General features: G+C 60.1%; 52 protein-coding genes (1 of these 52 only partly in view). 27 read left to right on the forward strand and 25 right to left on the reverse strand.

Annotation, left to right across the window (positions count from 1 at the left end; translation table 11 throughout):
* The 6 genes from ACM6IV_RS27005 to ACM6IV_RS27030 all read left to right on the forward strand — a co-directional run.
* A partial coding sequence (locus ACM6IV_RS27005) for an RHS repeat-associated core domain-containing protein (protein ID WP_414872410.1) occupies positions 1–1231 on the forward strand: 1231 nt, incomplete at its 5' end.
* Positions 1232–1307: 76 nt separating this feature from the next.
* Positions 1308–3068, forward strand: coding sequence for an ATP-binding protein (locus ACM6IV_RS27010; RefSeq protein WP_414872411.1), 1761 nt, complete (start codon positions 1308–1310; stop codon positions 3066–3068).
* Entirely contained in the window at positions 3068–4396 is a 1329-nt protein-coding gene (locus tag ACM6IV_RS27015) for a sigma-54-dependent transcriptional regulator (RefSeq protein WP_414872412.1), read from the forward strand. Before ACM6IV_RS27010 ends, ACM6IV_RS27015 begins: the two co-directional genes overlap by 1 nt.
* A 386-nt stretch (positions 4397–4782) precedes the next feature.
* Complete coding sequence (locus ACM6IV_RS27020; protein WP_414872413.1) at positions 4783–6102, forward strand: MFS transporter; 1320 nt, start codon at positions 4783–4785, stop codon at positions 6100–6102.
* 381 nt (positions 6103–6483) lie between these two features.
* Complete coding sequence (locus ACM6IV_RS27025; RefSeq protein ID WP_414872414.1) at positions 6484–6759, forward strand: hypothetical protein; 276 nt, start codon at positions 6484–6486, stop codon at positions 6757–6759.
* A 260-nt stretch (positions 6760–7019) separates the two neighbouring features.
* Complete coding sequence (locus tag ACM6IV_RS27030; protein WP_414872415.1) at positions 7020–7649, forward strand: flavin reductase family protein; 630 nt, start codon at positions 7020–7022, stop codon at positions 7647–7649.
* A 4-nt stretch (positions 7650–7653) separates the two neighbouring features.
* Here ACM6IV_RS27030 and ACM6IV_RS27035 read toward each other — a convergent pair whose 3' ends face one another.
* Both ACM6IV_RS27035 and ACM6IV_RS27040 read right to left on the reverse strand, forming a co-directional pair.
* Positions 7654–7896: a hypothetical protein gene (locus ACM6IV_RS27035; RefSeq protein WP_414872416.1), complete on the reverse strand. Its 243-nt coding sequence runs from the start codon at positions 7894–7896 to the stop codon at positions 7654–7656.
* Between the two features lie 43 nt (positions 7897–7939).
* Positions 7940–8293, reverse strand: coding sequence for an antibiotic biosynthesis monooxygenase family protein (locus ACM6IV_RS27040; protein ID WP_414872417.1), 354 nt, complete (start codon positions 8291–8293; stop codon positions 7940–7942).
* A 338-nt stretch (positions 8294–8631) separates the two neighbouring features.
* Between ACM6IV_RS27040 and ACM6IV_RS27045 the strand changes: the two genes are divergently transcribed.
* Positions 8632–9561: an AraC family transcriptional regulator N-terminal domain-containing protein gene (locus ACM6IV_RS27045; protein ID WP_414872418.1), complete on the forward strand. Its 930-nt coding sequence runs from the start codon at positions 8632–8634 to the stop codon at positions 9559–9561.
* Positions 9562–9750: 189 nt separating this feature from the next.
* Here ACM6IV_RS27045 and ACM6IV_RS27050 read toward each other — a convergent pair whose 3' ends face one another.
* The 6 genes from ACM6IV_RS27050 to ACM6IV_RS27075 all read right to left on the reverse strand — a co-directional run bounded on the left by ACM6IV_RS27050 (position 9751) and on the right by ACM6IV_RS27075 (position 17174).
* Entirely contained in the window at positions 9751–10806 is a 1056-nt protein-coding gene (locus tag ACM6IV_RS27050) for an ABC transporter ATP-binding protein (RefSeq protein ID WP_414872419.1), read from the reverse strand.
* 13 nt (positions 10807–10819) lie between these two features.
* Positions 10820–11668 carry an ABC transporter permease gene (locus tag ACM6IV_RS27055; RefSeq protein WP_123466328.1) on the reverse strand — a complete coding sequence of 283 codons (849 nt, stop codon included), beginning with the start codon at positions 11666–11668 and terminating at the stop codon, positions 10820–10822.
* Positions 11665–12573: an ABC transporter permease gene (locus tag ACM6IV_RS27060; protein WP_414872420.1), complete on the reverse strand. Its 909-nt coding sequence runs from the start codon at positions 12571–12573 to the stop codon at positions 11665–11667. Before ACM6IV_RS27060 ends, ACM6IV_RS27055 begins: the two co-directional genes overlap by 4 nt.
* Before the next feature lie 194 nt (positions 12574–12767).
* Positions 12768–13871 carry an extracellular solute-binding protein gene (locus ACM6IV_RS27065; RefSeq protein ID WP_414872421.1) on the reverse strand — a complete coding sequence of 368 codons (1104 nt, stop codon included), beginning with the start codon at positions 13869–13871 and terminating at the stop codon, positions 12768–12770.
* A gap of 217 nt (positions 13872–14088) precedes the next feature.
* Entirely contained in the window at positions 14089–15540 is a 1452-nt protein-coding gene (locus ACM6IV_RS27070) for an aldehyde dehydrogenase family protein (RefSeq protein ID WP_414872422.1), read from the reverse strand.
* Positions 15537–17174 (reverse strand): 5-guanidino-2-oxopentanoate decarboxylase, encoded by a 1638-nt coding sequence (locus tag ACM6IV_RS27075; RefSeq protein ID WP_414872423.1) that lies wholly within the window; start codon positions 17172–17174, stop codon positions 15537–15539. Before ACM6IV_RS27075 ends, ACM6IV_RS27070 begins: the two co-directional genes overlap by 4 nt.
* A gap of 138 nt (positions 17175–17312) precedes the next feature.
* On the opposite strand from ACM6IV_RS27075, the gene ACM6IV_RS27080 reads away from it, so the two are divergent.
* Positions 17313–18194, forward strand: a complete 882-nt coding sequence (locus ACM6IV_RS27080) for a LysR substrate-binding domain-containing protein (protein WP_414872424.1) — start codon at positions 17313–17315, stop codon at positions 18192–18194.
* Positions 18195–18403: 209 nt separating this feature from the next.
* On the opposite strand, the gene ACM6IV_RS27085 is transcribed toward ACM6IV_RS27080, so the two are convergent.
* A complete protein-coding gene (locus ACM6IV_RS27085; RefSeq protein ID WP_414872425.1) occupies positions 18404–19018 on the reverse strand; it encodes an NAD(P)-dependent oxidoreductase in 615 nt (204 codons plus the stop codon).
* Between the two features lie 45 nt (positions 19019–19063).
* A complete protein-coding gene (locus ACM6IV_RS27090; protein WP_414872426.1) occupies positions 19064–19942 on the reverse strand; it encodes an MBL fold metallo-hydrolase in 879 nt (292 codons plus the stop codon).
* A 114-nt stretch (positions 19943–20056) separates the two neighbouring features.
* On the opposite strand from ACM6IV_RS27090, the gene ACM6IV_RS27095 reads away from it, so the two are divergent.
* Both ACM6IV_RS27095 and ACM6IV_RS27100 read left to right on the forward strand, forming a co-directional pair.
* Positions 20057–20962, forward strand: coding sequence for a LysR family transcriptional regulator (locus tag ACM6IV_RS27095; RefSeq protein ID WP_414872427.1), 906 nt, complete (start codon positions 20057–20059; stop codon positions 20960–20962).
* 221 nt (positions 20963–21183) lie between these two features.
* A complete protein-coding gene (locus ACM6IV_RS27100; RefSeq protein WP_008085463.1) occupies positions 21184–21360 on the forward strand; it encodes a hypothetical protein in 177 nt (58 codons plus the stop codon).
* A 136-nt stretch (positions 21361–21496) separates the two neighbouring features.
* On the opposite strand, the gene ACM6IV_RS27105 is transcribed toward ACM6IV_RS27100, so the two are convergent.
* The gene (locus ACM6IV_RS27105) at positions 21497–22381 is read right to left on the reverse strand and encodes a helix-turn-helix domain-containing protein (protein ID WP_414872428.1); all 885 of its coding nucleotides are present in this window, start codon (positions 22379–22381) and stop codon (positions 21497–21499) included.
* Between the two features lie 177 nt (positions 22382–22558).
* Between ACM6IV_RS27105 and pobA the strand changes: the two genes are divergently transcribed.
* Both pobA and ACM6IV_RS27115 read left to right on the forward strand, forming a co-directional pair.
* Positions 22559–23752, forward strand: coding sequence for a 4-hydroxybenzoate 3-monooxygenase (gene pobA / locus ACM6IV_RS27110; RefSeq protein ID WP_414872429.1), 1194 nt, complete (start codon positions 22559–22561; stop codon positions 23750–23752).
* Between the two features lie 79 nt (positions 23753–23831).
* Positions 23832–25349: an MDR family MFS transporter gene (locus tag ACM6IV_RS27115; RefSeq protein WP_414872430.1), complete on the forward strand. Its 1518-nt coding sequence runs from the start codon at positions 23832–23834 to the stop codon at positions 25347–25349.
* 124 nt (positions 25350–25473) lie between these two features.
* Here the strand turns inward: ACM6IV_RS27115 and ACM6IV_RS27120 are convergent, their stop codons facing one another.
* The 4 genes from ACM6IV_RS27120 to ACM6IV_RS27135 form a co-directional block, all read right to left on the reverse strand.
* Complete coding sequence (locus ACM6IV_RS27120; RefSeq protein ID WP_414872431.1) at positions 25474–26322, reverse strand: cache domain-containing protein; 849 nt, start codon at positions 26320–26322, stop codon at positions 25474–25476.
* Positions 26323–26435: 113 nt separating this feature from the next.
* Entirely contained in the window at positions 26436–27290 is an 855-nt protein-coding gene (locus tag ACM6IV_RS27125) for an ATPase (RefSeq protein ID WP_414872432.1), read from the reverse strand.
* Positions 27291–27406: 116 nt separating this feature from the next.
* Positions 27407–28399 (reverse strand): NAD-dependent epimerase/dehydratase family protein, encoded by a 993-nt coding sequence (locus tag ACM6IV_RS27130; protein ID WP_414872433.1) that lies wholly within the window; start codon positions 28397–28399, stop codon positions 27407–27409.
* 54 nt (positions 28400–28453) lie between these two features.
* Positions 28454–29347: a LysR family transcriptional regulator ArgP gene (locus tag ACM6IV_RS27135; RefSeq protein WP_414872434.1), complete on the reverse strand. Its 894-nt coding sequence runs from the start codon at positions 29345–29347 to the stop codon at positions 28454–28456.
* 96 nt (positions 29348–29443) lie between these two features.
* Between ACM6IV_RS27135 and ACM6IV_RS27140 the strand changes: the two genes are divergently transcribed.
* The 10 genes from ACM6IV_RS27140 (at position 29444) to ACM6IV_RS27185 (ending at position 43376) form a co-directional block, all read left to right on the forward strand.
* Entirely contained in the window at positions 29444–29845 is a 402-nt protein-coding gene (locus ACM6IV_RS27140; protein WP_414872435.1) for an ACT domain-containing protein, read from the forward strand.
* 5 nt (positions 29846–29850) lie between these two features.
* A complete protein-coding gene (locus ACM6IV_RS27145) occupies positions 29851–30453 on the forward strand; it encodes a LysE/ArgO family amino acid transporter (protein ID WP_414872436.1) in 603 nt (200 codons plus the stop codon).
* A gap of 176 nt (positions 30454–30629) precedes the next feature.
* Positions 30630–31226 (forward strand): superoxide dismutase, encoded by a 597-nt coding sequence (locus tag ACM6IV_RS27150; protein WP_027976900.1) that lies wholly within the window; start codon positions 30630–30632, stop codon positions 31224–31226.
* A gap of 328 nt (positions 31227–31554) precedes the next feature.
* Positions 31555–33606: a putative bifunctional diguanylate cyclase/phosphodiesterase gene (locus ACM6IV_RS27155; RefSeq protein ID WP_414872437.1), complete on the forward strand. Its 2052-nt coding sequence runs from the start codon at positions 31555–31557 to the stop codon at positions 33604–33606.
* A gap of 139 nt (positions 33607–33745) precedes the next feature.
* The gene (locus ACM6IV_RS27160; protein ID WP_414872438.1) at positions 33746–35098 is read left to right on the forward strand and encodes an imelysin family protein; all 1353 of its coding nucleotides are present in this window, start codon (positions 33746–33748) and stop codon (positions 35096–35098) included.
* A 277-nt stretch (positions 35099–35375) separates the two neighbouring features.
* A complete protein-coding gene (locus ACM6IV_RS27165; RefSeq protein ID WP_414872439.1) occupies positions 35376–36803 on the forward strand; it encodes a di-heme oxidoredictase family protein in 1428 nt (475 codons plus the stop codon).
* Positions 36804–36829: 26 nt separating this feature from the next.
* The gene (locus tag ACM6IV_RS27170) at positions 36830–37894 is read left to right on the forward strand and encodes an imelysin family protein (protein ID WP_123453745.1); all 1065 of its coding nucleotides are present in this window, start codon (positions 36830–36832) and stop codon (positions 37892–37894) included.
* 14 nt (positions 37895–37908) lie between these two features.
* Positions 37909–39009 (forward strand): DUF1513 domain-containing protein, encoded by a 1101-nt coding sequence (locus ACM6IV_RS27175; protein ID WP_414872440.1) that lies wholly within the window; start codon positions 37909–37911, stop codon positions 39007–39009.
* A gap of 178 nt (positions 39010–39187) precedes the next feature.
* Entirely contained in the window at positions 39188–40336 is a 1149-nt protein-coding gene (locus ACM6IV_RS27180; RefSeq protein ID WP_414872441.1) for an efflux RND transporter periplasmic adaptor subunit, read from the forward strand.
* Between the two features lie 13 nt (positions 40337–40349).
* Positions 40350–43376 (forward strand): multidrug efflux RND transporter permease subunit, encoded by a 3027-nt coding sequence (locus ACM6IV_RS27185; RefSeq protein ID WP_414872442.1) that lies wholly within the window; start codon positions 40350–40352, stop codon positions 43374–43376.
* Positions 43377–43561: 185 nt separating this feature from the next.
* Here the strand turns inward: ACM6IV_RS27185 and ACM6IV_RS27190 are convergent, their stop codons facing one another.
* The 5 genes from ACM6IV_RS27190 to colR all read right to left on the reverse strand — a co-directional run bounded on the left by ACM6IV_RS27190 (position 43562) and on the right by colR (position 47288).
* Positions 43562–43789: a hypothetical protein gene (locus tag ACM6IV_RS27190; RefSeq protein WP_414872443.1), complete on the reverse strand. Its 228-nt coding sequence runs from the start codon at positions 43787–43789 to the stop codon at positions 43562–43564.
* A 2-nt stretch (positions 43790–43791) separates the two neighbouring features.
* Positions 43792–44508 carry a lipopolysaccharide kinase InaA family protein gene (locus ACM6IV_RS27195; protein ID WP_414872444.1) on the reverse strand — a complete coding sequence of 239 codons (717 nt, stop codon included), beginning with the start codon at positions 44506–44508 and terminating at the stop codon, positions 43792–43794.
* A gap of 4 nt (positions 44509–44512) precedes the next feature.
* A complete protein-coding gene (locus tag ACM6IV_RS27200; RefSeq protein ID WP_414872445.1) occupies positions 44513–45181 on the reverse strand; it encodes a class I SAM-dependent methyltransferase in 669 nt (222 codons plus the stop codon).
* Between the two features lie 161 nt (positions 45182–45342).
* Positions 45343–46617, reverse strand: a complete 1275-nt coding sequence (locus tag ACM6IV_RS27205; RefSeq protein WP_414872446.1) for a sensor histidine kinase — start codon at positions 46615–46617, stop codon at positions 45343–45345.
* Entirely contained in the window at positions 46617–47288 is a 672-nt protein-coding gene (colR, locus tag ACM6IV_RS27210) for a two-component system response regulator ColR (protein ID WP_123453757.1), read from the reverse strand. Before colR ends, ACM6IV_RS27205 begins: the two co-directional genes overlap by 1 nt.
* A 220-nt stretch (positions 47289–47508) precedes the next feature.
* Here colR and ACM6IV_RS27215 point away from each other — a divergent pair, with 220 nt between their 5' ends.
* The gene (locus ACM6IV_RS27215) at positions 47509–48252 is read left to right on the forward strand and encodes a phosphatase PAP2 family protein (RefSeq protein ID WP_414872447.1); all 744 of its coding nucleotides are present in this window, start codon (positions 47509–47511) and stop codon (positions 48250–48252) included.
* Between the two features lie 193 nt (positions 48253–48445).
* Here ACM6IV_RS27215 and groL read toward each other — a convergent pair whose 3' ends face one another.
* The 4 genes from groL to ACM6IV_RS27235 all read right to left on the reverse strand — a co-directional run bounded on the left by groL (position 48446) and on the right by ACM6IV_RS27235 (position 51969).
* Positions 48446–50092, reverse strand: coding sequence for a chaperonin GroEL (groL, locus tag ACM6IV_RS27220; protein ID WP_090285825.1), 1647 nt, complete (start codon positions 50090–50092; stop codon positions 48446–48448).
* A 49-nt stretch (positions 50093–50141) separates the two neighbouring features.
* On the reverse strand, positions 50142–50435 hold the full coding sequence (locus ACM6IV_RS27225) for a co-chaperone GroES (RefSeq protein ID WP_007916610.1): 294 nt from the start codon (positions 50433–50435) through the stop codon (positions 50142–50144).
* A 260-nt stretch (positions 50436–50695) separates the two neighbouring features.
* Positions 50696–51172, reverse strand: coding sequence for an FxsA family protein (locus ACM6IV_RS27230; protein ID WP_123453763.1), 477 nt, complete (start codon positions 51170–51172; stop codon positions 50696–50698).
* Positions 51173–51237: 65 nt separating this feature from the next.
* Positions 51238–51969 carry a HugZ family protein gene (locus ACM6IV_RS27235; RefSeq protein ID WP_414872448.1) on the reverse strand — a complete coding sequence of 244 codons (732 nt, stop codon included), beginning with the start codon at positions 51967–51969 and terminating at the stop codon, positions 51238–51240.
* Positions 51970–52133: 164 nt separating this feature from the next.
* On the opposite strand from ACM6IV_RS27235, the gene ACM6IV_RS27240 reads away from it, so the two are divergent.
* Positions 52134–52892, forward strand: a complete 759-nt coding sequence (locus ACM6IV_RS27240) for an SDR family oxidoreductase (RefSeq protein ID WP_064391936.1) — start codon at positions 52134–52136, stop codon at positions 52890–52892.
* 129 nt (positions 52893–53021) lie between these two features.
* Here ACM6IV_RS27240 and apbC read toward each other — a convergent pair whose 3' ends face one another.
* Positions 53022–54116 carry an iron-sulfur cluster carrier protein ApbC gene (gene apbC, locus ACM6IV_RS27245; protein ID WP_414872449.1) on the reverse strand — a complete coding sequence of 365 codons (1095 nt, stop codon included), beginning with the start codon at positions 54114–54116 and terminating at the stop codon, positions 53022–53024.
* A 224-nt stretch (positions 54117–54340) separates the two neighbouring features.
* Between apbC and metG the strand changes: the two genes are divergently transcribed.
* From metG to rsxB, 3 genes are all read left to right on the forward strand, one after another.
* Positions 54341–56392 carry a methionine--tRNA ligase gene (gene metG / locus ACM6IV_RS27250; protein WP_414872450.1) on the forward strand — a complete coding sequence of 684 codons (2052 nt, stop codon included), beginning with the start codon at positions 54341–54343 and terminating at the stop codon, positions 56390–56392.
* A 131-nt stretch (positions 56393–56523) separates the two neighbouring features.
* Entirely contained in the window at positions 56524–57093 is a 570-nt protein-coding gene (locus tag ACM6IV_RS27255; RefSeq protein WP_414872451.1) for an electron transport complex protein RnfA, read from the forward strand.
* Positions 57090–57291: the beginning of an electron transport complex subunit RsxB gene (rsxB, locus tag ACM6IV_RS27260; protein WP_414872452.1), read on the forward strand. The gene runs 1007 nt beyond the window's last position; only the first 202 of its 1209 coding nucleotides appear in the window; the start codon lies at positions 57090–57092; its stop codon lies beyond the right edge, outside the window. Before ACM6IV_RS27255 ends, rsxB begins: the two co-directional genes overlap by 4 nt.

The raw sequence follows: 57291 nt of genomic DNA on the forward strand, positions 1-57291 counted from the left end.
GCCTGCGGCTGTCGAGAACAATCAGCTGCGCTACAGCCTCGACGACCACCTCGGCTCATGCACGCTGGAGCTGGATCAGAACGCGCACATGATCAGCCACGAAGGCTATTACCCGTTCGGCGCGACGGCGTGGATGATCGAAAAACCGGAGACCGGAATCAGCTACAAATTCATCCGTTATTCGGGCAAGGAGATGGATGTCAGCGGGCTGTATTACTACGGCGCGAGGTACTACGCGCCGTGGTTGCAGCGCTGGATCAGTCCTGATCCGGCGGGGGATGTGGATGGGTTGAATCTGTACGGGTTCGTGCGCAACAACCCCATGACTTATGTCGACCCGACAGGCAGCGTCTCAGAGAAAGCCCAACCGAAGAGCGGAGGAGCTCTGGCCTTTATCACCGGAAATACTCCCAACGAGCGAATGCTGAATCGAATAGCCTTCCATTCCGATCTCCTTTCAGCCGTTGATATGGCTGTCAGGGATGTCCGGACGCAAATACTCAATCATCGATCCGAGAAAAACAGCAGGGTATCAACCGCGAAGCGAACCGGTTTTTTCCTTGCGGAAAAAGGCGTATCTAACGGGGTCAGCATAGGATTGAGTGCAGCCGGAACAGCATTGGGAATCCCCGCTGGCCCGCTCGGAATGCTGATCGGCGGAACGCTTGGTTTCGTGGTCGGAAAAGCCGTGAGCAAAACGACAAAAGCGATCGGCGAAGAAACCGGCTTGAAAACTTCCATCAGTCTGCAACCGGATCGACTGAAAGGATCCAAGCTGGTAAAACAAATGCAGGCTGATCGAGATCTCCTCTCTAGCGTAAAAGGCATCGCTGATTACAATCCGTCTACTTCCGAAGGACGCCAAAAGATCAAAGAGGGCGCCGTCACCGTTGCCAAGGACGGGGCACTGACCGTGGCGGGCAAGATTCCTTACGTCGGACCGGCGGTCAAGGCGGTTCCAGACACCATTGATCTCTTGAAGGAAGTGAACAGAATCGGAGTTGATCTGACCGAGGATGAGGTGACCGCACTGGATGCCGACATAACCGGCATGATGAATATGCTGCAGGGCGGCTCGGAACGTTTAATCGAAATGGTCAAGACCAGCGGTAACTCTGATAGCGTGAAACGCATTGAACGCATTGAACGCAAAACCGCCAAACGAATTAATCTGCTGCGAGACTTGCGAACAGTCCTTCATTCCAAATCGTCCACGTTCACTGCTGTGTAAAAAGGTGATGACTTAGCTCTTGGCCCGAACAGCGGGCATGGTAATGTGCCTGCCCGCCTCCATTCCTGCGCCCAGCATGCTGCCGACTTCCCGTACCCTGCGTTTGTCGTTGTACACCTTGCTGATCATCGCCGGCACGGTTGCTGCCGCGACGCTTGCCATCCGCCACGCCGAACGTCAGGCGCTGGAGGAAGACGCCGCTCGCGCCAACCAGCAACTGGCGTTGTACGCCAACTCCCTGCACACCCTCATAGATCGCTACCGCGCCCTGCCCGCCGTACTGGCGCTCGATCCGCAACTGCGCTCGGCACTGGCCGGTCCGGTAGATGCCGGGCAACAAGCCGCGCTCAATCTCAAACTGGAAAAGATCAACGGCGCGGCGCAGTCCTCGACCCTTGAACTGCTTGATCACACTGGTCTCGCCGTGGCCGCAAGTAACTGGCGGCTGCCGAGCAGTTACGTCGGCCACAATTACGGTTTCCGCCCGTACTTCAGTCAGACCCGCACCCAAGGCACCGGGCGTTTTTACGCGGTGGGCGTGACCAGCGGCATTCCCGGTTACTTCCTCTCCAGCGCGGTACTCGGCGATAACGACGAGTTCCTCGGCGCGATGGTGGTCAAGCTGGAATTCCCCGAACTGGAACGCGAGTGGAGCCAAGGCAACGACACCCTGCTGGTCAGCGATGCGCGCGGGATCATCTTCATCGCCAATCAGCCCGGCTGGCGCTATCGCGCACTGCGGCCCTTGAGCGCCCGCGACATGGATGAAATCAAAGCCACCCGGCAGTACGACAAGCAGTCGCTGCTACCATTGACCCACTTATCGTTGCGCCGCTTCGATGACAACAGCGATCTGCGCCGCGTTGAAGGCCCGCAAGGCACAGCGGATTATCTGTGGGAATCGCTGCCCCTGAGCACCGAAGGCTGGACCCTGCACCTGCTGCGCCATCCGCAAGTAGCGTTCGAAGACCTGCGCAACGCCGCGCTGGCCGCTGCCGGCGTGTGGCTGGCGCTGGTGTTTCTGTTGCTGTTTCTCAACCAGCGCTGGCGCCTGTCGAAAATCCGCCAGCGCAACCGCGCAGAACTTGAGCAATTGGTGGAAGAACGCACCCGCGATTTGCGCACCGCGCAGGACGGTCTGGTGCAATCGGCCAAGCTCGCTGCGCTCGGCCAGATGTCCGCCGCACTGGCCCATGAAATCAATCAGCCGTTGACCGCTCAGCGCATGCAACTGGCAACCCTGCGCCTGCTGCTCGACCATGGCCGTGTCGACGATGCCTATAAAGCGCTGAAACCGGTGGACGAAATGCTCACGCGCATGGCTGCCCTCACCGGCCACCTCAAGACCTTCGCGCGCAAGAGTCCAAGCGGCCTGCGCGAGCGCCTGGACCTGGCGACGGTGGTCGATCAGTCCTTGCAGTTGCTTGATGCGCGACTGCGCGATGAACAAGTCAGTCTGGTCCTGCACCTGACCCGTCCGGCGTGGGTGCGGGGTGATGCGATCCGTCTCGAACAGGTGCTGATCAACCTGCTGCGCAACGCCCTCGATGCGATGCAAGGCAAACCGTGCAAGCGTCTGGAGATCCGCCTGCAAGCCGATGAACAACTGTGGCGTCTGAGCGTCAGCGACAATGGCGGCGGAATAGCCGAAGCTCATCTGGGCCAGGTGTTCGACCCGTTCTTCACCACCAAACCGGTGGGCGACGGTCTGGGTCTGGGCCTGGCGGTATCCTTCGCTATCGTGCATGAATCCGGCGGACGTCTGAGCGTTGAAAATGGCGACAGTGGCGCAGTGTTCAGCCTGACTTTGCCGATCGATCTGGAGGCACACATCTGATGCTCAACTCGGTGATGGTAGTCGATGACGAAAGCAGCATTCGCAACGCCGTCGAGCAGTGGCTGAGCCTGTCGGGGTTTGAGGTGCAGCTGTTCAGCCGCGCCGAAGAATGCCTCGCCGCCCTGCCCGCGCACTTTGCCGGGGTGATCCTCAGCGACGTGCGCATGCCCGGCATGGGCGGCCTGGCGTTATTGGCCGAAGTGCAGAAACGCGACGCTGACCTGCCGGTGATTCTGCTCACCGGTCATGGCGATGTTCCGATGGCCGTCGAGGCGATGCGTGACGGCGCCTATGACTTTCTGGAAAAACCGTTCAGCCCGGAAACCCTGCTCGGCAGCTTGCGCCGGGCGCTGGACAAACGCCGGCTGATTCTGGAAAACCGCGCGTTGCACGAACAGGCCGACAACCGCGCGAAGCTTGATGCGACGTTGCTCGGCGTGTCCCGTGGCTTGCAGATATTGCGTCGACAAGTACTGGATCTGGCGGCATTGCCGGTCAATGTGTTGATCCGTGGCGAAACCGGCAGCGGCAAGGAACTGGTTGCGCGTTGCCTGCATGATTTCGGCCCGCGCGCGGCCAAGCCGTTTGTGGCACTGAACTGCGCGGCGATTCCTGAGCAGTTGTTCGAGGCGGAGTTGTTTGGGCACGAGAGCGGCGCGTTCACCGGGGCTTCGGGCAAACGCATCGGCAAGCTGGAATACGCCGATGGCGGCACGTTGTTTCTCGATGAAATCGAAAGCATGCCGCTGGCGCAACAGGTGAAATTGCTGCGCGTGTTACAGGAACAGAAGCTTGAACGGCTGGGTTCCAATCAGAGCATTCGCGTTGACCTGCGCATCGTCGCTGCGACCAAACCCGACCTGCTCGATGAAGCCCGGGCCGGACGTTTTCGCGAAGATCTGGCCTATCGCCTGAACGTCGCCGAACTGCGTTTGCCGCCGCTGCGCGATCGTCGTGAAGACATTCCGTTGCTGTTCGAAACCTTCGCTCAAAATGCCGCTGCCCGCTTGGGCCGCATGTTTCCCCCCTTGAGTGGTGCGCAACTGAGTCATCTGCTCAGCCACGACTGGCCGGGCAATGTGCGCGAACTGGCGAACGTTGCCGAGCGTCAGGTGTTGGGGCTGGATGAACCGGTGCAGGGTATCGACCCGGGCCAGTCCCTCGCTGCGCAGCAAGAAGCCTTCGAAGCTCAATGCCTGCGTGCCGCCCTGACCCGGCACAAGGGCGATGTGAAAGCGGTGCTTGAAGAACTGCAACTGCCGCGCCGCACGTTCAATGAAAAGATGCAGCGGCATGGGTTGAGTCGGGAGATGTTTCTGAGCGAGTGAGTCGGGCTTGGGATTTTCTGTGTGGCTGAGATCTTTTCCCCCTCACCCCAGCCCTCTCCCCCAAGGGGGCGAGGGGGAAAGGGAGCCGATCGTCATGCTTTTTTAAATTCGCATTCGGCTCGGCATCTCAGGTCGAAGTACTTCGAGCAAACCACTCGGTCAGTCCCCTCTCCCTCCGGGAGAGGGCCAGGGTGAGGGGCTTTTGACTTTCGCCCCAATGAGCGGAAATCCGCTCACACAATTCAATCCATCGGCACAAAACCGCTCACCCAATCCCGCCACCCCCTCTAAACCGGCCCTCTCCCCATTGGCACACCTCCTGCTATAGCCCCAGCAGGCTGCGTTTCGACGCGCTCCACAAAAACAATTAAATGAAGGATCCTTCAATGGATAACTCCAACGCCCTGCCACTTGGGTCGGCTGCTGCGCCCGCCAAAGAAAGAACCACCGCCAGCCGGATCAAATCGATCTTCAGCGGTTCCGTCGGCAACATGGTCGAGTGGTACGACTGGTATGTGTATGCCGCCTTCTCGCTGTACTTTGCCAAAACCTTTTTCCCGGCCGGTTCCTCCACTGCGCAACTGATGAACATCGCCGCCATCTTCGCTGTGGGCTTTCTGATGCGCCCGATCGGTGGCTGGCTGATGGGGATGTACGCTGACAAGGTCGGACGCAAGAAAGCCCTGATGGCCTCGGTCTACCTGATGTGCTTCGGCTCGCTGCTGATCGCCCTCAGCCCGAACTACGAAACCATCGGCATCGGCGCGCCGATCCTGCTGGTGTTCGCCCGTCTGCTGCAGGGCCTGTCGGTCGGTGGCGAATACGGCACCTCGGCGACCTACCTGTCGGAAATGGCGAACAAGGAGCGTCGCGGCTTCTTCTCCAGCTTCCAGTACGTCACCCTGATTTCCGGCCAGCTCCTCGCGCTGGGCGTACTGATCGTGCTGCAGAACGTGCTGACCACTGAACAGCTGTACGCGTGGGGCTGGCGCATTCCGTTCGCCATCGGCGCGCTGTGTGCGGTCGTGGCGCTGTACCTGCGCCGTGGCATGGAAGAAACCGAGTCGTTCACCAAGAAAGAAAAATCCAAGGAAAGCGCGATGCGCACCTTGCTGCGCCACCCCAAAGAGCTGTTGACCGTGGTCGGCCTGACCATGGGCGGCACCTTGGCGTTCTACACCTACACCACTTATATGCAGAAGTATCTGGTGAACACCGTCGGCATGAGCATCTCCGACTCGACCACCATTTCTGCCGCCACGCTGTTCCTGTTCATGTGCCTGCAACCGATCATCGGTGGCCTCTCGGACAAGATCGGTCGGCGTCCCATCCTGATCGCCTTCGGCGTGCTGGGGACGATCTTCACCGTGCCAATCCTGATGACCCTGCACACCATTCAGACCTGGTGGGGCGCGTTCTTCCTGATCATGGCGGCGCTGATCATTGTCAGCGGCTACACCTCGATCAATGCGGTGGTGAAAGCAGAACTGTTCCCGACCGAAATCCGCGCGCTGGGTGTCGGCCTGCCGTACGCACTGACCGTGTCGATCTTCGGCGGCACCGCTGAATACATCGCGCTGTGGTTCAAGAGCATCGGCATGGAAACCGGTTACTACTGGTATGTGACGGCGTGCATCGCAGTGTCGTTGCTGGTGTACATCACCATGAAGGACACCCAGAAGCATTCGCGCATCGTCACTGACTGATCAGATGTTCACAGCCACTGCAATGGTGGCTGTTCTGGCCCTATCGCGAGCAGGCTCACTCCTACCAGGGAAAACATTCCAAATGTAGGAGTGAGCCTGCTCGCGATCAGGGTCACCACGTTTTCCAGACCTGCATGAAAAATTCCTCACATCCGCCGCAATGCGATTAATCGCTAATTAATGCTGCCCACTCATTCTCCAATCACCTGATCGATGACCTGCGCGACGCTCGCTGCGACGACGAAAGCGAACATTCTGCGCCGCCCTTAATATCAAGTTAATCGATTGTTTTTAGCATTAACTTGCACTTTTTAATCAATTTATTTGGCATTAGCATTAAACCCATGCAGCCACATCGCCAACGAATCTGGAGTAACGAAGATGAAAACCAAACTGATCCTCGCCCTGACCCTTTCCGTACTGGCCGCCAACACCTTCGCTGCCGATGGCTCGGACAAAACCAAGTCCGCTGACTTCATCAACGGCGCGAGCGCCGCCATCGAAACCAGCCACTCGGGCACTTACGCCGCTGATGGTTTCGATAAAACCAGCCTTGGCAAAGCTGTTGCTGCCGACGGTTTCGACAAGACCAACCTGGGCAAAACCGTCGCTGCTGACGGTTTCGATAAAACCGGTACTGCCGCAGCCATCAGCTAAGTATCCGCAGCCCTCCCACAGCCCGGCCTTGGCCGGGCTTAGTCATTTCTGGGAGATGAAGATTTCTGAATTCCACACACCCCCCTTGTAGGAGTGAGCCCGCTCGCGATAGCGGTGTGTCAGCTGATAGATGTCTGACTGACCCACCGCTATCGCGAGCAGGCTCACTCCTACACGGGGATTTGCGTCTGGCTGGAAATATGCGGGGCGTCCTTGCACTATGGCGGCATCCGCAACGCAGCCTGAGGAATTCAACCACCATGCCCGATGACATCCACTTCTACGAACCCGCCAACGGCCACGGGCTGCCCCACGATCCGTTCAACGCCATCGTCGGCCCACGCCCGATCGGCTGGATTTCTTCACAGGATGCCAACGGCCAGTTGAACCTGGCGCCGTACAGCTTCTTCAACGCCTTCAATTACATTCCACCGATCATTGGTTTTTCCAGCGTCGGGCGCAAAGACAGCCTGAACAACATCGAACAGACCGGCGAATTCGTCTGGAACCTCGCCACCCGTCCGCTGGCCGAGCAGATGAACCAGAGCTGCGCGATGGTCGCGCCGCAGGTCAACGAGTTTGAGTTGGCAGGATTGACCACGGCGGCGTCAAAAGTGATTTCAGTGCCACGGGTCGCCGAAAGTCCGGTGTCCTTCGAGTGCAAGGTCACCCAGATCATTCAGTTGCAGCGCGCCGATGGCGAAACCGTGCCGAGCTGGCTGATCCTCGGCGAAGTGGTCGCCGTGCATATCGCCAAGTGGCTGTTGAAGGACGGCATCTACGACACCGCCGCGGCAGAACCGATTCTGCGTGGCGGCGGGCCGGCGGACTATTTCCAGTTGGGGCCTGAGGCCCTGTTCAAGATGTGGCGTCCGGGCGCCAGCAAGTAACGCGTTACCAGATCAACTCGGCGTCATCAGTGACGCCCTTGAGGTTATCCAGTTCATTGATGGCCGCTTCATCGGCGGCAATGGCGCCGGGGAAGATCTGGTCATTCAGCAGTTTGTGAAAGCGTGGTGCACCGCCATCGACCAGGGCCTTGACCGCGATTGCCGCGTGATAGCCCTTGTTGCCGCCCAACTCGACGGGGACGACTGCGGAAACTGCTTCGAAGCGTTCGAACTCTTTACGTGCCATGTCACACATCCCGGCTCAGACAAATAAGCCGGACATTAAACCCTCAACCGACGAGTTTGTGTACCGGCGCCGGACATTGACCGAGGGCTTGCGCCGCCGACACGTCCTTGAAGGTATGGAAGTCGAGGCTGTTGACCACCAGTTCCTGCACCAGCTCGGCGAAGATTTCCATCGCCGGGCTGTTGAAATAGTTGGTCATCATTTGCTGGCTGCTCCAGAACCCGCAGACCAGCCACAACTCCGGATCACACTGCGAATGCTGCAAGGCAAAGCTCAGGCAACCGGGGGCGGCGCGGGACGGCTCGATCAACGCGCTCAGGCGTACACCGAGTTCCGCCGAACGCCCGGCGCGCGCTCGAACGAAGGCCATATGACTGACGGGAATCTGCTTGTACATGTTCAACCCTCCCAGGGAGTCGCGTGGCAGCCGGGGGACGGGCTGCGACAGGATCAAAGGTTAAGGGCCGCACGCCGGCCGCCGTTAGTCGAATCCTGCCGCCGCGTTGCACAATCCTGCGAGACTGCACATAGGACCTGTAACAACCTGTAAAACTGCGTCACAGGGTTGTCATACGGCGTATCAAGCAACTTTGCCGCTGTGCATCCTGCTATGGCTGAGCCCGCCCACAATCCCATGCAGAATCAGGCAAGCATTTCGCAGGATGTGTCTACCGCTGTCGCTTGCACAAACATATGCTTTGCTCCACTCCACCTCCCTTGCCGAGGATGCCGTGCATGACGTCATTCGATCGTTTTCAAGCCGAACCCACAGCTGACATGGAAAAACAGCGCGCGGAACTGGCGGCGATCATCCGCCGCAACACCACTGACGATGGCAGCTACGAGACCGCCATCGGCTCGCTGTTCATGTCGCGTCACACAAAATCCCACGACTTTGCCCCGGTGCTTGCGCAACCGGCACTGTGCATCATGGCGCAGGGGCGCAAAGAGGTACGCCTGGCCGACGAGTTCTTCAACTACGACCCGTTGAATTACCTGGTGGTGTCGGTTTCGATGCCGTTGAGCGGGCGCGTGGTCAATGTCTCGCCGGAAGAACCGATCCTCGCGGTACGCCTGGATATCGACCCGACCGAAATCACCGCACTGATCGCTGACGCAGGTCCCATCGGCGTGCCGACCCGGCCGACCGGGCGTGGTTTGTATGTCGAACAGATCGACAGCTCCATGCTCGATGCGGTGTTGCGTCTGGCCCGTCTGCTCGATGCGCCGAAAGACATCGCGATGCTCGCACCGCTGATTCGCCGGGAGATTCTTTATCGCTTGCTGCGCAGTCCGCAGGGGCATCGTTTGTATGAAATCGCGATCGCCAACAGCCAGAGCCATCGCATCAGTCAGGCGATCAAATGGCTCAACGGCAACTTCGAACAGCCGCTGCGCATCGATGATCTGGCCAGGGAAGTGAACCTCAGCGTGTCGACCTTGCATCACCGTTTCAAGGCGATGACGGCGATGAGTCCGTTGCAGTATCAGAAGCAGTTGCGCCTGCAAGAGGCGCGGCGCTTGATGCTGGCCGAGGGGCTGGAAGCCTCGGCGGCGGGGTATCGCGTCGGGTATGAAAGTCCGTCGCAGTTCAGCCGTGAGTACAGCCGCTTGTTTGGTGCACCGCCGTTGCGGGATCTGGCGCGGTTGCGGCTTTCTGTCTGACCTTTAGAAGCCCCTCACCCTAACCCTCTCCCGGAGGGAGAGGGGACTGATTGCGGGATATTGAAGAAGTACACCGACCTGAAAATGCTTTGCCGAATCCATAATCAACTGGATCTCTCAGGTCGATGGATAGCGCCAGACACCTCGGTCGGCGCCCTCTCCCCTCGGGAGAGGGCTGGGGTGAGGGTCCTACGCCCCCAGCACCCGACACGCCTCCACCGGCAACGTCACCGACACCGGATGACCAACCCCCAACCCGATCCCCTGACACGGCGTGCTTAACGCCGTAAATGTCACACCGGAACACTCCACCGTCGTCTCGATCGTCGCGCCGATATCACGCACGAACGTCACCTTGCCGAGCAGACGATTGCCCGCCGTCGCCTGCGCTGGCGACAGTTGCAGGTCTTCGGGGCGAATCAGCATTTTCACTTTCTGCCCGACGACAATGCTGCTGCAGATCGGCACTTGCAGCGCGTCGCCACCCGGCAGGCTGACCTTGCCATCGCCCAATGCCGTGGCCGGGAAGATGTTGCCCGAGCCGATGAAGTCAGCGACAAACTCATTGGCCGGATGCCGATAGATTTCAATCGGCGTGCCCACCTGCTGCACTTTGTGCTCGCCCAGCACGACGACGATATCCGCCATGGTCATTGCCTCGCGCTGGTCGTGGGTGACCATGATGGTGGTGATGTTCAGACGCTGTTGCAGTTGGCGGATTTCCACCTGCATCGACTCGCGCAACTTGGCGTCGAGCGCCGACAGCGGCTCATCGAGCAGGAGGATTTTCGGGTGCGAAGCAATCGCCCGGGCAATCGCCACGCGCTGCCGCTGACCACCGGAAAGTTTCGCCACCGGACGATCGATCATCGCCTGCAGCTGGATCAGCTCCAGCAATTCCACCACGCGCTTGTGCTGATCAGCTTTGCTGACGCCGCGCAGCTTCAGCGGGTAGGCGATGTTCTCGCCGACGGTCATGTGCGGGAACAGCGCCAGCGACTGGAACACCATGCCGAAGTTGCGCAGGTGCGCCGGTGTCTGGCCGATGTCCTCGCCGTCCAGGCGAATCTCGCCGCCGCTGAGGGTTTCCAGCCCGGCGATCATCCGCAGCAAGGTGGTTTTGCCGCAGCCGGACGGGCCGAGGAAACACACCAGTTTGCCTTCCGGCAAATGCAGGTTGACGTCTTGTACCGCGCACGCCGAGCCGTAGAATTTCTCGACGTTTTCCAGAATCAGACCAGTCATGTTGCACCTCAAATCAAAAGGAAACGCCGCCCTCGCCCACCAGCTTCTCCAGCGCCCAGATCAGGACGAAGTCGATCAGCACGATCAGCACGGCAAACGAGAACACGGTAGGGTCGAGCGATGACACGGTGCGGCTGTACATCCAGATCGGCACGGTCATGACGTCGATGGTGTAGAGGAAATAGGTCACGGTGAATTCGTTGAACGAGACGATGAACGCCAGCAGCATCCCCGCCAGAATCCCCGACTTCATCAACGGCACCACCACATCGACGATGGCCCGCAGCGGCGAAGCGCCGAGCATCCGCGCCGCTTCCTCGACTTCACTGCCAATGGAAAGCATCGCCGCGGTGCAGTTTTTCACCACAAACGGCAACGCCAGAATCACGTGGGCAATCACCAGCCGCGAGGTGGTCAGGTGGAACGGCAGGCTGTCGAACACCAGCAGCAACGCCAGGCCCAATACCACCATCGGGAACACCAGCGGCAGCGACATCAGTTGCAGCGCCACCGCTTTGCCACGGAACTCGCAACGGGTCAGCGCATACGCGGCGGGCACCGCGATCAGTGTGGCGAAGACCATGGTCAGACACGACACCAACAGGCTCGTGGCCATGGCCTGACCGAGGCTGAGCACGTCGCTGGCATCCGGCGACACGAAGGTGTGCCAGGCCGCCTTGTACCATTGCAGGCTGTAGCTGCTCGGCGGGAAGTCGAGATTCGATGCGCCGCTGAACGACATCACGATCATGGTCAGGATCGGCAACACCGCCAGCAGCAGAATGAACCCGGAGAGGATGCCGGCGAACTTGCCGGTGTCGCCGGGCAGCAGCGCCATGCGCTTCTTGGTCAGGGCACTCATTGCGAAGCCTCCAGCAGACGCCGACGACGGCCAGTGATGTATTCGGACAGGGTCATGATCGCCAGCGTGGTGACAATCAGCACCACCCCGGCCGCCGAGGCGGCAGGCCAGTTCATCAGCGGCGCGATCTGGTCATGCACCATCACCGCCAGCATCGGCACACGCCGGCCCCCGAGCAGCAGCGGTACAACGAAACTGCTGGCGTTGTAAGCGAACACCAGCGTCGCGCCGGTGATGATCCCCGGCAGGCTCATCGGCAACACCACTTGCCGGAACACCTGAAAACGACTGGCGCCGAGGGTCGCCGCGGCCTCTTCGTAACTGCGAGCGACGCCGCGCATGGCACTGGCAATCGGCAGCACGGCGAGCGGAAACGCAGTCTGCACCAGGCCCATCAACACGCCGTTCTGGTTGTACAGCAACATGATGGGCCGCTTTATCAGACCCAGCCCCATCAGCGTCTGATTGAGCATGCCGCCGGGGCCGAGAATCACCAGCCAGCCGTAGCTTTGCAGCAGCAGATTGACCAGCAACGGCAGCAGCACGGCGGCGAGGAAAATCCGTCGCAGCAACGGCGAGGTCAGCCGCGACATTGTGTAGGCCACCGGGATCGCCAACAGCACGGCAATCACCGCGCTGATCAGCGCCAGACGCAAAGTCAGCAGCAAGGATTTCAGGTAATACGGTTCGAGCAACTGGGCGTAACTGGCCAGGCTGAAACCGCTCCACTCCGCGCCTTTGCTGCCGACGCTCATACGCAGCACCAACAGGCTGGCGGCGATCAGCACACTTAGAAACAGCATCGACGGCGTGAGGAAAAACCACGCCCGCGCGGTCGGCGAAATACCGCGCGCCGGACGCGCGGTGGCAGTACCGACCGGTTGGGTCAGGGATTGATGTTCCATAGCAATGATCTCGTCAATGGAAAGCAACTGACAAACTCAGGACGTGAGGCAACGGGGGTCTAATGTGGGAGCGGGCTTGCTCGCGAAAGCGGTGGTTCAGTCAGCAACAATGTCGACTGACAGATTGCATTCGCGAGCAAGCCCGCTCCCACATTTGATTTGTGGTGCTCTCAAGGCCTGTGCTCGGCTCTCGGTCAGGAAGAAAAGATTTCCGTATAGCGACGAATCCATTGGTCATGCACGGTGGCCAGGAAGGCGTTGTCGTGCATGATCGCCTTCTCGGCAATCTGCTCCGGCGTAAGGATGTACGGGCTCTTGCGTGCTTCGGCGGAGATGATCGCCTTGGCGTTGACCGGGCCGTTGAAGATGTCTTCGGCCATCTTGCCTTGCACCAACGGATCGAGAGAGTGATCGATAAACGCGTAGGCCAGGTCGGTGTCGCCCGGGCGATTCTTCGGCATCACCGAGAGCATCAGGTCGGTGTAGAAACCCTCTTTCATGCCGAACGTAGCGCCGAGACCATAGTTCGGATCGCGAATCTGCTTGGGGAAAAATGCCGGTGCATAGAGGCCACCCATGTCCAGCGAACCGGTGCGAAACAGTTCGGCAATCTGGTTCGGATTTTCGCCCAGCGTCACCACGCGATCCTTGAGTTCGGCGAGTTTCCTGAAGCCCGGCTCGATGTTGTGTTCGTCACCGCCGGCGAGTTTCGCGGCGATGATGATCAGGTCCATGGCCTCGGTCCAGTTCGGCGGCGGCAGGAAAATGTTCGGCGCCAGATCGGCCTCCCACAACGCGGCGTAACTGTTCGGCGCTTCCTTCTGCGTGCGGGTGCTGTAGACCAGACTGTTGCACCACAACAGGTAACCGATACCGTGACCATTGGCGCCGGTGCGGTATTTCTCCGGGACGTCGATCAGGTTGGGAATACGGTTGAGGTCGGGTTTTTCCAGCAATCCGGCAGCGGCCAGACCTTCGGCACCGACGCCTGCCAACGTGATGATGTCGTACTGCGGACGATCACCACCGGCCTTGAGTTTGGCGACCATTTCCGACGTGCTGCCGGTACGGTCGGCGATGACCTTGGCGCCGGTCTTGGCTTCGAACGTTGCCGCGATATTGCGCAGTGCGGCGAGGCCGGTGTCATCCGACCAGGTCAGCAAGCGCAGGGTCTTGCCGGCGAACCGCGTGTCACTGGCGCTCGCCCGGATGAAGGGCATGCTCATGGCCGCCGCAGCCACCGAGGCCACGCCGACGGTTTTAATGAATTGACGCCTGTTCAGATCGTGCTCGCCCATGACGGACTCCCTTTGTTCTTTTAAGTATGAGGTTGGTCGCAACCGTTGCATCCGCGCGGCCGGATCCGCTGCAGGCCTTGTTTTAAAAGGCCTGCAGCGCTGCCGACGGGTTCATCCTGAGGTCGTGCAAAACACCTGACTATCGATAAAAACTCATTGAAGCCATGACGCCGACGCATGCCTCGTTGCGAGGCGTGCACTCACCTTTTTCGGGCGTTCAGAGCGCCCGGATCACGTGTTTGATTTCCTGAAAAGCGGCCAGGCCCCACGGCCCCAATTCGCGGCCGATGCTGCTCTGCTTGTAACCGCCCCACGCCGTTTGCGGGAAGATCACTTGCGGCGCGTTGAGCCACACCAGCCCCGCCTGCAGGGCGTTGGCGACCCGCTCGGCGGTCTCGGCGTTACGCGTCACCACACTGGCGACCAGGCCGAATTGGCTGTCGTTGGCCAGGGCAATTGCCTCGGCTTCGCTGCTGAAACTGCGCACGCACAGCACCGGGCCAAAAATCTCCTCGCACCACAGCGCACTGTCGAGGGGCACTTCGGTGAACACGGTCGGCTGCAAAAAATAGCCGCGTGGCAGATCCGCCGGACGATTGCCGCCGCACACCAGCTTCGCGCCAGCGCTGAGACCCCGGTCGATGTGACCGAGCACGCGCTGGTATTGCGCCTGATTGACCAGTGCGCCCATCTCCACGTCCGGGTCGAACGGATCCGCCACGCGAATCGCTTGCGCGCGCTTTTGCAGACGCTCAAGGAATTCATCGGCCAGCTCTTCGGCCACCAGCACGCGGCTGGTGGCCGAGCACATCTGCCCGGCATTGAAGAAACCACCGCCGCACGCCAGTTCGACCGCCAGTTCCAGATCCGCATCTTCGAGCACCAGCAACGATGATTTGCCGCCCAGTTCCAGACTCACGCCCTTCACCGTTTCGGCGGCGCGCTGCATCACCTGGACACCGACGGCGTTGCTGCCAGTGAAGGAAATCTTCGCGATACGCGGATCCGCCGACAGTGGCGCACCGACCGCCAGACCGGTGCCGCAAACGACGTTGAACACGCCTTTGGGCAGGCCGGCTTCGGCAATGATCGCCGCCAGTTCCAGCTCTGGCAGCGGGGTGACTTCCGACGGTTTCAGCACCACGCAGCACCCGGCGGCCAGCGCTGGAGCGAGTTTCCACGCGGTGGTAACCATGGGAAAATTCCACGGCACGATCAGCCCGACCACACCGCACGGTTCGCGGCGCAGGCGTGCGCTGAAATCATCGCTGGGCAGCGCCACGTTGCTGTCCTGTCTGGCGTCGAGGCCTTCAGCAAGTTCGGCGTAGTACTCGAACGTGGCAATCACATCGTCGACATCGATGGCCGCTTCGAACTGCGGTTTGCCGTTGTTGCTCGATTGCAGATTCATCAAGTGATCGCGACCGTTGCGTACGCCATTGGCGATGTTGCGCAGGATCGCGCCGCGCTCGGCACCGCTGGTTTGCGACCAGTCCTTGAACGCTGCTGTAGCCGCGGCGACAGCGTGGTCGACTGCTTGCTCGTCACCGCCATTGACCGTGGTCAGCAGTGCTTCGGTGGCCGGGTTGATCACCCGCAGATGCTCGCGACCGGCCGACCATTGGCCATTGATGTAAAGGCCGTCGAGTGTGGTGGGGAAACTGATCATTTGGCCACCGCCTGCATCCACTGGTTCTGGTCGATTTCGATCACGGTCGGACCTTGGCGATCGCTGGCGGCACGCAGCGCAGTGCCCAGTTGTTCCACCGAATTGATCGCCTCGGCGGCGCAACCGAGGGCCTTGGCCACGCCGATGAAATCCGGGGTGTAGATGTCGACACCGACCGGCTCGATGGCGCGGTTGACCATGTATTTCTTGATCTCTTCGTAACCCTGGTTATTCCACAGCAGGACAATCACCGGGGTGCGCGCTTCGACGGCACTGGCCAGTTCCGGCAGGGTAAATTGCAGACCACCGTCCCCGATCAGGCACACCACCGGCGGGCGGGCGCCGTTATCGGATTGTCCACCGAGCCATGCGCCGATCGCTGCCGGCAACGCATAGCCGAGGGTGCCGTAACCGGTCGACGAGTTGAACCAGCGACGCGGCCGCTCCGGGTTGAAGGTGAGGTTGCCGGTGTACACCGGTTGCGTGGAGTCGCCGACAAACACTGCGTTCGGCAATTCGTGCAACACGGTTTCGAGGAAACGGGTTTGCGCCAGGGTCGGTGCATCCCAGGTCGCGGCCAGATCATCACGCAGACGCGCGGCGCGCACCTGGCCCCAATCGTTGCGGCGCTCGGCCAGAGACTTATGCGACAAGGCGCTGAGCAGTGCCTGCGCAGCATTGCGGGAATCGGCAACCAGTGCGACGTGTGGCGGATAGTTGCGCACGGTCTGATCGGCATCGATGTCGATACGCAGCAGCTTGCCGGGAATCTCGAAACCACCGGCGAAGGTCACGTCGTAATCGGTTTCGGCCAGTTCGGTGCCGATCGCCAGCACCACATCGGCGTCGGCGACCAGCGCGCGGGTGGCGACCAGGCTTTGCGTCGAACCGATCAATAGCGGATGCGTCGACGGCAACAGGCCTTTGGCGTTGATGGTCAGCGCTACGGGGGCGTCGAGCAGTTCGGCCAGTTCGGTGAGTTCGGCAGCGGCATCGATCGCACCGCCACCGGCGAGAATCAAGGGACGTTGGGCGCCGGCCAGTAACTCGCTCATGCGGCTGACGGCAGCGGGCGCGGCACCGGCGCGGTCGATGTGGACCGGGACACTGGCGAGCAGCTCATCGGCATCTTCCACCAGCACGTCCAGCGGAATTTCGATGTGCACTGGGCGCGGACGTCCGGCCTGGAACAAGGCGAATGCGCGAGCAAGCACACCGGGCAATTCCGACGCCGACATCAGGGTGTGGGAGAACGCCGCGACACCACCCACCAGTGCGCTCTGGTTCGGCAATTCGTGCAACTTGCCGCGCCCGCCGCCCAGCTGGTTGCGGCTTTGCACGCTGGAGATCACCAGCATCGGGATCGAGTCGGCGTAGGCCTGGCCCATCGCCGTGGTGATGTTGGTCATACCCGGACCGGTAATGATGAAACACACGCCCGGTTTGCCACTGGTGCGCGCATATCCGTCGGCCATGAAACCGGCGCCCTGTTCATGCCGTGGGGTGACATGGTTGATGCTCGAACGGGCCAGCCCGCGATACAGCTCCACGGTGTGCACCCCGGGAATGCCGAACACCTGCTCGACCCCATAACCTTCGAGTAACTTGACCAGTACTTCGCCACACGTTGCCATGTCGATTGCCCTTGTTGTTCGTTTGAGACACAAGGCCCATGCAGGCCTTCAATGGGCTCATTGAACGGTCGACAGGTAGCGGCAACAATCGATTAAAAGTCATACTAGCCATGTCCTCACGTCATACCTTGGATCGCCATGAAACGACTGCCTCCCCTGCCCGCCCTGCATACGTTTCTGATAACCGCGCAGTGCTGCAACTTCACCCGGGCCGCCGAGCAGTTGCACATCACCCAGGGCGCGGTGAGCCGGCAGATCGCCGGGCTGGAAGAGCATCTGGGGTATGAATTGTTCATCCGTCTGGCCCGCGGTCTGGAGCTGACGGCCGAAGGGCGGGAATGGTTGCCACGGGTGGAGAAGGTCTTCGGCCTGATCACTGAGGCCACCGAGCAGATCGGCCTCAAGCGCGAAACCCTGCAACTCAAAGCGCCCAGTTGTGTGATGCGCTGGCTGGTGCCACGGCTGCTGCAATGGCAAAAGGAACGCCCGGATGTACCGGTCAAACTGACCACCACCCTCGCCCATGGCGTCGACTTTCAGCGCGAGCAGTTCGATGCGGCGGTGATCTATGGCACGCCGCCGGACAACTCGTCGACCGCACTGCATCTGTTCGATGAACAACTGACCCCGGTCTGTTCACCGGCGTTGTTGAAAGGCCCGCCGGCACTGTCCGAGCCGGCTGATCTGCAACAGCATCTGTTGTTGCATCCGACCCGCGATATCCACGACTGGAGCGTGTGGCTGACCGCAGCCAAGCTGCAATTGAACAACGTGAACATGGGCCAGCATTTCGAAACGCTGGATCAGGCGATGTCGATGGCGTCGCACGGAACGGGGGTGGCGATTGGTGACTGGTCGTTGATCGGCGACGACTTGCGCGCCGGACGGCTGGTGATGCCGTTTGAATTGAAGGTGAAGACGGGGCTGGCGTATTACGTGGTGGTGCCTGCGGGAACCGAGCCTTCGCCGCCGCTGGAAGAATTGATGATCTGGTTGGTTGAGCAGGCGCATTTGCGGTGAGGCTTTTCCCTCACCCTAACCCTCCCGAAACGTCGGACCGCCCAGAGGGAGAGGGGACTGACCGGGGAATATTGAAGCGGTTCAGCGACCTGAACGATTGGCTTTGAATCCATAATCGACTGGATTTTTCAGGTCGATGTACAACGCCAGACACCTCGGTTGGCCCCCTCTCCCTCCGGGAGAGGGCTGGGGTGAGGGGAAGCTGTAAATCAATAACCAACAGTAAACCGCTGACGCGAATGCTTCGGCGTTTCCACTTCGTCGATCAGGGCAATCGCATAATCAGCAAAGGTGATCCAGCTACGCCCCTCGGCACTGACCAGCAAATGATCCTGACCGACACGGAAACTGCCCGTGCGCTCACCTTCGACAAACTCCGCCGACGGCGACAGGAAGGTCCAGTCCAGGTCCTTTTCCTGACGCAACGCCTCAAGAAACGCCGCACCGGCACTGGCTTCAGCTTTGTACTCGGCCGGGAACCCCGCACTGTCGATTACCCGTGTGTCGTCCGGTAGCAACAACGAACCGGCACCGCCGACCACCAGCAAACGCTTCACGCCCGCCTGCTTGACCGGCCCGACAATCGCCGCCGCAGGCACGGTGGCGAAATGCGCGGCGGTGATCACCACATCGTGACCGGCTATGGCGTCTTGCAGCGCGGCCGAATCCAGCACATCGACATTCTTGCTGAGCACACCGGCACGGGCGCCGATCTTCGAGGTGTCGCGGGCGATCGCGGTGACGCTATGGCCGCGACGCAGGGCTTCTTCCAGCAGTTGGCTACCGGCACGACCGGTGGCCCCAATGATTGCGATCTTGCTCATGACATTCTCCAGTTGGCTTGAGAGTGCTGCGTGTTCAGATTCGGCTTACCACTGCATTTCGCCCTTGGCGACTTTCGCGCTCAGCTCCAGCGAGCTGTCTTCGCCGAGTGTCGGGTAGCGTTTTTTCATCGCCGTGATCAGTGCGGCGGAATCTTTGGCCTTGGCGGTTTCCGCGTCGAAAGCCTTAATGTAGTCGGCGGTGAATTTCACGCTGGCCAGCGAATGGCTGCTGTCACCGAGGTAATGACCGGGCACCACGGTGTCCGGCTTCAGGGTTTCGATCGCGTGCAACGTGTCCAGCCAGTCGGCGTGGGATTGCGCGCTCTGGGTATCGGCCATCCATACGTGGATGTTCTCGGCAACGACGACGCCACCGACCACGGCTTTGAGCGACGGGATCCATACAAAACTGCGATCCGGCTGTTTGCCGTCGAGACCGACGACCTGCAATTTTTGCCCTTCGAGCATCAGGCTGTCGCCCTTGAGCACACCCGGCACGATGGTTTTCGCCGGCACATCGGCGCCCATTTTCGGGCCCCAGAAGGCCAGTTTGCCGGCGACGGTTTTGTTGATGTGATCAACCGTCGGTTGCGAGGCCAGTACCTTGGCCTGCGGGAATGCCTTGGTCAGGGTGTCGAGACCGAAGTAGTAATCCGGGTCGCCATGGCTGATGTAGATCGTGGTCAGTTGCTTGCCACTGGCGCGGATCTTCTGCACCACCTGCTCAGCCTGGGACTTGCCGAATTGCGCATCGACGAGGATCGCGTCTTTCTCGCCGCTGACCAGCACCGAGGTCACCGGGAAAATTGCGTTCGTACCTGGGTTGTAGACGTCGAGGGTCAGGTTGGCAGCCGCTGCATGCGCGGCGAAACCCAGCGAGGCGGTGGCGAGTAGAACGCGTTTGAGGGTGGTGAAGCCGATCATCTGTTGCTCCGGTGTTCGAATGCCGTGCTTGGCGATGGGACAGAGCTTAGTTGCCTGACTCAGTACAAAAAATGCGATGCTTGGACATAGTTTGTTTCTAAAAGCGGGCAAATCATGGATCGTCTCCAAGCAATGCGGGTGTTTGTCACCGTGGTGGATCTGGGCAGCCAGTCGGCAGCGGCCGATCATCTGGACCTGTCGCGGCCGGTGGTGTCACGTTACCTGGCGGAACTGGAAGACTGGGTCGGCGCACGCCTGATGCACCGCACCACGCGCAAGTTGAGCCTGACCGCCGCCGGCAGCGAAATCCTGCCGCGCTGCCGGCAGATGATCGAACTCTCGACGGATATGCAGGCCGCCGTCAGCGAACCCCACGACGCCCCGCGCGGGCTGCTGCGGATCAGCGTCAGCACGTCGTTCGGCCAGGCCCAACTGGCGGATGCGATGGCTGCCTACGTCAAACGCTATCCGGGCGTGAGCATCGATCTGCAGATGCTCGATCGCACGGTGAATCTGGTAGACGAGCGCATCGATCTGGCGATTCGCACCAGCAACGATCTCGACCCCAACCTGATCGCGCGACGCCTGACCGTTTGTCGTTCGGTGGTCTGCGCCGCGCCGGCCTATCTGCAAGAACACCCGGCGCCGTTACAGGTCGAGGAACTGAGTCGCCACAACTGCCTGACTCACTCGTACTTCGGTAAAAGCCTGTGGCATTTCGAGGAGGATGGCGAACCGGTGTCGGTGCCAGTGCAGGGCAATATCAGCGCCAATGAAGCCAGCACGTTACTGCGCGCCACCCTGGCCGGCGCCGGGGTGGCGATGCTGCCGACCTATCAGGCCGGGGTGCATATTCACAGCGGTGAGCTGGTCCGACTGCTGCCCCATGCCGAACCGCGCCAGATGAGCATCTATGCGGTGTACGCCTCACGCAAGCACATGCCGGCGGCGCTGCGCAGCATGCTGGATTTTCTGGTAGAGCGCTTTCCCGAGCATCCGCAATGGGACGTTGATCTGTAAACCCGACACCCTGTGGGAGCGGGCTTGCTCGCGAATGCGTTGGGTCAGTCGACTGATTCGCTGAATGACCCACCGCATTCGCGAGCAAGCCCGCTCCCACATGGGGTTTATCAGTGTTCTGAATGACGGGGTACATCCTCAAGCGCACTCGCTGGCAACTCCCCACCGCTGACCTATGCTGAAAGTAATACCGCAGGGTATGTCGTTCAGAGGTCTACGCCATGAACATCAAAACAAGAAGGTACTTCGCGATTTTCATTACCTGCGCCGCCACGCTGGCGCTGTACGGCACCGCGGCCTGGCGGGTCGAACAGCTGCGACAGCTGCCGCGCGAGTACGCGAGCTGCAACTTCGAGCGCTGCATTCCGCACAATGCCACGCTGAACGCGTTGCGCTGATTTATACGGGCTGGAATGCGACCCTGTGGGAGCGAGCTTGCTCGCGAATGCATTGTGTCAATCACCATTAATGGTGGCTGATACACCGCATTCGCGAGCAAGCTCGCTCCCACAGTTTTTGGCGGCGTTTATGAGATTAATGCTCCGCCTTGAGTCGGTCGCGGAAAGCCTTTGGCGAAATCCCCACCCGGCGCCGGAACAGGCGCGTGAAGTTGGTTGGATCGGAAAACCCCAACAGCTCCGACATTTCATAAATCGTCATGCTGGTGTAGGTCAGCAAGCGCTTGGCCTCCAGCAACTGCCGCTCATGCATGATCTGCAACGCCGGCTGTCCCGCCAGCTCTCGACAAGTGCCATTGAGGTGCGACACCGAAATCCCCAGTCGATGCGCCAGGTCTTCGACCTTCACATGCTGGCGATAAGTTTCCTCGACCAACTGAATAAAGCCATTGAGGTACTCGCGCTGACGCTGCGGCCGCTGGCTGGCTTTGTGCCGCACGATCGCCTGACGGCTGACCCAGACCATGATCACGCTGACCAGCGAATGCATGAGCATTTCCCGCGCCGGTTGGTGGCCGTTGTACTCGGCCTGCAGCGCCGAAAACAGGCTGTTGAGGTAATCGCCATCCTGGCCGGCCGGGTAGTTTTCGGCGCTGGCCAGCGCGTGCACTGAATCGCCCAGTTGCGCCTGCAAGTGATTGATCAGCGGTGTAGCGAGGGTAACGATGAACCCTTCGACGTCTTCGGAAAAACGAAAGCCATGCACCGACAACGGTGGCAGCACTTGAATCGCCGGGGTGTCGAGTTGCGTGCATTGCCCTTCGATCTCAAGCTCTGCCTGACCTTTGAAGACGAAGAGCAACTGGCACAAATCAGCATGGCGGTGGGGTTTGATTTCCCACTCATGTTCGCGACTGCGGGAGGAAATGGTTTCACAGTGCAGCAAGTCAGGGGTCGGCCAGTCCAGGCTTTCACCGTAGAGCTTGAACACTGGAATCGAAGGCAGCTCGGGCTTGTTCATCACTTCAATCCAGGCCTCGGGGTTGTGGGCGATAATCGCACCGATTGGCAGAATGTACAGGTATCGGCTCAGTTTTCACCTTCAATTGACAGACCCGCAAGGGAAAAATGCAAGCACTCGATCCATAAAAAACATTCACCGGCGCTTGTCGCGTGAAGCTTGCGAGCCATAAAAACAATGAAAACGCTGAAAACCCAAGTCGCCATTATCGGCGCCGGTCCGTCCGGATTGCTCCTCGGCCAGTTGCTGCACAACGCTGGCATCGACACCCTCATCCTCGAACGCCAGACACCCGATTATGTCCTCGGGCGCATTCGCGCCGGGGTACTTGAACAAGGCATGGTAGAGCTGTTGCGTCAGGCCGGCGTAGGTCAGCGCATGGACGCTGAAGGCCTGGTGCATGGCGGTTTCGATCTGGCCCTGGACGGGCGTCAGGTACACATTGATCTGCACGCACTGACCGGCGGCAAGAACGTGATGATCTACGGTCAGACCGAAGTCACCCGTGACCTGATGGCCGCTCGTCGGGAGGCTGGTGCACCGACGATTTACCAGGCGAAGGATGTCGTTCCTCACGGCATGAAAAGCGACGAAGCTTTTGTCACCTTCGAAAAGGACGGTGAAACCTGGCGCGTCGATTGCGATTACATCGCCGGTTGCGACGGTTTCCATGGCGTCGCCCGACAGTCGATTCCGACCGATTGCCTGAAAGTGTTCGAGCGGGTTTATCCGTTTGGCTGGCTGGGCATTCTGGCCGACACGCCGCCGGTGCATGACGAGTTGGTCTACGCCCGCCATGAACGCGGCTTTGCCTTGTGCAGCATGCGTTCGGCCACCCGCACCCGCTATTACCTGCAAGTACCGGCGGATGAAAACGTCGATGACTGGAGCGATCAGCGCTTTTGGGATGAGTTGAAAAATCGTCTGCCAGTAGAGCTTGCCGAGAAACTGGTCACCGGCCCTTCGATCGAAAAAAGCATCGCGCCGCTGCGCAGTTTTGTCGTTGAGCCGATGCAGTTCGGGCGGATGTTTCTGGTCGGTGACGCCGCGCATATCGTTCCGCCCACCGGCGCCAAGGGTTTGAATCTGGCGGCGAGTGACGTCAGCACGCTGTTCAATATTCTGCTGAAGGTTTACCGCGACGGCCGCACCGATCTGCTCGAGAAGTACTCGGAAATCTGCCTGCGCCGCGTGTGGAAAGCCGAGCGGTTTTCCTGGTGGATGACTTCGATGCTGCACCGTTTCGATGACCATGACGATTTCAGCCAGCGCATCAGCGCCTCGGAACTGGACTACTTTGTCAGTTCAGAAGCGGGGCGAAAAACCATTGCAGAAAATTACGTCGGACTTCCGTACGAGGCTATCGAATAGCTTCCTACCGACTTACACTGGCGAGCATCCCCGCTCGCCTGACGATCTGCGGGACTCTCACTGCCCGCAGGTTTTGCCCGTGACCAATCTCAATCACCCCGAAACGCCCAAACCGGCCATTCGCAGCGTGCTGGTCGCGCTAATGATGGCGATCTTTCTCGGCGCGCTGGATCAAACCATCGTCGCCGTGTCGATGCCGGCCATTTCTGCTCAGTTCAAGGACGTCAGCCTGCTGGCCTGGGTGATTTCCGGGTACATGGTGGCGATGACCGTGGCCGTGCCGATCTACGGCAAGCTCGGTGACTTGTACGGGCGGCGCAAATTGATGCTGTTCGGCATGGGCCTGTTCACCCTCGCCTCACTGTTTTGCGGCATGGCGCAGAGCATGGAGCAACTGGTGCTGGCACGGATCCTTCAGGGCATCGGCGCCGGCGGGATGATCTCGGTGAGTCAGGCGATCATCGGCGACATCGTGCCGCCGCGCGAACGTGGTCGCTATCAGGGTTACTTCAGCAGCATGTACGCGGTGGCCAGTGTTGCCGGTCCCGTACTCGGTGGTTACATGACCGAGTACCTGTCGTGGCGATGGGTGTTTCTGATCAACCTGCCGCTGGGCCTCGGTGCCTGGTGGGTAGCGCGCCGCAACTTGCGCGGACTGCCGATACCGCAGCGTAAACCGGTCATCGACTACCTCGGCACGCTGCTGATGATCATCGGCCTGACCGCCCTGCTGCTGGGCATCACACAGGTCGGTCAGGGCCATTCGTGGCGCAGCAGCGAAGTGCTCGGTCTGTTCGCTTGTGCCGTGGTGGTATTGGCGCTGTTCGTGTGGCACGAACGCCGCGCGCGGGAGCCGTTGCTGCCGATGCACCTGTTCGCCAATCGCAACGCCCTGCTGTGCTGGTGCACGATTTTCTTCACCAGTTTTCAGGCGATTTCGCTGATCGTGCTGATGCCGCTGCGCTTTCAGACCGTCACCGGAGCCGGGGCTGACAGCGCGGCGTTACACTTGCTGCCGCTGGCGATGGGGCTGCCGATTGGTGCGTTCTTCGCTGGCCGGCGCACCTCGATCACCGGGCGCTACAAGCCGCAAATCCTGACGGGTGCCATCCTGATGCCGATTTCGATTCTCGGCATGGCCTTCAGCCCGCCGGAAGCGACGCTGCTCAGCGGCTTGTTCATGCTGCTCAGCGGCATTGCCGGTGGCATGCAGTTCCCGACTTCACTGGTCGGCACACAGAACTCGGTGGAGCAACGCGACATCGGCGTGGCCACCAGCACCACCAACCTGTTTCGCTCTCTCGGCGGCGCAGTGGGTGTGGCGTTGATGTCGGCGTTGTTGCTGGCGTTGCTGCAGGATTCGAGTTTCGCCCATCTGGCGACCAGTTCGCTGATCAGCGAGGGGCACTCGGGCAACGTCCTGCTCGATGGTTTGAACGCCGCACCGGGGGATGCGCAGAACGCTTTGCGTGCGGAGTTGCTGGTGACGTTCCGGCATTTGTTGTGGGTGAGTGCTGCGGTGTCGTTGCTGGGGCTGGCGGCGGCGATTGCCATGCCGAACAACCTGCTGCGCGGGCGCGAGCACGGCGCCACATAACCGCAACACCACAAAACCCTGGGGGAGCGAGCCTGCTCGCGATGCGGTGTGTCAGTCGGCATCATCGTTAAATGACACTCCGCATCGCGAGCAGGCTCACTCCTACAGGGGGACGGTGTTTCACTCAGGGGCTGTAGTAGCCCACCGCGACGAGGAAATGCCCGGTCTTCTTCAGGTAGGCATGCTTGTCCTCGACCTTGCCTGTCACCGGGTTCTTCCAGCGGTATTCATACTCACCGTCATCCTGCCTGGCAATCAGCGCCAGAATCGGCTCGCCCACCGGTTTGCCATCGGGATCCTTGATCTTGCCGAAGTCGGTGTTGATCAAGCGCAGATTGGTGCCATGGGCAACATAACGCTGGGTGTTCAGGTCGACCACGAACACATACAGGTCATCCTGCAAATAGCCACCCTTGAGCGAATTGATTGCAGTCAGTGTGCCTTTCTCGTCTTTGCCCAAATCGCTGGTCGCTTTGTCCAGCAGTGCTTTGGCCTGCTCCGCCGAGGCTCGCGGCAAGTAGTAACCCACTGCCAGAATTCGCTGACCGATACGCTGGTAATACACATGCTTGCGTTCGACCTTGCCGTCGGACCAGTTCTGCCAACGGTATTCGGCCTGCTGGATGCCGTTGCCTTCCGGCACCGTCAGCGCTTGTTTGAAGGCTTTCTGCAGATCCGGGCCGAGCACTTCACTGACGTCACGGCCGATCAACGCTGATGAAGGCCCGCCGCTGGCGAGCATCACGCCTTTGGTGTCGACCACGAACACGTAACGATCCTTGTCGACGAACTCGCCCTGACGACTGAACGCGGCGAACGCCTTGTCGCCGTTGTCGTGGTAGTAGGCCAGAGCTTTTTCCAGCAAGGCGATGGCGGCCTGACTGTCATCCCTGGCGGTCGTGGCGGCGCTGGCCTGGCCGAAAACGGCCAGCAGCAGCAAACAGAGACAGGCGATTTTTTGCACAAACCCCATGACGCATCCCTCGTTCTTGTTGGTGTTTCAAGAGCGTAGACGGCTTGGGGTGATGTACGAGTATTCAGAATGATGCAGGGGATTACACAATCCCCTGCACTGATCAACAACGCTTACGGGCGGGCGTTGATCTGCTGCTGCAAATTCTGGATCTGCGCCTGCAGCGTATTGATGTTGCGAGTCATCTGCCCGCGGAAGGCGTCGAATTCAGCGGTATTGCCGCCGCCCTGCGGGGCTGACGGGCGATTGTCCTGTTCACTTTTGAGCACGACGATTTCCTGCTCCAGACGATCGATCGCGGCGCTAGGATTGCCCTGTTTCTTCAACGCCGCGATGTCGGCGCCAAGGCTTTTGAACTGCGCATCAAAGGCCTTCAACTGCGCATCGACCTTGCTGGTGTCGGCCGGCGTGCTTTTCACCGTCGCCAGTTCCGCGCTCAAGGCTTTGATCTGCGCTTGCAGCTGGGTATTGGCGTTCTGTTGTTCGGTGGTCTGTGCGGTCATCTGCGCCAGGCGCTTGTCCAGATCACTGGCCTGCCCTGCCACGCCTTGTTGCTGTTTGCTCTGATCAAGCAGCTTGCCTTCCAGCTGTTTGATTTGCAGCTTCAGGGCTTCGCTGTCGCTGGTGACGTTGGACTGACTGGCCACGACCTTGCCGGAAATGTCCTGCAAGCGTCCGGCGGCTTCTTCACTGATCCGCGCGAAGCTTTCCTGGGTCGCCACCAGTTGCTGTTCCATCAGCGAAATCTGCTGGAAGCTCCACCAGGCCAGGCCGATGAAAGCGAAAAACAATGCGCCGACCAACGCCCACAACGGGCCGGTGCTGGCCGTCTTGACCTTGACCACGGGGGGCGTGCGCGAATGCACGGAGGTGCGGGCGGTGGTCGGAATGTCATCGTCGTCGAAGGTGTCGGCACGCAGGCTCGGGACATCGTCGAAATCGTCGTGGGCATCATTACGCATGGACATTGAGGCAACCTTTGTGAAACGCGGTGATGGCTAAATGCTGCGAAGTATAACCGTCGCAGCCGCAGGGATTGACCCCCAAGCGGCTACACGGTTCATTGCCGCCCGGCCGAATCGTTTCAACGGATGTCCTGAGCTTTCCACCACGCGCAGAACTCATCCAGCGCCGACCACAGGCTGACTTTCGGATCGTAGTCCAGATAATGCCGGGCGCGGCTGATGTCGAGGGTGAAATTTTTTTTCATCACCTGCATGCCCAGCCGCGACAGGGTTGGCTCCGGACGCCCGGGCCAGAGCTTGCACGCGCCCTCGTTGAGCGCCGCGATGCTGTAGGCAAGACCATACGAGCGGTACTTGCTGACTTGCGGCACTTCCATCTTGCGCATCACGTAATTGACCACATCCCACAACGGCACCGGGGCGCCATTGCTGATGTTGTAGGCCTTGCCCAACGCGGAACCGGCGGCCAGCAAACTGCTGAGCATTGCTTCGTTGAGGTTCTGCACGCTGGTGAAATCGACTTTGTTTAGGCCGTTGCCGATGATCGCCAGGCGGCCCTTGCGCTGCATATTCAGCAGGCGCGGGAAGATGCTCATGTCGCCGGCGCCAGTCACGAAGCGCGGGCGCAGGGCGATGGTTTCCAGGCCGAATTCCTGCGCACCAAAGACCTTTTGCTCGGCCAGGTACTTGGTCGCGGCGTAGTGATGTTTGAAGCGCTTGGGCACTTGCTCTTCGGTCAGATTGAAATGATCACGGCCATCGAAATAGATCGATGGCGAGGAAAGATGCACCAGACGCCGGACGCGTTGCTTGAGGCAAGCTTCAACGACGTTTTCGGTGACCTGCACGTTGCCCTGATGAAAGTCCTGATAGCGGCCCCACAGTCCGACGGCGCCGGCGCAATGCACCACGGCCTCAACGTCGGAGCACAGCTCGCGGACCAGATCGGCATCGGTCAGATCGCCGGGGACAAACTCGGCGCCACGGCGCACCAGATGTTCGACGCTCTCGGCCCGGCGACCGTTGACCCGCACGTCCAGGCCCTGCTCCAGGGCGAAACGCGCGAAGCGCCCGCCAATGAAGCCGCTTGCGCCGGTGACCAGAATTTTCATGTAAAGCTCCGATGTCTTTCGTTTTGCCTGATTCGTGTGTCTTGACGCTGGCCGTCAGTCCAACGACACCAGCCATTGCGCCGATGAACGCAGCAACTGCTCGGTCAGCAAACCCAGCAACTGACCGCCATTGCGCCAATGATGCCAGTACAACGGCACGTCGATCGGTTTATCTGGCAACAGTTCGCGCAATGACCCGCGCTCCAGCTGATCGCGCACCTGCAGTTCCGGCACCAGGCCCCAGCCCAGTCCGGCTTCGGTCAGGCGGATGAAGCCTTCCGAAGATGGGCACAGATGATGTTCGAAGCCACCATCGACACCCAACGAGGCGAGATAGCGATGCTGGAGAAAGTCGTCCGGCCCGAACACCAGCGCTGGTGTACGCGGCAATTGTTCAGCACGTACGCCGTCGGGGAAATGCCGTTCGATAAAGGCCGGGCTCGCCAGCGCGCGATAGCGCATCGCGCCGAGCAACACACTGCGTGCGCCGGCCACCGGTCGCTCGCTGGCGCAAAGGCACGCGGCCACTTCACCGGCGCGCATACGTTTGAGGCCGACCGTCTGGTCTTCAACAACCAGGTCAAGCAACAAATGTTGTTCGGCACAAAAATCGCCAACCGCTTCCGCCCACCACGTAGCGAGGCTGTCAGCATTCAGCGCGATGCGCAGACGCTCCGGCAGGCCCTCTTCGTCCAGCGCCGGCACCAGGGTTTGCAGGTCACGCTCAAGCAATCGCACCTGCTGCACATGGTTGAGCAGACGCCGGCCAATCTCGGTCGGCGATGGCGGCGTGCCGCGAATCAACACCGGCTGACCGACCCGCGCTTCCAGCAGTTTGATCCGCTGCGAGATCGCCGACTGCGACAAGCCCAGCACCTGCGCGGCGCGTTCGAACCCGGCCTGTTCGACCACAGCGGCCAAAGCAGAAAGCAATTTGTAGTCGAACATCAGTTTTCCTAATGAGCGATGAGCACTATTGGTTTTTCTTATACAGGTTTCGGCCGGAGAATGGCCAGCAAGCACTCTTTCTCAAGGATCATCCTCATGGCTGGCGAAACGTCTCTCTCAACCTTGTTGCGCAGCATGAGCCCGCAACTCAACGCCGGTGAATACGTGTTCTGCACCCTGCGCGACGATGTGTTGCCGAACGGTCTGGAGGTTGTCGGCAGCTTCCGCGAGCAGGAGGGCCTGACCGTGATTGTCGAACGCTCCCGCGCCGAACAGGCCGGTTTCAGCTTCGATTACGTCGCCGCGTGGATCACCCTCAACGTGCACTCGGCACTGGAAGCCGTTGGCCTCACCGCGGCTTTCGCCACGGCACTGGGCAAGGCCGGAATCAGCTGCAATGTGATCGCCGGCTACTACCACGACCATTTGTTTGTCGGTCAGGCCGACGCAGAACGCGCCATGCAAGTGCTGCGCGAACTCGCAGCCAACGCGGAGTAAACCTTATGTGGCAAAGCTATGTGAACGGCCTGCTGGTGGCGTTCGGGCTGATCATGGCGATCGGCACGCAGAACGCTTTTGTATTGGCGCAGAGCTTGCGCCGTGAACACCACTTGCCCGTGGCGGCGTTGTGCGTGGTTTGCGATGCGCTGCTGGTGGCAGCCGGAGTATTCGGGCTGGCGACGATTCTGGCGCAGAACCCAACGTTGCTGGCCATTGCCCGTTGGGGCGGCGCGACGTTTCTGATCTGGTACGGCAGCCAGGCGCTGCGCCGGGCCTGTTCGAAACAAAGCATGGATCAGGGTGCGAATCAGACCGTACGTTCATTGCGCGCAGTGATGCTCAGTGCGTTGGCAGTGACGCTGCTCAACCCACACGTCTATCTGGATACGGTGTTGCTGATCGGCTCTCTAGGCGCGCAGCAATCGGTGCCGGGCGCTTATGTAGTGGGCGCGGCGAGTGCTTCGTTGCTGTGGTTTTTCACGTTGGCATTGGGCGCAGCGTGGTTGGCGCCATGGCTGGCCCGTCCGAGTACCTGGCGGATTCTCGATCTGGTGGTGGCGTTGATGATGTTTACCGTGGCTGGGCAATTAATTTTCGCGAGCTGATTTATTCCAAACAGCTCTGGAACCTCTATCCCACACAGTTGTTGCGTGGTTATGGCGCAACCCCGGTGCTATGATCGAAACCCTGCGCCGCAAAGAGTAAAAACTCGCCGGTGCATTTCTGGCCGCCCGTGATCGGCCTTGCGCTCACCGCAACAGACCTGATTAGGAGAATCATCATGGCTTTCGAATTGCCGCCGCTGCCTTACGCACACGATGCCCTGCAGCCGCACATTTCCAAGGAAACCCTGGAATACCACCACGACAAGCACCACAACACCTACGTCGTGAACCTGAACAACCTGGTGCCAGGCACCGAGTTCGAAGGCAAGACCCTGGAAGAAATCGTCAAGACTTCCTCGGGCGGTATCTTCAACAACGCCGCTCAGGTCTGGAACCACACTTTCTACTGGAACTGCCTGGCGCCAAACGCCGGTGGCCAACCAACCGGCGCACTGGCTGAAGCCATCAACGCGGCGTTCGGTTCGTTCGACAAGTTCAAGGAAGAGTTCAGCAAAACCTCGATCGGCACCTTCGGTTCCGGCTGGGGCTGGCTGGTGAAAAAGGCTGACGGTTCCCTGGCCCTGGCCAGCACCATCGGCGCCGGCAACCCGCTGACCAGCGGCGACACCCCGCTGCTGACCTGCGACGTCTGGGAACACGCTTACTACATCGACTACCGCAACCTGCGTCCGAAGTACGTTGAAGCGTTCTGGAACCTGGTCAACTGGAAATTCGTGGCCGAGCAGTTCGAAGGCAAAACCTTCACCGCTTAAGCTGCGCGCCAGTCAAAAAACCCGGCTTCGGCCGGGTTTTTTATGCCCGGCGCATGGCGTTTCTCGCACGGCAAAAGCAGCTTCGCGCCGTTTGCCGAGAGCTCACAGCCGACTACCATCAAAGACAGGAAAAAATCTTTGACCCAGTGCTCAAGTTGAGGGCAACTGCAACCGACACAGTTAATTCAGAGCTAATACTCAAATGACGACATCGCGGCCAGGATACCGGCAAATTTTCCCGTGCCTGATTGTCCCTTTGACTGCCAACCCGGGATTGCCAATACTCATGGCAACTTGACGCTACCCGCACGGAACAAGGAATAACCCTTTGAAGCTGGAACTCAAGAACAGCTTGTCGGTGAAGTTGCTCCGGGTCGTGCTCCTGTCGGCATTGATCGTCGGCGTCGTCTTGAGCTGTGCACAGATCGTTTTCGATGCCTACAAAACCCGCCAGGCGGTTGCCGGTGACGCCGAACGCATCCTCGACATGTTCCGTGATCCCTCGACCCAGGCGGTTTACAGCCTGGACCGGGAAATGGGCATGCAGGTGATCGAAGGCCTGTTCCAGGACGATGCCGTGCGTCAGGCTTCCATCGGCCATCCCAATGAAGCCATGCTCGCGCAGAAATCCCGCGAGTTGCAGCATTCCAACAGCCGCTGGCTGACCGACCTGATCCTCGGCCAGGAACGCACCTTCACCACTCAATTGGTGGGGCGTGGCCCGTACAGCGAGTACTACGGCGACCTGAGCATCACCCTCGACACCGCCACTTATGGCGAAGGTTTTATCGTCAGTTCAGTGATCATTTTCATTTCGGGGGTGTTGCGCGCGTTGGCGATGGGCCTGGTGCTGTATCTGGTCTATCACTGGCTGTTGACCAAACCGCTGTCGCGGATCATCGAGCACCTCACCGAAATCAATCCCGACCGCCCCAGCGAACACAAGATCCCGCAGCTCAAGGGGCACGAGAAAAACGAACTGGGGATCTGGATCAACACCGCCAACCAGTTACTGGAGTCGATCGAACGCAACACCCATCTGCGCCACGAAGCGGAAAACAGCCTGCTGCGCATGGCCCAGTACGACTTCCTCACTGGTCTGCCGAACCGCCAGCAATTGCAGCAGCAACTGGACAAGATTCTGGTCGACGCCGGCAAGCTGCAGCGGCGGGTCGCGGTGTTGTGCGTCGGCCTGGATGATTTCAAAGGCATCAACGAACAATTCAGCTACCAGACCGGCGACCAGTTGTTGCTGGCCCTCGCCGATCGGCTGCGTGCGCACAGCGGTCGCCTTGGCGCCCTCGCCCGCCTCGGCGGCGACCAGTTCGCACTGGTGCAAGCGGATATCGAGCAACCTTACGAAGCGGCAGAACTGGCGCAAAGCATCCTCGATGACCTGGAAGCGCCGTTCGCCCTCGACCATCAGGAAATCCGCCTGCGCGCGACCATCGGCATCACCCTGTTCCCGGAGGACGGTGACAGCACCGAGAAGCTGTTGCAGAAGGCCGAGCAGACCATGACCCTGGCCAAGACCCGCTCGCGCAACCGCTATCAGTTCTATATTGCCAGCGTCGACAGCGAGATGCGCCGCCGTCGCGAGCTGGAAAAAGATTTGCGTGACGCGCTGATCCGCGATCAGTTCTACCTCGTCTACCAGCCGCAGATCAGCTATCGCGATCACCGCGTGGTCGGCGTCGAAGCGCTGATTCGCTGGCAACATCCGGAACACGGTCTGGTGCCGCCAGACTTGTTCATACCGCTGGCCGAGCAGAACGGCACGATCATCGCCATCGGCGAATGGGTGCTCGATCAGGCCTGTAAACAATTGCGCGAATGGCACGATCAGGGTTTTGCTGACCTGCGCATGGCGGTCAACCTGTCGACGGTGCAGTTGCACCACGCCGAACTGCCGCGAGTGGTCAATAACCTGTTGCAGATGTATCGCCTGCCACCGCGCAGCCTGGAACTGGAAGTCACCGAAACCGGCCTGATGGAAGACATCAGCACCGCTGCCCAGCACTTGCTCAGCCTGCGTCGCTCCGGGGCGTTGATCGCCATCGATGACTTCGGCACCGGCTATTCATCGCTCAGCTATCTGAAAAGCCTGCCGCTGGACAAGATCAAGATCGACAAGAGCTTCGTTCAGGATCTGCTCGATGACGACGACGATGCGACCATCGTTCGCGCGATCATTCAACTGGGCAAGAGCCTCGGCATGCAGGTGATTGCCGAGGGGGTGGAAACGGCCGAGCAGGAAAGCTACATCATCTCCGAAGGCTGCCACGAAGGTCAGGGTTACCACTACAGCAAACCGCTGCCGGCGCGCGAGCTGAGCGCCTATCTCAAACAGGCGCAACGCAGTAACGCGGCGATCCTTTGAACCATGCCGCTTCACCGTCGCAAATAAGAAATATTTCCAGCCACAACCCTTTACACATAATGCGAAAGATTTGCATTATGTCGCAGTTTTGCGCACCCCCAGCGCGAGTCCACTCAACTATCGAAGCAGGATGTTCGCCATGATTCGTATGCCTCTGGCTACCGCCAGTCTGCTGGCCATCGCTATTTCCCTCGCCGGTTGCGGCGAAGGCAAGGACAAAGACAAAGCCTCCGAAATGACGCCGGCTTCCAGCAGCGCTGCTCCAGCCCCTGCCGCTACGCCTGCGCCTGCTGCCGGTAAAGTCGATGAAGCCGCCGCCAAGGCTGTGGTCGCGCACTACGCCGACATGGTCTTCGCCGTTTACAGCGATGCCGAATCCACTGCGAAAACCCTGCAGACCGCCGTCGACGCATTCCTCGCCAAGCCGAACGCCGACACCCTCAAAGCCGCCAAGGCTGCCTGGGTCGCCGCCCGCGTTCCGTACTTGCAGAGCGAAGTGTTCCGCTTCGGCAACACCATCATCGACGATTGGGAAGGTCAGGTTAACGCCTGGCCACTGGACGAAGGCCTGATCGACTACGTCGACAAATCCTACGAGCACGCGCTGGGTAACCCGGGTGCCACCGCCAACATCATCGCCAACACCGAAGTTCAGGTCGGCGAAGACAAGGTCGACGTCAAGGACATCACCCCGGAAAAACTCGCCAGCCTCAACGAACTGGGCGGCTCCGAAGCCAACGTCGCCACCGGGTACCACGCGATCGAATTCCTGCTCTGGGGCCAGGACCTCAACGGCACCGGCCCTGGCGCTGGCAACCGTCCGGCTTCGGACTACCTCGAGGGCGCGGGCGCTACCGGCGGCCACAACGATCGTCGGCGTGCCTACCTGAAGTCCGTGACCCAACTGCTGGTCAGCGACCTGGAAGAAATGGTCGGCAACTGGAAGCCGAACGTGGCTGACAACTACCGTGCCACCCTGGAAGCCGAGCCGGGCGAAAGCGGTCTGCGCAAAATGCTCTTCGGCATGGGCAGCCTGTCGCTGGGTGAACTGGCGGGCGAGCGCATGAAGGTGTCGCTGGAAGCCAACTCCCCTGAAGACGAACAGGATTGCTTCAGCGACAACACCCACAACTCGCACTTCTACGACGCCAAAGGCGTGCGTAACGTGTACCTGGGCGAGTACACCCGCGTTGATGGCACCAAGATGACTGGCGCCAGCCTGTCGTCGCTGGTGGCTAAAGCAGACCCGGCTGCCGACACTGCACTGAAAGCCGATCTCGCCGCTACTGAAGCGAAGATCCAGGTCATGGTCGATCATGCCAACAAGGGTGAGCACTACGACCAGTTGATCGCTGCGGGCAACACCGCGGGCAACCAGATCGTGCGCGACGCCATCGCAGCGCTGGTCAAACAGACCGGCTCGATCGAAGCCGCTGCCGGCAAACTGGGCATCAGCGACCTGAACCCGGACAACGCTGATCACGAGTTCTGATCACAGCGTCTGCGTCAAAAAAAGGCGACCTTCGGGTCGCCTTTTTCATATGAGCCATACACGGCCCATTGTAGGAGTGAGCCTGCTCGCGATGCGCAGTGTCAGTTGACGAATTAGTGTCTGGTACACCGCTATCGCGAGCAGGCTCACTCCTACAGGGGTTTTGCATGGGGTTCAAGGCTTGCGCCACATCAAGCAAACGATAATTCCTCTTATTCAAACTCCCTCTCCCTGTTAGACTTTGCGCCTTTGTTTTCGCCCGTCCGCAGGATGTCTGATGCCCTCGCTGCCTCTTCGCTTGTCCGCACTGTTTCTGGCCTTGGGCCTGAGTGCCTGCGATGACGCCCCGCGTTTCACCAAGGCCGAACCTGGTGAAGCACGTTCGGGTGGTGCGGCGACCGTGCGCAAGACCGATCAGAACGCGTTCTCCCTGCCCTCGGCCAACCTGCCACCGTCGCGCCGGGTGGATTTCAGTGTCGGCAACAGCTTTTTCCGCAGCCCGTGGGTGATCGCACCCTCGACAACCACGGCACGCGATGGTCTCGGCCCGTTGTTCAACACCAACGCCTGCCAGAACTGCCACATCAAGGACGGTCGCGGCCACCCGCCAACACCGGATGCGGCCAACGCGGTGTCGATGCTGGTGCGCCTGTCGATCCCTGATGCGCCGCAATTTGCCAAAGTCATCGAGCAAGTCGGCGTGGTCCCGGAGCCGGTGTACGGTGGCCAGTTCCAGGACATGGCCGTGCCCGGCGTCGCCCCGGAAGGCAAGGTGCGCGTCGACTACACGCCAGTGCCGATTCGCTTCAAGGACGGCACCGAAGTCGAATTGCGCAAACCGGTGTTGCAGATCACTCAACTGGGTTACGGCCCGATGCACCCGGACACGCGTTTCTCGGCACGCGTCGCCCCACCGATGATCGGCCTCGGCCTGCTCGAGGCGATCCCCGAAGACGCCATCCTCGCCAACGCCGCCGCGCAGGCCAAAGACAACAACGGCATCAACGGCCGGCCGAACCGGGTCTGGGATGACGCACTGCAGAAAACCGTGATCGGCCGATTTGGCTGGAAAGCCGGGCAACCGAACCTCAATCAACAAAATGTTCACGCGTTTTCCGGTGACATGGGCCTCACCACCAGCCTGCGCCCCTTCGATGACTGCACTGACGCGCAAACCGCCTGCAAACAGGCACCGAACGGCAATGGCCCGGACGGCGAGCCGGAAGTCAGCGATAACATTTTGCGTCTGGTGCTGTTCTACAGCCGCAACCTTGCCGTGCCCGCGCGGCGTGGCGTCAACGATGCCGAAGTGCTGGCCGGCAAGAATCTGTTTTTCCAGGCTGGGTGCCAGTCGTGCCACACACCGAAATACACCACCGCCGCCAACGCCGCCGAACCTGAACTGGCCAATCAGGTGATTCGCCCGTACAGCGATCTGCTGCTGCATGACATGGGCGACGGTCTGGCCGACAACCGCACGGAATTCCAGGCCTCCGGCCGCGACTGGCGCACCCCGCCATTGTGGGGGATCGGCCTGACGCAAGCAGTCAGCGGACACACGCAGTTTTTGCATGACGGTCGCGCGCGCAATCTGCTCGAGGCCGTGCTCTGGCATGGCGGCGAAGCGCAAGCCGCGCAGCAACAGGTTTTGTCTTTCAATGCCGGGCAGCGCGCCGCGCTGCTGGCGTTTTTGAACTCACTTTAAACACTGAAAAGAATCGGGAGCCCGACATGTTCCGTCCCAAGCTACTGTTCACCAGCCTTGCCGCGCTCGCCCTCGGCGCCTGCTCGCCGCAGGATCCGCAAGCGGTCACCTCGGCGGCCATCGCCAAATCGGTGATCCTGCCGACCTACACCCGTTGGGTCGAAGCCGACAAGCAACTGGCGGTCAGCGCCCTCGCCTACTGCCAGGGCAAGGAAACCCTGGAGACCGCCCGGGCCGACTTCCTGCACGCGCAGAAAGCCTGGGCCGAGCTGCAACCGCTGCTGATCGGTCCACTGGCCGAGGGCAACCGTTCGTGGCAGGTGCAGTTCTGGCCGGACAAGAAGAACCTCGTCGGCCGTCAGGTCGAGCAACTGGTGGTCGCGCAGCCGCAGATCGATGCTGCCGCACTGGCCAAGTCGAGCGTCGTGGTGCAAGGCCTGTCGGCTTACGAGTACATCCTGTTCGACGCCAAGCCTGACGTCGCCAATGCCGAGCAGAAAGCCAAATACTGCCCGCTGCTGATCGCCATTGGCGAGCGTCAGAAGCAACTGGCCGAAGAGATCCTGCAGAGCTGGAACAACACCGACGGCATGCTCGCGCAGATGAGCAAGTTCCCCAACCAGCGCTACGCCGACTCCCACGAAGCAATCGCCGATCTGCTGCGCGTGCAAGTCACCGCGCTGGACACCCTGAAGAAAAAACTCGGCACGCCAATGGGCCGTCAGAGCAAAGGCGTGCCACAGCCGTTCCAGGCCGACGCGTGGCGCAGCCAGTCTTCGCTGACCGCGCTGGAAGCCAGCCTCGCGGCGGCCAAAACCGTGTGGGAAGGCGTCGACAACAAAGGCCTGCGCGGTCTGTTGCCGGCTGAGCAAAAACCGCTGGCCGACAAGATCGATGCGGCTTATGCCGCTTCGCTGAAACTGTTCGACAGCACCCAGCGTTCGCTCGGTGAAATGCTTGAAGACGACGCCGGTCGTCAGCAACTCAACGATATCTACGACAGCCTCAACGTCGTCCATCGCCTGCACGAAGGCGAACTGGCCAAGGCGCTGGGCATCCAACTGGGCTTCAACGCCAACGACGGTGACTGATGAGGGCAAGTGCCATGCTGCGACGTCAGGTTCTGACTTTAGGTAGTGCACTGCTGGGAGCAGTGACGCTGGGCGGCTGGACGCTGTTCAAACGCAAGGATCAGAGCCCGCTGTTGCTGTCGGCGCGTGACGACACCGACGGTAAGCACTACGCCGTCGGTTATCGGCTCGATGGCACGCGGGTGTTCGCCACTGAAGTCGGCCAGCGTTGTCACGACATCATCAACCACCCGACGCAGCCGATTGCGCTGTTCGTCGCCCGTCGTCCGGGCACCGAGAGTTATCTGGTCGACCTGCGCTACGGTAAGTTGCTGCAGACGGTGACCTCGCAGCCGAACCGGCACTTCTACGGCCACGCCGTGGTGCACAAGGACGGCGAATACCTGTACGCCACCGAGAACGACACCACCGATCCCGGTCGCGGCTTGCTCGGCGTGTACAAGTTCGAAGGCGAGCGGCTGGTGCACACCGGCGAGATTTCCACCCATGGCCTCGGCCCGCATCAGGTATCGTGGATGCCCGACGGCGAGACGCTGGTGGTGGCCAACGGCGGGATTCGGACCGAGGCGGAAAGCCGCGTCGACATGAACCTCAACGCCATGGAGCCGAGCCTGGTCCTGATGCAGCGCGACGGCACGTTGCTGAGCAAGGAAACCCTCGCCCAGCAAATGAACAGCGTGCGTCACCTGGGTATCGCCAGCGACGGCACGATCGTTGCCGGTCAGCAGTTCATGGGCGCGTCCCATGAGCGTTCGGAGTTGCTGGCGATCAAGCGTCCGGGACAGCCGTTCGTGGCGTTCCCGGTGCCGGAGCACCAGTTGCAGTCGATGGGGCATTACACTGCCAGCGTCGCCGTGCACAGCGATTTGCGTCTGGTCGCGCTGACGGCGCCGCGTGGCAATCGTTTCTTTATCTGGGATCTCGACAGCGGCGAAGTGCGCCTCGATGCGCCGTTGCCAGACTGTGCGGGGGTGGGTGCGGTGAAGGACGGGTTTGTCGTCACCTCCGGCCAAGGACGTTGCCGTTACTACGATTGCCGTCAGGATGAGCTGTTGGCCAAGCCGCTGGAATTGCCGGCGGGGCTCTGGGACAACCATCTGCACTTGATGGCCTGAAGCGCCTTTAAAAGATCGCAGCCTGCAGCAGCGCCTACAGGGATACCCTTTACTGTAGGAGTTGCTGCAGGCTGCGATCTCTTTGCGCCCCCCTGTAATAACTGCCAGTTGGAATCACCCCTGCACTCGGAGTAATGTGCCCGCCTGTCTCACCTGATTTATCCAAGGAACTGGAAATATGCTGCGTCGCCGCATGCTGATCATGTTGGGTGTTGTTTTGCTGATCGTCCTGGTGCTGGGCGGGTACAAAGCCTTTTCGATCTACACCATGATTCAGGGCTTCTCCAAGCCGAAACCGCCGATCAGCGTTGCCGTGGCCAATGCCACCGAGCAGCCGTGGCAGATGCGCCTGCCCACCGTCGGCTCACTCAAGGCGCTGCAAGGTGTCGAGCTGAGCCTGGAAGTGGCCGGCACCGTCACCGAACTCAAGTTCGAATCCGGACAGAAGGTCAAGGCCGGGCAACCGCTGCTGCAACTCGACAGCGCCGTCGAAACCGCCCTGCTGGAGACTGCCAGGGCTGATCTGGGTCTGGCGCAACTGGATTTCGGCCGCGGCAGCCAACTGGTCGACAGCCGCGCCATCTCCAAAGGTGAGTACGACCGGCTCTCCGCTGTTCTGCAAAAAAACAAGGCCACGGTCAATCAGCTCAACGCTTCGCTGGCGAAGAAACGCATCCTCGCGCCGTTCAGCGGCACCATCGGCATCCGTCAGGTCGACGTTGGCGACTACCTCGCCAGTGGCACCAAAATCGCCACCCTGCAGGACTTGAGCAGCCTCTACGCCGACTTCTACCTGCCCGAACAATCGGTGCCGAAACTGGCGATCGGCCAACCGGTGCAGATCGCTGTCGCCGCGTATCCCAAGCAAAACTTCGCTGGCAAGATCAGCGCAATCAACCCGATCGTCGAAAGCACTACGCGCAACATTCTCGTGCGCGCCACGCTGGCTAACCCGGACGGCAAATTACTGCCGGGCATGTTCGCCAGCCTTGAGGTGTTGCTGCCGGATCCGCAGAAACACATCGTCGTGCCGGAGAGCGCGATCACCTACACCCTTTACGGCAACTCGATCTACGTGGTCGGGCAGAAGAAAGCCGAGGACGGCAGCGTCGAAAAGGATGACAAGGGCCAACCGGTGCTGATCGCCGAACGCCGCTTCATCGAAACCGGTGAACGCCGCGATGGCCTGGTAATGATCAACAAGGGCGTGCAAAGCGGCGAACAAGTGGTGACGGCCGGCCAGATCAAACTGGACAACGGTGCCCACATCGCCATCAGCGACGACAAGACCCTCGGCGAGCAGAACAGTCCGCCTCGCGCCGACTGATCAAGGAATCCCCATGGCTTTTAGCGATCCGTTCATCCGCCGCCCGGTGCTCGCCACCGTGGTCAGCCTGTTGATTGTATTGCTCGGCTTTCAGGCCTGGAGCAAGTTGCCGCTGCGCCAATACCCGCAAATGGAAAACGCCCTGATCACGGTGACCACCGCTTACCCCGGGGCCAACGCCGAAACCATTCAGGGCTACATCACCCAGCCGATGCAGCAGAGCCTGGCCAGCGCCGAGGGCATCGACTACATGACCTCGGTCAGCCGGCAGAACTTCTCGGTGATTTCGATCTACGCACGCATCGGCTCAAACACCGACCGCTTGTTCACCGAACTGCTGGCCAAGGCCAACGAGGTGAAAAACAAGTTGCCGCAGGACGCCGAAGACCCGGTGCTGAGCAAAGAGTCCGCCGACGCCTCGGCGCTGATGTACATCAGTTTCTTCAGCAAGGATTTGAGCAACCCGCAGATTACCGATTACCTGTCACGGGTAATCCAGCCAAAACTGGCAACCTTGCCGGGCATGGCCGAGGCGGAGATTCTCGGCAATCAGGTGTTCGCCATGCGCCTGTGGCTCGACCCGGTAAAACTCGCCGGTTTCGGCCTCAGCGCCAGCGATGTGACCAACGCCGTGCGCCAGTACAACTTCCTCTCCGCCGCTGGCGAGGTGAAAGGCGAGTACGTGGTCACCAGCATCAACGCCAACACCGAACTGAAGTCCGCTGAAGCCTTCGCGGCGATTCCGCTCAAGGTCAGTGGCGACAGCCGCGTGCTGCTCAGCGATGTGGCACGGGTGGAAATGGGTGCGGAAAACTACGATTCGATCAGTTCGTTCGGCGGTACGCCGTCGGTGTACATCGGCATCAAGGCCACCCCGGGCGCCAACCCGCTGGACGTGATCAAGGAAGTGCGCAAGCTGATGCCGGAGCTGGAAGCGCAACTGCCACCGAACCTCAAAAGCGAGATCGCCTACGACGCCACGCTGTTCATTCAGGCCTCGATCGATGAAGTGGTGAAAACCCTGTTCGAAGCGGTGCTGATCGTCATCGTCGTGGTGTTCCTGTTTCTCGGTGCGCTGCGTTCGGTGGTGATCCCGGTAGTGACCATTCCGCTGTCGATGATCGGCGTGATGTTCTTCATGCAGATGATGGGCTACTCGATGAATCTGCTGACGCTACTGGCAATGGTGCTGGCCATCGGTCTGGTGGTGGACGACGCGATTGTCGTGGTGGAGAACATCCACCGGCACATCGAGGAAGGCAAGACGCCGTTCGATGCGGCGCTGGAAGGCGCACGGGAAATCGCCATGCCCGTGGTGTCGATGACCATCACCCTGGCGGCGGTGTATGCGCCGATCGGTTTTCTCACCGGGCTGACCGGAGCGCTGTTCAAGGAGTTTGCGCTGACCCTCGCCGGTGCGGTGGTGATTTCCGGGATCGTCGCCCTGACCCTGTCGCCGATGATGTGCGCGTTTTTGCTGCGTCACGAGGAAAACCCCAGTGGCCTGGCGCACCGCCTCGACCGCATTTTCGATGGCCTCAAGCGTCGCTATCAGAGCATGCTGCACGGCACGCTGAACACGCGGCCGGTCGTGTTGGTGTTCGCGGTGATCGTGTTGTGCCTGATCCCGGTGTTCCTCAAGTTCACCAAATCGGAGCTGGCCCCGGACGAGGATCAGGGCATCATTTTCATGATGGCCACTGCGCCGCAGCCGACCAACCTTGATTACCTGAGCACCTACACCGACGAATTCATCAAGATCTTCAAGGAATTCCCTGAGTACTACTCCTCGTTCCAGATCAACGGCTACAACGGTGTGCAGGCGGGCATCGGCGGTTTCCTGCTCAAGCCGTGGAACGAGCGCAGTCGTACGCAAATGGAAATCCTCCCCGAGGTGCAAGGCAAACTGGAAGGCATCCCGGGTCTGCAGATTTTCGGCTTCAACCTGCCCTCCCTGCCCGGCACTGGCGAAGGCTTGCCATTCGAGTTTGTGGTCAACACGGCCAACGACTATGAACTGCTGCTGCAAGTGGCTGACCGGATCAAGAAACGTGCGATGGAGTCGGGCAAGTTCGCCTTTGTCGACCTCGACCTGGCGTTCGACAAACCCGAGGTGGTAGTCGATATCGACCGCGCGAAAGCGGCGCAGATGGGCGTATCGATGCAAGACCTCGGCGGCACACTCGCCACCCTGCTGGGCGAGGCGGAAATCAACCGTTTCACCATTGAAGGGCGCAGCTATAAAGTCATCGCTCAGGTCGAACGACCGTACCGCGACAACCCCGACTGGCTGAACAATTACTACGTGAAAAACACCCAGGGTGAGTTGCTGCCCCTGTCGACGCTGATCAAGGTCAGCGACCGCGCACGACCGCGTCAGCTCAACCAGTTCCAGCAACTCAACGCTGCGAAGATTTCCGGTTTCCCGCTGGTCAGCATGGGTGAAGCCATCGACACCGTTTTGCAGATCGCCCGCGAAGAAGCGCCGGCCGGGTTCGCTTTCGACTACGGCGGCGCCTCACGCCAGTTCGTCCAGGAAGGCAGTGCCTTGTGGGTGACGTTTGCCTTGGCCTTGGCGATTATCTTTTTGGTGCTGGCGGCGCAATTCGAGAGCTTCCGCGATCCGTTGGTGATTCTCGTGACGGTGCCGTTGTCGATCTGCGGCGCACTGATTCCGCTGTTCCTCGGCTGGTCGAGCATGAACATCTACACCCAGGTCGGGTTGGTGACGCTGATCGGGTTGATCAGTAAACACGGGATCCTGATCGTCGAGTTCGCCAACCAGTTGCGCAAGGACAAAGGCCTGACGGCGCGTGAAGCCGTTGAGGAAGCGGCAGCGATTCGTTTACGGCCGGTGTTGATGACTACGGCGGCGATGGTGTTTGGCATGGTGCCGTTGATTCTCGCCACGGGCGCCGGTGCGGTCAGCCGTTTTGATATCGGCATGGTGATTGCCACGGGGATGTCGATTGGCACGTTATTTACGCTCTTCGTCCTGCCATGCGTTTACACCCTGTTGGCCAAACCCGATCCCAAGTAATCCCTGGATCCCCTTGTGGGAGCGGGCTTGCTCGCGAATGCGGTGTGTCAATCGATGCAATGTCGACTGAAACACCGCATTCGCGAGCAAGCCCGCTCCCACATTTGGCCTGCGTACAGCTATAAAATCCGGGCAAAAAAAAAGGCCTCGCATCTGCGAGGCCTTTTATGTGGGCTTCAATCGGTTCAACTTTGCGGCCTCATCCCTTGAGAAAGTCCGAACATGAACAACAACAAATCATGATCGGGTTGGGTCGCCACGGAGGCTTTCGCCACCCGTGGGACTGCGCAGTGGGCGTCGTCTACCGACGAGCCAACCACCTGCATGCGAGGCTGCTCCCAGGCAGCCACCGCCAATGAAGCAACTGCCAAGGCTCCAACCAGAAACAAACCTCGTGCAATTTCTAGTTTCATCGCTATAAACCTTTGATAGCGCTGCCAAACGCCGTCTCATAAAAGTAGACGAGTTTTTTCCAGTCCGCGTCGCGGAACGACGAATGGCGGCGCAATTGCTTCATGTCGTGGGAGGCGGCGCGATAGGCGGTCAGACGCTGGCGGCATTTCTCCAGATCGATCAAGGCAACCTCGACTTTGGCCGACTCGCCTTCGCCTGTCACACGCACAAACACGTGTTTAATGTAGATGCAGCTGTGCTGCCAACGGCCCTTGTGCATACGCGCCAGGTTTTCGGCGAGGTCCTTGAGCACACGCTCATAAACCACCTCGCCACACTGATCGCGACCGCCGGCAGCCGCCAGCCAATGTTCCAGTTCCTGGAAACCGTCCAGGGACTTGGTGACCAGCAGCGCGCGCCACTTGTGCTGCGGATCAGGCTGGGCGCCGCAGAACACGATTTGCGGCACGCGCACGCCGAGCTTGCTCACGCCGGTCAGCGCGTCAAGTTCACGCAAAACAGTAGGGCGACCAAAAGGGTGCAACCAACTGCGATAGATATGTCCGGTCTGGCGCTTGGCATACAGCAGTTGTCCGTCGCGCCCAACGATACGTTGCACACCGCTTTCGCCACCCCGGCGCACGTTGGGCTCTTCTACCCATTCGCCGCGCTGGTTCCAGTAGTAGTCGAAGCGGTCTTGCGGAGCGACTTCTGTTCCCGCTGCAAATTGCACTGCCATCCTGTTACCTCTTGCGTAATACGTAAACTCGCCACATGGCATAGAGCGGAATAAAGTCCAGTTGTTCCTGAATCCGAAAACCTGCCTCCTCGAACTCCTTTTCCACCGTAGCGGCCGGTAACACAAAGCGATTCTGATACTCGCGTTTGTGACGGTTGCGCTCGGCTCGCTGGCGTTTCCAGGCTTTGAAATTGCCATCAACCCACAACGAAACGATCACACTGTCCCGGGTCACGCGCTCGAACTCGCGCAGAATTGCCCGGCGATGCTCGGCTTCGCCGATGTGGTGAAGCAGACGCATGCAAAAAATGCTGTCGACGGCGTTGTCAGGCAAAGCAATGTCGAACGCAGATGTGTGCAAGGGTTGTACCCGTTTCACCACATCGGCCGGCTGCGACTGCATTGCCGTCTTGATCATCGACTCGGAATTGTCCGCGCCAATAATCACCCGGTTGGACTTCTCGCCCAACAAGGGCCAGAAACGCCCGGCACCGCAAGGCAGATCCAGCACCAGTCCCGGTTCACCCACCGACGCCAGCGCCTTGCGGGCCATCTGTTCATCACGCCAGTGGGAGAGACGCCGTCCAAGGCTTTCTTTGTGCTTGCGCAGGTATTTCTGCGCGTGTTGATCGTCGTACTTCTCGGAAAAATCGAGTTTGATCGGACCGGCCATCACCTGGACTCCTGAATTGCTGATGTCACCACCTTAAGGAGGGGGGTGTCAGCGTCAGGTCATCCATTTGTGAAAAAAATGTCCGGTAAACAGACAAATTATTACAGCGTTATACAGGATTTAGACAGGAAGGAGGGAGTAGCATCGAGCCACTCCTTGCGTCAGACTTTGCCCAGATCCACCTCGAAGCGGCAGCCATTAGGCTCCATCGTGCTGAGACTGACGGTCCAGCCCTGGTTCTCGCAGATCCGCTGAACCAGCGACAACCCCAACCCCAGGCCTTCGCCGCGCTTTTCGTTGCCACGCACGAAAGGCTCGAACATCGCTTCGCGTTTTTCCTCCGGAATGCCGACACCGGAGTCCTCCACGACAAAGCCGTTGGCATTAAGTGTCAGGCGGATGAAGCCTTTTTCTGTGTAATGCAGCGCATTACGCAACAGGTTGCCCATCACGGCATTCAACAGGGTCGCGTTGTAACCCGTTTCAGACGGATTGCCAGGTTCGAAGACCAGCTTCAGCCCCTTGCTCTCGATCGGACCGCGCCACAGACACAATAAGTTTTCCGCCACCTGCGAGAGGTTTTGCTGCTGTGCCATCCCCGCATCTTCGTGCTGGGCGCGCGCCAGCATCAGGAAGGTCTGCACCAGCTCGCGCATTTCCTCACTGGCGCGGGCGATACGCTCGACCTGAGAACGACCGCGCTGATCGATCCCCGGATTCTCCAGCAACAGTTCGCAGGAACTGGCCAACACCATCAATGGCGTGCGCAACTCATGGCTGACGTCGCTGGTGAACAAACGCTCGCGCGTCAGCGCCTGACGCAAGCGCCCCAATGTGGCATCGAACGCCACCGCCAGTTCACCGACCTCGTCAGCCGCGTAGTCCGGCGCCAGCGGCGGCGCCAGGCCGAGCAACTGATCGCGATGGCGCACCTGCCGGGCCAGGCGTACCACCGGCGCCATCACCTTGCGCGCCAGCACCCAACCGAGGAATACCGCCAGGGCCAGACTGAGCACGAAGCCCACCAGCACCACGGCAAACAGCACGCGCTCGCGCTCTTCGAAATCGCTTTGATCCTGCAACAGCACATAACGCCGGCCGTCGACGATCTCGACCATCGCGTGATACGACAGCTGCTCGCGGAACACTTCATGGAAACCCGAATCGAGGTGGCGCAGATCTTTGGGCAGCTCGAAATCGCCCGGCCCGCCGCTGAAGTAGAACAACTGATCCGGTTCCGGGCGATGGCTCCAGTCCGAGACGTTGTCCATCAGCAGCAGCCGTTGCAGATCGCCGCCCAGCCCTGCCGAAATCAGCTTTTCTTCCACCAGGTGTACGGTCGCGACAATACCCATCGCGAAGGCGCCGGCCACGAGTGCGCTCATCAAGGCAAAAGCAATGATGATCCGCTGGGAAAGACTTTGCCTGAACTCCATTACACGTCGGCCAGTCGGTAACCCACTCCGTGCACGGTGTGCAGCAGTGGTTTGGCGAACGGTTTATCAATGACTTGTCGCAGTTGGTGAACATGACTGCGCAGGCTGTCGCTGTCCGGGCAATCATCACCCCACAGCGCTTCTTCGAGAATTTCCCGACGCAGCACGTGTGGGCTCTTCTGCATCAACACGGCCAGCAGCTTGAGGCCTACCGGGTTGAGCTTGAGCAATTTGCCCTCGCGAGTCACTTCCAGCGTGTCGAGGTCGTAACTCAGGTCTGCGACCTTCAGGGCCCGGCGACCGCCACCCTGAGCACGGCGCATCACCGCTTCGACCCGCGCGGCGAGTTCAGAAAGAGCGAATGGCTTTATGAGGTAATCGTCCGCCCCGGACTTGAAGCCCTGCAAACGATCGTCCAGTTGATCGCGGGCCGTGAGCATGATCACCGGCGTGTCCCGACGAGCGTCTTCACGCAGGCGCTTGCACAGGGTGTAGCCATCGATGCCCGGCAACATGATATCGAGCACGATCAGGTCGTAATGCTCGGTGGCCGCCAGGTGCAGGCCCGACAGGCCGTCCTGGGCGCAATCGACGGTATAGCCCTTGAGGCCCAGATAGTCGGCCAGATTGGCCAGGATGTCGCGGTTGTCTTCGACCAATAGAATTCGCATGGGCACCTCCTCCGTACGGGGTAACGGCCGTCTTGGCCCGCGCAGCTTACGGCCAAGTGTGGCTCAGGGCTAGGCGTGCGTCGGGTTGGCTGGCAAGAAAAACGCTCATTGCGCCTACCAACGTTTTTTTCACCTGCGGTTAACAAATCGGCGACGCCAGCGCGCGCAGACTCCGCGCGGTTGCGCTCTTCAGACCCCACTTACGACCAAGGAATTGCCCATGGTGTCGACTTCTGCCCGCCCTGCTTCCAGACCGCTGAACCTGTGGCTGTGCCTGGGAATACCGACCATTGCGGCAATCATTCTGGTGCTGCTCGAACTGACCGACCTGGACATGGATCTGGCCCGACTGTTTTATGACCCGGTGGCTGGCGATTTTATCGGGCGGCACAGTTTTTTCCTCGAAGACATCCTGCACGATCGGGCCAAGCAGGTGGTGATCGCGTTCTCGGTGTTTGCGGTGCTGGGTTTTCTCGGCTCGTTTTTCTTCACCAGACTGAAGCCGATCAAACGTGAGCTGGGCTGTCTGGTGCTGTCGCTCGGTCTGGCAACCTCGTTCGTCACGCCGGTCAAGGCCGTGACGGCGGTGCAGTGCCCGTGGAGCCTGGAGCAATTTGGCGGCCATGAAACCTACAGCAAACTGATGGAACATCGTCCACCGACCGACAAGCCCGGCCGTTGCTGGCCCGGGGGTCATGCGGCGACAGGTTTCACCTTGTTTGCGCTGTTTTTTGTCCTGCGTGATCGCCGTCCGCGCCTGGCGCGGCAGGCGTTTATCTTTGCCTTTGCATTGGGCTCGGTGTTTTCGATCAGCCGGATGATGCAGGGCGCACACTTTTTCTCGCACAACGTGTGGACCGCAATTTTCTGCTGGCTGATTTGCCTGGGGTCGTATTACTGGGTGTTGTATCGCCCGGCGGTGAAAACCAGAGCCGTGGTCAAGGCACGCCCCGTCAGCGCCTGAAATACAAATCAAAACTGTGGGAGCGGGCTTGCTCGCGAATGCGGTGTGTCATTCAACATTTATGTTGGCTGATCCGACGCTTTCGCGAGCAAGCCCGCTCCCACATGGGATATGTGTGATGCTGAAATACGGGCAATAAAAAACCCCGCTGACTTGCGCCAGCGGGGTTTTGCGTTACAGGGACAAGGCTGGCTTACATCATGCCGCCCATGCCACCCATGCCGCCCATGTCTGGCATACCGCCGCCAGCCGAGCCTTCTTTCTTCGGTGCGTCAGCAACAGCCGCTTCGGTGGTCAGGATCAGACCGCCGATCGAGGCTGCAGCTTGCAGAGCGGAACGGGTGACCTTGGTTGGGTCCAGGATGCCCATTTCGATCATGTCGCCGTATTCGCCGGAAGCAGCGTTGTAACCGAAGTTACCTTTGCCGTTCTTCACTTCGTTGACGACAACGCTTGGCTCGTCACCGGAGTTGGCAGCGATCTGACGCAGCGGGGCTTCAACAGCGCGACGCAGCACAGCGATACCGACGTTCTGGTCAGCGTTGTCGCCGGTCAATTCGGTCAGGGCTTCCAGAGCTCGGATCAGCGCAACGCCACCGCCAGGTACCACGCCTTCTTCAACGGCTGCACGGGTTGCGTGCAGGGCGTCTTCAACGCGGGCCTTCTTCTCTTTCATTTCAACTTCGGAACCCGCGCCAACCTTGATCACTGCAACGCCGCCGGACAGCTTGGCCAGACGCTCTTGCAGTTTTTCACGGTCGTAATCCGAGGAAGTCTCGGCAACCTGAGCACGGATCTGAGCGATACGGCCTTCGATGTCTGCCTGTACGCCAGCACCGTCAACGATGATGGTGTTTTCCTTGGACAGGGTGACGCGCTTGGCATTACCCAGGTGTTCCAGAGTGGTGCTTTCCAGGCTCAGGCCGATCTCTTCGGAGATAACGGTACCGCCGGTCAGAACAGCGATGTCCTGCAGCATGGCCTTGCGACGGTCGCCGAAGCCTGGGGCCTTGACGGCAGCGACTTTGACGATGCCACGCATGTTGTTCACGACCAGCGTCGCCAGGGCTTCGCCCTCAACATCTTCAGCCACGATCAGCAGTGGACGGCCGGCTTTGGCAACGGCTTCAAGCACTGGCAGCATTTCGCGGATGTTCGAGATCTTTTTGTCGACCAGCAGGATCAGCGGGCCGTCGAGTTCGGCGACCATGGTGTCCGGCTTGTTGACGAAGTACGGGGACAGGTAGCCACGGTCGAACTGCATGCCTTCTACGACCGACAGTTCGTTTTCCAGGCCCGAGCCTTCTTCAACGGTGATCACGCCTTCTTTACCGACTTTTTCCATGGCTTCGGCAATGATGTCGCCGATGGAGTTGTCGGAGTTGGCCGAGATGGTGCCGACCTGAGCGATGGCTTTGAAGTCAGCGCATGGCTTGGACAGGGCTTTCAGTTCTTTGACGATCGCGATGGTCGCTTTGTCGATACCGCGCTTCAGGTCCATCGGGTTCATGCCGGCAGCGACGGCTTTCAAGCCTTCGTTGACGATCGACTGAGCCAGAACGGTAGCGGTGGTAGTACCGTCACCAGCGTCATCGTTGGCACGGGAGGCAACGTCTTTGACCAGCTGCGCGCCCATGTTTTCGAAGCGATCTTCGAGTTCGATTTCTTTGGCGACGGAAACGCCGTCTTTAGTGATGGTCGGAGCGCCGAAGCTCTTCTCGAGGATCACGTTACGGCCTTTCGGGCCCAGGGTCGCTTTTACCGCGTCAGCCAGAACGTTGACGCCTTTGAGCATCTTGGAGCGGGCGGCATCGCCGAACTTAACTTCTTTAGCAGCCATGATCGATATTCCTTAAATACTTTGTAGTAGCGGGAAAATGAGCGGGGTATCAGCCTTCGATAACAGCGAGGATTTCGTTCTCGCTCATTACCAGCAGGTCTTCGCCGTCGACTTTCACAGTGTTGCTGCCGGAGTAAGGACCGAACACAACCTTATCGCCTTCCTTAACGGACAGTGCGCGCACTTCACCGTTTTCCAGAGCTTTGCCCGGGCCTACAGCGAGAATCACACCGTGGTTGGCTTTTTCAGCAGCCGAACCTGGCAGGACGATACCGCCAGCGGTTTTCTTTTCTTCTTCGCTGCGACGGATAACGACGCGGTCATGCAGAGGACGAAGCTTCATTGTCGATCTCTCCTAATTGTGGTTTTCATCGGCCGGTGTAGTCCCGGCGGGTTTAACAAATCCGGCCTGCGCCGGTTGCGATTCGTCGAGCGAACCGCGGAAGTCTGTCCGGTTCAAATACCGGAAACCTTTCGGTGACCGATACATAAGGGCGCATAAGCTTATTACAAGGGCGAGGCGAAAAATTTTTCACGGATGTTCTGCACAAAAGCAGCTCATAAACGAACACGGCACCCGAAGGTGCCGTGTAGAGAGAACAGTTACTTGCTGTCGCGGTGTTCGAATTCGCCTTCGATCACATCACCCTCGCGGCCCAGCGGCTGGCGCGGTGCGGGACCGCCACGGGGTTGCAGGTCGTCGGCAAACGCACGCTGACGCATCGCCTGTTCTTCGGCGCGCTGGCGCATTTTGTTCGCCAGCAATCGACGGCTGATGGGCAGCAACATCACCAGACCGACCACATCACTGATGAAGCCCGGCAGGATCAACAGGCCACCGGCCAGGGCCAGCATCAAACCTTCCAGCATGGTCTGCGCAGGCAACTCGCCGCGGTTCAGGCTTTCACGGGCACGCAATGCAGTGGCCAGACCGGCGACGCGCAGCACGAACACACCGAACATCGAGCCGAGAATGATCAGCAGCAGGGCCGGGAAAAACCCGATAGACCCTGCCACCTTGACGAATACGAACAGCTCCAGCACTGGAAACAGCAGAAAGAGCAACAGAAAAGGGCGCATCAAAGTTTCCTCAACGCAAGAAATGCCTTGCAGTAAGCCTTAGATGACGTCGCCCTTTCGTGAATTCAAGCGTCGACCCCTGCATTTTTTGGCCAGACCTCGGCGTGAGCCAGAGAAACCAAGGCTTCGCGCACTTGTATCGGCGTATGACAAGACGCTGGAAATGGCAGCCAGTACAGCGCCTGACCGATACGCAGGTGCATACCTTCAGTGTCGATCCCGGCCAGTTGTGCCGGCACATTTTTCGGCAAACCGGCGAGGTCGACGTAATGCGCGATGGCTTTGCCGTGATCACTGTTCATGTGCTCGACCATGCTGATTTCAGCCTTGCCGGCAAACGGATTGGCCAAGGTCAGTTGCTCAATCCAGTGAATCGCGCCGAAACCGCCGATGTAGCGATGACGCACCGGGTTCAGCACCCAGAAGTCGAAATCATGGGCCTTGTGGTAGTTCTGCGAATCCGGGAAATAACGGTAGTAACGCTCGGCGGCGGCTTCGATGGCAGCTGCGTCTTCAAGCTTCTGAGCCTCAGCCAGATAGGTCAGGCGCCCCACGGCTTGCACGTCGTCAGCCTCGCGCTCGCCGACAAGCATCGAACACTTCGGGTCTTTTTGCAGGTTGTGGGTGTGCTGCGCAATGCGGCTGATCAGGATCAGCGGCCGGCCCTGCTCGTCCAGGCAGTAAGGCACCACGGAGCCAAAAGGAAACCCGGGCATCGATTTGGAGTGGGTCGACAGCACTCCACGGTATTCCTTGAGAAGCAATTCTCGGGCATTCTTGGCCACTTCAACGCTCAATTTATGACTCCTTAAATAGAATCCGTCGAAAAAACGGACAGGCGCCCGGGATCAAGTCCCAGTGACGCCGGCGGGCAATTCTCATGTGCAACCCTGCCACGGCCGGTGCAGATCGGGAGTCGCTGAAAACAAAAACTACTCAGACCTGCTATCGGGGCATGCGCATGCAACTCAACGACAAAGTAATCATTATCACTGGCGGTTGCCAGGGTTTGGGCCGCTCCATGGCCGAGTATTTCGCCGGCAAAGGCGCGAAGCTCGCGCTGGTCGACCTCAATCAGGAAAAACTCGATGACGCGGTTGCGGCCTGCAAAGCCAAAGGCGTCGAGGCGCGCAGCTATCTGTGCAACGTGGCCAATGAAGAGCAAGTCGAACACATGGTCGCTCAGGTCGCCGCTGACTTCGGTGCGATCCACGGTCTGATCAACAACGCCGGGATCCTCCGTGATGGCCTGCTGCTCAAGGTCAAGGACGGCGAAATGACCAAGATGAGCCTGGCACAGTGGCAGGCCGTCATCGACGTCAACCTGACCGGGGTGTTCCTCTGCACCCGTGAAGTGGCAGCGAAAATGGTCGAACTGAAGACCAGCGGCGCGATCATCAACATTTCGTCGATCTCGCGTGCGGGCAATGTTGGCCAGACCAACTACTCCGCGGCCAAGGCCGGTGTTGCGGCGGCGACCGTGACCTGGGCCAAGGAGCTGGCGCGTTATGGCATTCGCGTGGCGGGCATTGCGCCGGGTTTCATTGAGACCGAGATGACCCTGGGCATGAAGCCGGAAGCGCTGGAGAAAATGACTTCGGGAATCCCGCTCAAGCGCATGGGCAAACCGGAAGAGATCGCCCATTCGGCGGCGTACATTTTCGAGAACGACTACTACACCGGGCGGATTCTGGAGATGGATGGCGGCTTGCGTATCTAACAGCCACCACGAAGACAAATGTGGGAGCGGGCTTGCTCGCGAATACGGTGGGTCAGACAACATTTTCGTCGACTGACACACCGCCTTCGCGAGCAAGCCCGCTCCCACAGTTAATTGTGTTTCAGGTCATTAATCGTCGCTGATGGTGATGTTCGGCATCGCCGGCGATGCCGCTTCCTGCAACACAATCCGCGCGCCGACGTGGCGGGCCAGTTCCTGATAGACCATGGCAATCTGGCTGTCCGGCTCGGCGATCACCGTTGGCTTGCCGCCATCGGCCTGCTCGCGGATCAGCATCGACAGCGGCAGCGAGGCCAGCAGTTCGACGCCGTACTGGGTCGCCAGTTTCTCACCGCCACCCTCACCGAACAGATGCTCGGCATGCCCGCAGTTCGAGCAGATGTGCACGGCCATGTTCTCCACCACGCCCAGCACCGGAATATTGACCTTGCGGAACATTTCCACGCCTTTGCGCGCGTCGAGCAGGGCCAGATCCTGAGGCGTGGTGACGATCACCGCGCCGGCCACCGGGACTTTCTGCGCCAGGGTCAGCTGGATGTCGCCGGTGCCTGGCGGCATGTCGATGACCAGATAATCCAGATCGCCCCACGCCGTTTGCGTGACCAGTTGCAGCAGCGCCCCGGAAACCATCGGCCCGCGCCAGACCATCGGCGTGTTGTCGTCGGTCAGAAACGCCATCGACATCACCTCCACACCATGAGCCTTGAGCGGCACGAACCACTTCTGGTCCTTGACCTCTGGGCGGGTGCGCTCGGGGATGCCGAACATGATGCCTTGGCTCGGGCCGTAAATATCGGCATCGAGAATCCCCACCTTGGCGCCTTCACGGGCCAGGGCCAGGGCCAGGTTGGCAGCAGTGGTCGATTTGCCCACACCGCCCTTGCCGGAAGCCACGGCAACCACGTTTTTGACGTTGGCCAGCCCGGGAATCTGCGCCTGCGCCTTGTGCGCGGCGATCACACTGGTCACTTCAACCTTTGCGATCACCACACCGTCGAGGTTCTCGATGGCCAGTTGCAGCAGTTGCGCCCAGCCGCTCTTGAACAGACCGGCGGCATAGCCGATTTCCAGCTGCACGTTGACGCGGTCACCGACGATCTCGATGTGCTTCACGCAACCGGCGCTGACCGGGTCCTGGTTCAGGTAAGGGTCGGTGTATTGGCTGAGGACGGCTTCCACCGCTGCGCGAGTGACGGCGCTCATGGGCAACTCCGATAACAAGACTGGGAATAGATGGCGGGTATCGTACCTGAAAAGATCGCAGCCTTCGGCAGCGCCTGCAGGGGATCATGTACAGGCGTTGCCGAAGGCTGTGATCTTTTGGTCTTTGCTGTTGCTGATCCAATGAAACAGGCGCACAGGGTGAAAAATATGCGCCAGCGCTTTATAGTGGCCGACCTCCGTTTCATCAAGTAGCGAAGCCCCACATGTCCGAACCACGCAAGATCCTCGTCACCAGCGCCCTGCCCTACGCCAACGGTTCGATTCACCTTGGCCATATGCTGGAATACATCCAGACCGATATGTGGGTGCGCTTCCAGAAGCATCGCGGCAACCAGTGCATTTATGTTTGCGCCGACGACGCCCACGGTTCGGCGATCATGCTGCGTGCAGAAAAGGAAGGCATCACCCCGGAACAGCTGATCGCCAATGTGCAGGCTGAACACAGCGCCGACTTTGCCGATTTCCTGGTCGACTTCGACAATTTCCACTCCACTCACGCCGAAGAAAACCGTGAGCTGTCGAGCCAGATCTACCTCAAGCTGCGTGACGCCGGGCATATTGCCCAACGCTCGATCACCCAGTATTTCGACCCGGAAAAGAAAATGTTCCTGGCCGACCGCTTCATCAAGGGCACCTGCCCGAAATGCGGCACCGAAGACCAGTACGGCGACAACTGCGAAAAATGCGGTGCAACCTACGCACCGACCGACCTGAAGGATCCGAAGTCGGCCATCTCCGGCGCCACCCCGGTGCTCAAGGATTCCCAGCACTTCTTCTTCAAACTGCCGGACTTCCAGGAAATGCTGCAAGCCTGGACCCGCAGCGGCACCCTGCAAGACGCCGTCGCCAACAAGATCGCCGAATGGCTGGACGCCGGCCTGCAGCAGTGGGACATCTCCCGCGATGCGCCGTACTTCGGTTTCGAGATCCCGGGTGAGCCGGGCAAATATTTCTACGTGTGGCTGGACGCGCCGATCGGCTACATGGCCAGCTTCAAGAACCTTTGCGACCGCACGCCGGAGCTGGACTTCGACGCGTTCTGGGGCAAGGACTCCACCGCCGAGCTGTACCACTTCATCGGCAAGGACATCGTCAATTTCCACGCGCTGTTCTGGCCAGCGATGCTCGAAGGCGCGGGCTACCGCAAGCCGACCGGGATCAACGTACACGGCTACCTGACCGTCAACGGCCAGAAGATGTCCAAATCCCGTGGCACGTTCATCAAGGCGCGTACTTACCTGGATCACCTGTCGCCGGAATACCTGCGCTACTACTATGCGGCCAAACTGGGCCGTGGCGTCGATGACCTCGACCTGAACCTCGAAGACTTCGTGCAGAAGGTCAACTCCGACCTGGTCGGTAAGGTGGTCAACATCGCCAGCCGCTGCGCCGGGTTTATCCACAAAGGCAACGGCGGCCTGCTGGTCGATAACAATGCCGCGCCGGAACTGACCGAGGCTTTCCTCGCGGCTGCGCCAAGCATTGCCGACGCCTACGAAGCCCGCGACTTCGCCCGCGCCATGCGTGAAACCATGGCCCTGGCCGACCGCGCCAACGCCTGGATCGCCGACAAGGCCCCGTGGTCGCTGAACAAGCAGGAAGGCAAGCAGGATGAAGTCCAGGCGATCTGCGCCACCGGCATCAACCTGTTCCGCCAACTGGTGATCTTCCTCAAGCCGGTGCTGCCGCTGCTGGCCGCCGATGCCGAGGCGTTCCTCAACGTCGCCCCGCTGACCTGGAACGACCACACCACGCTGCTGGCTAACCACCAGCTCAACGAATTCAAGCCGTTGATGACCCGCATCGACCCGGTAAAAGTACAAGCCATGACCGACGCCTCGAAAGAAGACCTGACCGCCAGCCAGACCGATACGGGGACAGCCGCTCCGGCAGGCAATGGCGAACTGGCCAAGGATCCGCTGTCGCCGGAAATCGACTTCGATGCTTTTGCCGCCATCGACCTGCGCGTCGCGTTGATCGTCAAGGCCGAACACGTGGAAGGCGCCGACAAGCTGCTGCGCCTGACCCTCGACATCGGTGACGAGCAACGCAACGTATTCTCCGGGATCAAGAGCGCTTACCCGGACCCGTCGAAACTCGACGGCCGCCTGACCATGATGATCGCCAACCTCAAGCCACGGAAAATGAAGTTCGGTATCTCCGAAGGCATGGTGATGGCGGCCGGCCCTGGCGGTGAAGAGATCTACCTGCTGAGCCCGGACAGCGGCGCCAAGCCGGGCCAACGCATCAAGTAAGGCCCTGCAACAAATCGATCCCACCGGCGTGTCCCGCATGCCGGTGGGATTTTTCATATCTGGCCCACCCTACGTGGCTGCCGGATAATGCCTAACCTTAAGAGACCTCCGCCCGTTTAGCCGGCAGAACCATGACCGAACTCGTGCTTACGCTGATCAGTGCCGCCCTGCTCAACAACTTCGTGTTGCACTGGCCGCTGGGCGTCGATCCGCTGCTGGCGGGCAGTCGTCGACAGGTGCATGCGCTGGGGCTGACAACGCTTTGTCTGATGTTGGTTGTCGGTGTGGCGGGTCATGTGATCTGGCATTGGCTGCTGATGCCGCTTCACCTTGAGGCTCTACGCCTGTTCGTGTTTCTGCCATTGAGTGTGTTGCTGATCGCGCCGCTGCTGAAATTGCTGGCGCGCTGGCTGCCAGGTCTGCCGTTCGACGGTCTATGGCCATTGTTGCTGGGTAATGCCGGTGTGCTGGGGCTGACACTGATCAACGCGCAAAACGATCAAGGCCTGCCGCAGGCAATAGCGCTGAGTCTCGGCGCCGGGCTGGGCTTCTGGCTGGTGCTGAGCCTGTTCAGCGATTTACGCGAACGCACGACCGACAACGATATTCCCCTGCCCTTTCGCGGCCTGCCGATTGATCTGATCGGCGCCGGACTGATCGCAGTGACTTTTCTCGGATTCAGTGGATTGATCAAAACATGAGTCTGATTCAACGCATCGATGCCCTCTTGCCGCAGACCCAATGCGGCAAGTGCGGCCATCCCGGATGCAAACCGTACGCGCAAGGCATCGCCGAGGGCGAGCCGATCAACAAGTGCCCGCCGGGCGGTGACGAAACCATTGCCGCGCTGGCTGAGCTGTTGAAAGTGCCAGTGCTGGAGCTGGACATCAGTCGCGGCT

This window comes from Pseudomonas sp. IT-347P, from assembly GCF_949768005.1.
Taxonomy (GTDB): domain Bacteria; phylum Pseudomonadota; class Gammaproteobacteria; order Pseudomonadales; family Pseudomonadaceae; genus Aquipseudomonas.

What these genes read in the sequence shown, in the direction of transcription:
- ACM6IV_RS27010 (WP_414872411.1), top strand. Translation starts at nt 1,308, where the DNA reads ATGCTGCCGACTTCCCGTACCCTGCGTTTGTCGTTGTACACCTTGCTG.
- ACM6IV_RS27015 (WP_414872412.1), top strand. Translation starts at nt 3,068, where the DNA reads ATGCTCAACTCGGTGATGGTAGTCGATGACGAAAGCAGCATTCGCAAC.
- ACM6IV_RS27020 (WP_414872413.1), top strand. Translation starts at nt 4,783, where the DNA reads ATGGATAACTCCAACGCCCTGCCACTTGGGTCGGCTGCTGCGCCCGCC.
- ACM6IV_RS27025 (WP_414872414.1), top strand. Translation starts at nt 6,484, where the DNA reads ATGAAAACCAAACTGATCCTCGCCCTGACCCTTTCCGTACTGGCCGCC.
- ACM6IV_RS27030 (WP_414872415.1), top strand. Translation starts at nt 7,020, where the DNA reads ATGCCCGATGACATCCACTTCTACGAACCCGCCAACGGCCACGGGCTG.
- ACM6IV_RS27035 (WP_414872416.1), bottom strand. Translation starts at nt 7,896, where the DNA reads ATGGCACGTAAAGAGTTCGAACGCTTCGAAGCAGTTTCCGCAGTCGTC.
- ACM6IV_RS27040 (WP_414872417.1), bottom strand. Translation starts at nt 8,293, where the DNA reads ATGTACAAGCAGATTCCCGTCAGTCATATGGCCTTCGTTCGAGCGCGC.
- ACM6IV_RS27045 (WP_414872418.1), top strand. Translation starts at nt 8,632, where the DNA reads ATGACGTCATTCGATCGTTTTCAAGCCGAACCCACAGCTGACATGGAA.
- ACM6IV_RS27050 (WP_414872419.1), bottom strand. Translation starts at nt 10,806, where the DNA reads ATGACTGGTCTGATTCTGGAAAACGTCGAGAAATTCTACGGCTCGGCG.
- ACM6IV_RS27055 (WP_123466328.1), bottom strand. Translation starts at nt 11,668, where the DNA reads ATGAGTGCCCTGACCAAGAAGCGCATGGCGCTGCTGCCCGGCGACACC.
- ACM6IV_RS27060 (WP_414872420.1), bottom strand. Translation starts at nt 12,573, where the DNA reads ATGGAACATCAATCCCTGACCCAACCGGTCGGTACTGCCACCGCGCGT.
- ACM6IV_RS27065 (WP_414872421.1), bottom strand. Translation starts at nt 13,871, where the DNA reads ATGGGCGAGCACGATCTGAACAGGCGTCAATTCATTAAAACCGTCGGC.
- ACM6IV_RS27070 (WP_414872422.1), bottom strand. Translation starts at nt 15,540, where the DNA reads ATGATCAGTTTCCCCACCACACTCGACGGCCTTTACATCAATGGCCAA.
- ACM6IV_RS27075 (WP_414872423.1), bottom strand. Translation starts at nt 17,174, where the DNA reads ATGGCAACGTGTGGCGAAGTACTGGTCAAGTTACTCGAAGGTTATGGG.
- ACM6IV_RS27080 (WP_414872424.1), top strand. Translation starts at nt 17,313, where the DNA reads ATGAAACGACTGCCTCCCCTGCCCGCCCTGCATACGTTTCTGATAACC.
- ACM6IV_RS27085 (WP_414872425.1), bottom strand. Translation starts at nt 19,018, where the DNA reads ATGAGCAAGATCGCAATCATTGGGGCCACCGGTCGTGCCGGTAGCCAA.
- ACM6IV_RS27090 (WP_414872426.1), bottom strand. Translation starts at nt 19,942, where the DNA reads ATGATCGGCTTCACCACCCTCAAACGCGTTCTACTCGCCACCGCCTCG.
- ACM6IV_RS27095 (WP_414872427.1), top strand. Translation starts at nt 20,057, where the DNA reads ATGGATCGTCTCCAAGCAATGCGGGTGTTTGTCACCGTGGTGGATCTG.
- ACM6IV_RS27100 (WP_008085463.1), top strand. Translation starts at nt 21,184, where the DNA reads ATGAACATCAAAACAAGAAGGTACTTCGCGATTTTCATTACCTGCGCC.
- ACM6IV_RS27105 (WP_414872428.1), bottom strand. Translation starts at nt 22,381, where the DNA reads ATGAACAAGCCCGAGCTGCCTTCGATTCCAGTGTTCAAGCTCTACGGT.
- pobA (WP_414872429.1), top strand. Translation starts at nt 22,559, where the DNA reads ATGAAAACGCTGAAAACCCAAGTCGCCATTATCGGCGCCGGTCCGTCC.
- ACM6IV_RS27120 (WP_414872431.1), bottom strand. Translation starts at nt 26,322, where the DNA reads ATGGGGTTTGTGCAAAAAATCGCCTGTCTCTGTTTGCTGCTGCTGGCC.
- ACM6IV_RS27125 (WP_414872432.1), bottom strand. Translation starts at nt 27,290, where the DNA reads ATGTCCATGCGTAATGATGCCCACGACGATTTCGACGATGTCCCGAGC.
- ACM6IV_RS27130 (WP_414872433.1), bottom strand. Translation starts at nt 28,399, where the DNA reads ATGAAAATTCTGGTCACCGGCGCAAGCGGCTTCATTGGCGGGCGCTTC.
- ACM6IV_RS27135 (WP_414872434.1), bottom strand. Translation starts at nt 29,347, where the DNA reads ATGTTCGACTACAAATTGCTTTCTGCTTTGGCCGCTGTGGTCGAACAG.
- ACM6IV_RS27140 (WP_414872435.1), top strand. Translation starts at nt 29,444, where the DNA reads ATGGCTGGCGAAACGTCTCTCTCAACCTTGTTGCGCAGCATGAGCCCG.
- ACM6IV_RS27145 (WP_414872436.1), top strand. Translation starts at nt 29,851, where the DNA reads ATGTGGCAAAGCTATGTGAACGGCCTGCTGGTGGCGTTCGGGCTGATC.
- ACM6IV_RS27150 (WP_027976900.1), top strand. Translation starts at nt 30,630, where the DNA reads ATGGCTTTCGAATTGCCGCCGCTGCCTTACGCACACGATGCCCTGCAG.
- ACM6IV_RS27160 (WP_414872438.1), top strand. Translation starts at nt 33,746, where the DNA reads ATGATTCGTATGCCTCTGGCTACCGCCAGTCTGCTGGCCATCGCTATT.
- ACM6IV_RS27165 (WP_414872439.1), top strand. Translation starts at nt 35,376, where the DNA reads ATGCCCTCGCTGCCTCTTCGCTTGTCCGCACTGTTTCTGGCCTTGGGC.
- ACM6IV_RS27170 (WP_123453745.1), top strand. Translation starts at nt 36,830, where the DNA reads ATGTTCCGTCCCAAGCTACTGTTCACCAGCCTTGCCGCGCTCGCCCTC.
- ACM6IV_RS27175 (WP_414872440.1), top strand. Translation starts at nt 37,909, where the DNA reads ATGCTGCGACGTCAGGTTCTGACTTTAGGTAGTGCACTGCTGGGAGCA.
- ACM6IV_RS27180 (WP_414872441.1), top strand. Translation starts at nt 39,188, where the DNA reads ATGCTGCGTCGCCGCATGCTGATCATGTTGGGTGTTGTTTTGCTGATC.
- ACM6IV_RS27185 (WP_414872442.1), top strand. Translation starts at nt 40,350, where the DNA reads ATGGCTTTTAGCGATCCGTTCATCCGCCGCCCGGTGCTCGCCACCGTG.
- ACM6IV_RS27190 (WP_414872443.1), bottom strand. Translation starts at nt 43,789, where the DNA reads ATGAAACTAGAAATTGCACGAGGTTTGTTTCTGGTTGGAGCCTTGGCA.
- ACM6IV_RS27195 (WP_414872444.1), bottom strand. Translation starts at nt 44,508, where the DNA reads ATGGCAGTGCAATTTGCAGCGGGAACAGAAGTCGCTCCGCAAGACCGC.
- ACM6IV_RS27200 (WP_414872445.1), bottom strand. Translation starts at nt 45,181, where the DNA reads ATGGCCGGTCCGATCAAACTCGATTTTTCCGAGAAGTACGACGATCAA.
- ACM6IV_RS27205 (WP_414872446.1), bottom strand. Translation starts at nt 46,617, where the DNA reads ATGGAGTTCAGGCAAAGTCTTTCCCAGCGGATCATCATTGCTTTTGCC.
- colR (WP_123453757.1), bottom strand. Translation starts at nt 47,288, where the DNA reads ATGCGAATTCTATTGGTCGAAGACAACCGCGACATCCTGGCCAATCTG.
- ACM6IV_RS27215 (WP_414872447.1), top strand. Translation starts at nt 47,509, where the DNA reads ATGGTGTCGACTTCTGCCCGCCCTGCTTCCAGACCGCTGAACCTGTGG.
- groL (WP_090285825.1), bottom strand. Translation starts at nt 50,092, where the DNA reads ATGGCTGCTAAAGAAGTTAAGTTCGGCGATGCCGCCCGCTCCAAGATG.
- ACM6IV_RS27225 (WP_007916610.1), bottom strand. Translation starts at nt 50,435, where the DNA reads ATGAAGCTTCGTCCTCTGCATGACCGCGTCGTTATCCGTCGCAGCGAA.
- ACM6IV_RS27230 (WP_123453763.1), bottom strand. Translation starts at nt 51,172, where the DNA reads ATGCGCCCTTTTCTGTTGCTCTTTCTGCTGTTTCCAGTGCTGGAGCTG.
- ACM6IV_RS27240 (WP_064391936.1), top strand. Translation starts at nt 52,134, where the DNA reads ATGCAACTCAACGACAAAGTAATCATTATCACTGGCGGTTGCCAGGGT.
- apbC (WP_414872449.1), bottom strand. Translation starts at nt 54,116, where the DNA reads ATGAGCGCCGTCACTCGCGCAGCGGTGGAAGCCGTCCTCAGCCAATAC.
- metG (WP_414872450.1), top strand. Translation starts at nt 54,341, where the DNA reads ATGTCCGAACCACGCAAGATCCTCGTCACCAGCGCCCTGCCCTACGCC.
- ACM6IV_RS27255 (WP_414872451.1), top strand. Translation starts at nt 56,524, where the DNA reads ATGACCGAACTCGTGCTTACGCTGATCAGTGCCGCCCTGCTCAACAAC.